The 57,671-nt window shown below is 32.5% G+C and carries 48 protein-coding genes (1 of these 48 running past the window's edge); 21 read left to right on the forward strand and 27 right to left on the reverse strand.

Annotated elements, in window-relative coordinates:
• Positions 1 to 380: 380 nt before the first annotated feature.
• Both EQ921_RS11425 and EQ921_RS11430 read left to right on the forward strand, forming a co-directional pair.
• Positions 381 to 1,124 (forward strand): SDR family oxidoreductase, encoded by a 744-nt coding sequence (locus EQ921_RS11425; RefSeq protein ID WP_128149571.1) that lies wholly within the window; start codon positions 381 to 383, stop codon positions 1,122 to 1,124.
• Positions 1,125 to 1,433: 309 nt separating this feature from the next.
• Positions 1,434 to 2,387 carry a hypothetical protein gene (locus EQ921_RS11430; RefSeq protein ID WP_128331748.1) on the forward strand — a complete coding sequence of 318 codons (954 nt, stop codon included), beginning with the start codon at positions 1,434 to 1,436 and terminating at the stop codon, positions 2,385 to 2,387.
• Between the two features lies 1 nt (position 2,388).
• On the opposite strand, the gene EQ921_RS11435 is transcribed toward EQ921_RS11430, so the two are convergent.
• Positions 2,389 to 2,718 (reverse strand): multidrug efflux SMR transporter, encoded by a 330-nt coding sequence (locus EQ921_RS11435; protein WP_128331749.1) that lies wholly within the window; start codon positions 2,716 to 2,718, stop codon positions 2,389 to 2,391.
• 112 nt (positions 2,719 to 2,830) lie between these two features.
• Here EQ921_RS11435 and EQ921_RS11440 point away from each other — a divergent pair, with 112 nt between their 5' ends.
• Complete coding sequence (locus EQ921_RS11440) at positions 2,831 to 3,391, forward strand: Crp/Fnr family transcriptional regulator (RefSeq protein ID WP_128331750.1); 561 nt, start codon at positions 2,831 to 2,833, stop codon at positions 3,389 to 3,391.
• 23 nt (positions 3,392 to 3,414) lie between these two features.
• On the opposite strand, the gene EQ921_RS11445 is transcribed toward EQ921_RS11440, so the two are convergent.
• Positions 3,415 to 3,873, reverse strand: coding sequence for an SRPBCC family protein (locus EQ921_RS11445; protein WP_128331751.1), 459 nt, complete (start codon positions 3,871 to 3,873; stop codon positions 3,415 to 3,417).
• Between the two features lie 212 nt (positions 3,874 to 4,085).
• Here EQ921_RS11445 and thrA point away from each other — a divergent pair, with 212 nt between their 5' ends.
• The 3 genes from thrA to thrC all read left to right on the forward strand — a co-directional run bounded on the left by thrA (position 4,086) and on the right by thrC (position 8,993).
• Positions 4,086 to 6,536, forward strand: a complete 2,451-nt coding sequence (gene thrA, locus EQ921_RS11450) for a bifunctional aspartate kinase/homoserine dehydrogenase I (RefSeq protein ID WP_128331752.1) — start codon at positions 4,086 to 4,088, stop codon at positions 6,534 to 6,536.
• A gap of 195 nt (positions 6,537 to 6,731) precedes the next feature.
• Positions 6,732 to 7,673, forward strand: a complete 942-nt coding sequence (locus EQ921_RS11455; protein ID WP_128331753.1) for a homoserine kinase — start codon at positions 6,732 to 6,734, stop codon at positions 7,671 to 7,673.
• A 24-nt stretch (positions 7,674 to 7,697) separates the two neighbouring features.
• Positions 7,698 to 8,993, forward strand: a complete 1,296-nt coding sequence (thrC, locus tag EQ921_RS11460; RefSeq protein WP_128331754.1) for a threonine synthase — start codon at positions 7,698 to 7,700, stop codon at positions 8,991 to 8,993.
• A 67-nt stretch (positions 8,994 to 9,060) separates the two neighbouring features.
• On the opposite strand, the gene EQ921_RS11465 is transcribed toward thrC, so the two are convergent.
• The 3 genes from EQ921_RS11465 to EQ921_RS11475 form a co-directional block, all read right to left on the reverse strand.
• Positions 9,061 to 10,248, reverse strand: coding sequence for a PLP-dependent aminotransferase family protein (locus EQ921_RS11465; RefSeq protein ID WP_128331755.1), 1,188 nt, complete (start codon positions 10,246 to 10,248; stop codon positions 9,061 to 9,063).
• A 93-nt stretch (positions 10,249 to 10,341) separates the two neighbouring features.
• Positions 10,342 to 12,264, reverse strand: coding sequence for a transglutaminase domain-containing protein (locus tag EQ921_RS11470; protein WP_128331756.1), 1,923 nt, complete (start codon positions 12,262 to 12,264; stop codon positions 10,342 to 10,344).
• Positions 12,261 to 14,171, reverse strand: coding sequence for a DUF3857 domain-containing protein (locus EQ921_RS11475; protein ID WP_128331757.1), 1,911 nt, complete (start codon positions 14,169 to 14,171; stop codon positions 12,261 to 12,263). Before EQ921_RS11475 ends, EQ921_RS11470 begins: the two co-directional genes overlap by 4 nt.
• 269 nt (positions 14,172 to 14,440) lie before the next feature.
• Between EQ921_RS11475 and pyrH the strand changes: the two genes are divergently transcribed.
• The 3 genes from pyrH to EQ921_RS11490 all read left to right on the forward strand — a co-directional run bounded on the left by pyrH (position 14,441) and on the right by EQ921_RS11490 (position 16,691).
• The gene (gene pyrH / locus EQ921_RS11480; protein WP_128149593.1) at positions 14,441 to 15,148 is read left to right on the forward strand and encodes a UMP kinase; all 708 of its coding nucleotides are present in this window, start codon (positions 14,441 to 14,443) and stop codon (positions 15,146 to 15,148) included.
• A gap of 48 nt (positions 15,149 to 15,196) precedes the next feature.
• The gene (gene frr, locus EQ921_RS11485) at positions 15,197 to 15,751 is read left to right on the forward strand and encodes a ribosome recycling factor (protein WP_128149595.1); all 555 of its coding nucleotides are present in this window, start codon (positions 15,197 to 15,199) and stop codon (positions 15,749 to 15,751) included.
• Positions 15,752 to 15,836: 85 nt separating this feature from the next.
• Positions 15,837 to 16,691: a prephenate dehydrogenase gene (locus EQ921_RS11490; protein WP_128331758.1), complete on the forward strand. Its 855-nt coding sequence runs from the start codon at positions 15,837 to 15,839 to the stop codon at positions 16,689 to 16,691.
• Positions 16,692 to 16,700: 9 nt separating this feature from the next.
• Here EQ921_RS11490 and purE read toward each other — a convergent pair whose 3' ends face one another.
• From purE to proS, 9 genes are all read right to left on the reverse strand, one after another.
• Positions 16,701 to 17,204: a 5-(carboxyamino)imidazole ribonucleotide mutase gene (purE, locus tag EQ921_RS11495; protein WP_128331865.1), complete on the reverse strand. Its 504-nt coding sequence runs from the start codon at positions 17,202 to 17,204 to the stop codon at positions 16,701 to 16,703.
• A gap of 8 nt (positions 17,205 to 17,212) precedes the next feature.
• Complete coding sequence (locus EQ921_RS11500; RefSeq protein WP_128331759.1) at positions 17,213 to 18,337, reverse strand: 5-(carboxyamino)imidazole ribonucleotide synthase; 1,125 nt, start codon at positions 18,335 to 18,337, stop codon at positions 17,213 to 17,215.
• A gap of 116 nt (positions 18,338 to 18,453) precedes the next feature.
• A complete protein-coding gene (gene ccsA / locus EQ921_RS11505; protein WP_128331760.1) occupies positions 18,454 to 19,242 on the reverse strand; it encodes a cytochrome c biogenesis protein CcsA in 789 nt (262 codons plus the stop codon).
• Positions 19,229 to 20,509 (reverse strand): cytochrome c biogenesis protein ResB, encoded by a 1,281-nt coding sequence (locus EQ921_RS11510; RefSeq protein WP_221410493.1) that lies wholly within the window; start codon positions 20,507 to 20,509, stop codon positions 19,229 to 19,231. The genes ccsA and EQ921_RS11510 overlap by 14 nt, the downstream gene beginning before the upstream one ends.
• Positions 20,510 to 20,578: 69 nt before the next feature.
• Positions 20,579 to 22,063 (reverse strand): ammonia-forming cytochrome c nitrite reductase, encoded by a 1,485-nt coding sequence (gene nrfA / locus EQ921_RS11515; protein ID WP_128149603.1) that lies wholly within the window; start codon positions 22,061 to 22,063, stop codon positions 20,579 to 20,581.
• Positions 22,064 to 22,079: 16 nt separating this feature from the next.
• Positions 22,080 to 22,685, reverse strand: coding sequence for a cytochrome c nitrite reductase small subunit (gene nrfH / locus EQ921_RS11520; RefSeq protein WP_128149605.1), 606 nt, complete (start codon positions 22,683 to 22,685; stop codon positions 22,080 to 22,082).
• A gap of 107 nt (positions 22,686 to 22,792) precedes the next feature.
• Positions 22,793 to 24,043 (reverse strand): 3-deoxy-D-manno-octulosonic acid transferase, encoded by a 1,251-nt coding sequence (locus EQ921_RS11525; protein WP_128331761.1) that lies wholly within the window; start codon positions 24,041 to 24,043, stop codon positions 22,793 to 22,795.
• 26 nt (positions 24,044 to 24,069) lie between these two features.
• Positions 24,070 to 24,999, reverse strand: a complete 930-nt coding sequence (locus tag EQ921_RS11530) for a hypothetical protein (RefSeq protein ID WP_128331762.1) — start codon at positions 24,997 to 24,999, stop codon at positions 24,070 to 24,072.
• A gap of 48 nt (positions 25,000 to 25,047) precedes the next feature.
• Complete coding sequence (proS, locus tag EQ921_RS11535; RefSeq protein ID WP_128331763.1) at positions 25,048 to 26,520, reverse strand: proline--tRNA ligase; 1,473 nt, start codon at positions 26,518 to 26,520, stop codon at positions 25,048 to 25,050.
• A 177-nt stretch (positions 26,521 to 26,697) separates the two neighbouring features.
• Between proS and EQ921_RS11540 the strand changes: the two genes are divergently transcribed.
• Both EQ921_RS11540 and EQ921_RS11545 read left to right on the forward strand, forming a co-directional pair.
• Positions 26,698 to 27,951 (forward strand): hypothetical protein, encoded by a 1,254-nt coding sequence (locus EQ921_RS11540; RefSeq protein WP_128331764.1) that lies wholly within the window; start codon positions 26,698 to 26,700, stop codon positions 27,949 to 27,951.
• Between the two features lie 31 nt (positions 27,952 to 27,982).
• The gene (locus EQ921_RS11545; protein WP_128331765.1) at positions 27,983 to 29,428 is read left to right on the forward strand and encodes an OmpP1/FadL family transporter; all 1,446 of its coding nucleotides are present in this window, start codon (positions 27,983 to 27,985) and stop codon (positions 29,426 to 29,428) included.
• Positions 29,429 to 29,485: 57 nt separating this feature from the next.
• Here EQ921_RS11545 and mscL read toward each other — a convergent pair whose 3' ends face one another.
• The 3 genes from mscL to EQ921_RS11560 all read right to left on the reverse strand — a co-directional run bounded on the left by mscL (position 29,486) and on the right by EQ921_RS11560 (position 32,758).
• Complete coding sequence (gene mscL, locus EQ921_RS11550) at positions 29,486 to 29,878, reverse strand: large conductance mechanosensitive channel protein MscL (RefSeq protein ID WP_128149617.1); 393 nt, start codon at positions 29,876 to 29,878, stop codon at positions 29,486 to 29,488.
• 53 nt (positions 29,879 to 29,931) lie between these two features.
• Positions 29,932 to 32,037, reverse strand: coding sequence for a type IA DNA topoisomerase (locus EQ921_RS11555; RefSeq protein WP_128331766.1), 2,106 nt, complete (start codon positions 32,035 to 32,037; stop codon positions 29,932 to 29,934).
• 67 nt (positions 32,038 to 32,104) lie between these two features.
• Positions 32,105 to 32,758 carry a YceI family protein gene (locus tag EQ921_RS11560; RefSeq protein WP_128331767.1) on the reverse strand — a complete coding sequence of 218 codons (654 nt, stop codon included), beginning with the start codon at positions 32,756 to 32,758 and terminating at the stop codon, positions 32,105 to 32,107.
• Positions 32,759 to 32,874: 116 nt separating this feature from the next.
• Here EQ921_RS11560 and EQ921_RS11565 point away from each other — a divergent pair, with 116 nt between their 5' ends.
• The 8 genes from EQ921_RS11565 to EQ921_RS11600 all read left to right on the forward strand — a co-directional run bounded on the left by EQ921_RS11565 (position 32,875) and on the right by EQ921_RS11600 (position 43,052).
• Complete coding sequence (locus tag EQ921_RS11565) at positions 32,875 to 33,843, forward strand: ABC transporter ATP-binding protein (protein ID WP_128331768.1); 969 nt, start codon at positions 32,875 to 32,877, stop codon at positions 33,841 to 33,843.
• Positions 33,844 to 33,977: 134 nt separating this feature from the next.
• Positions 33,978 to 35,309 carry a hypothetical protein gene (locus tag EQ921_RS11570; RefSeq protein WP_128331769.1) on the forward strand — a complete coding sequence of 444 codons (1,332 nt, stop codon included), beginning with the start codon at positions 33,978 to 33,980 and terminating at the stop codon, positions 35,307 to 35,309.
• A complete protein-coding gene (locus tag EQ921_RS11575) occupies positions 35,287 to 36,498 on the forward strand; it encodes a GDSL-type esterase/lipase family protein (protein ID WP_128331770.1) in 1,212 nt (403 codons plus the stop codon). The genes EQ921_RS11570 and EQ921_RS11575 overlap by 23 nt, the downstream gene beginning before the upstream one ends.
• Positions 36,479 to 38,176 (forward strand): MBOAT family protein, encoded by a 1,698-nt coding sequence (locus EQ921_RS11580; protein ID WP_128331771.1) that lies wholly within the window; start codon positions 36,479 to 36,481, stop codon positions 38,174 to 38,176. The genes EQ921_RS11575 and EQ921_RS11580 overlap by 20 nt, the downstream gene beginning before the upstream one ends.
• Positions 38,177 to 38,314: 138 nt before the next feature.
• Positions 38,315 to 38,965, forward strand: a complete 651-nt coding sequence (locus tag EQ921_RS11585) for a uroporphyrinogen-III synthase (RefSeq protein WP_128331772.1) — start codon at positions 38,315 to 38,317, stop codon at positions 38,963 to 38,965.
• Positions 38,958 to 39,983: a uroporphyrinogen decarboxylase gene (hemE, locus tag EQ921_RS11590; RefSeq protein ID WP_128331773.1), complete on the forward strand. Its 1,026-nt coding sequence runs from the start codon at positions 38,958 to 38,960 to the stop codon at positions 39,981 to 39,983. The genes EQ921_RS11585 and hemE overlap by 8 nt, the downstream gene beginning before the upstream one ends.
• Before the next feature lie 635 nt (positions 39,984 to 40,618).
• On the forward strand, positions 40,619 to 42,472 hold the full coding sequence (locus tag EQ921_RS11595; protein ID WP_128331774.1) for a hypothetical protein: 1,854 nt from the start codon (positions 40,619 to 40,621) through the stop codon (positions 42,470 to 42,472).
• 181 nt (positions 42,473 to 42,653) lie between these two features.
• Positions 42,654 to 43,052 carry a hypothetical protein gene (locus EQ921_RS11600; RefSeq protein WP_128331775.1) on the forward strand — a complete coding sequence of 133 codons (399 nt, stop codon included), beginning with the start codon at positions 42,654 to 42,656 and terminating at the stop codon, positions 43,050 to 43,052.
• A gap of 113 nt (positions 43,053 to 43,165) precedes the next feature.
• Here EQ921_RS11600 and EQ921_RS11605 read toward each other — a convergent pair whose 3' ends face one another.
• The 8 genes from EQ921_RS11605 to EQ921_RS11640 all read right to left on the reverse strand — a co-directional run bounded on the left by EQ921_RS11605 (position 43,166) and on the right by EQ921_RS11640 (position 54,379).
• Positions 43,166 to 43,933, reverse strand: coding sequence for a type III pantothenate kinase (locus EQ921_RS11605; RefSeq protein WP_128149639.1), 768 nt, complete (start codon positions 43,931 to 43,933; stop codon positions 43,166 to 43,168).
• Between the two features lie 6 nt (positions 43,934 to 43,939).
• A complete protein-coding gene (locus EQ921_RS11610; protein WP_128331776.1) occupies positions 43,940 to 45,787 on the reverse strand; it encodes a M1 family metallopeptidase in 1,848 nt (615 codons plus the stop codon).
• 371 nt (positions 45,788 to 46,158) lie between these two features.
• Positions 46,159 to 48,612 carry a TonB-dependent receptor domain-containing protein gene (locus EQ921_RS11615; protein ID WP_164875632.1) on the reverse strand — a complete coding sequence of 818 codons (2,454 nt, stop codon included), beginning with the start codon at positions 48,610 to 48,612 and terminating at the stop codon, positions 46,159 to 46,161.
• A gap of 114 nt (positions 48,613 to 48,726) precedes the next feature.
• On the reverse strand, positions 48,727 to 49,407 hold the full coding sequence (locus EQ921_RS11620; RefSeq protein ID WP_128331778.1) for a LysE family translocator: 681 nt from the start codon (positions 49,405 to 49,407) through the stop codon (positions 48,727 to 48,729).
• A 73-nt stretch (positions 49,408 to 49,480) separates the two neighbouring features.
• The gene (locus EQ921_RS11625) at positions 49,481 to 50,191 is read right to left on the reverse strand and encodes a hypothetical protein (RefSeq protein ID WP_128149647.1); all 711 of its coding nucleotides are present in this window, start codon (positions 50,189 to 50,191) and stop codon (positions 49,481 to 49,483) included.
• Between the two features lie 82 nt (positions 50,192 to 50,273).
• A complete protein-coding gene (locus tag EQ921_RS11630; protein WP_128331779.1) occupies positions 50,274 to 52,676 on the reverse strand; it encodes a penicillin-binding protein 1A in 2,403 nt (800 codons plus the stop codon).
• Positions 52,677 to 52,699: 23 nt separating this feature from the next.
• A complete protein-coding gene (locus EQ921_RS11635) occupies positions 52,700 to 53,149 on the reverse strand; it encodes a gliding motility lipoprotein GldH (RefSeq protein WP_128149651.1) in 450 nt (149 codons plus the stop codon).
• A 12-nt stretch (positions 53,150 to 53,161) separates the two neighbouring features.
• Positions 53,162 to 54,379, reverse strand: a complete 1,218-nt coding sequence (locus tag EQ921_RS11640; protein WP_128331780.1) for a regulatory iron-sulfur-containing complex subunit RicT — start codon at positions 54,377 to 54,379, stop codon at positions 53,162 to 53,164.
• Positions 54,380 to 54,543: 164 nt separating this feature from the next.
• Between EQ921_RS11640 and EQ921_RS11645 the strand changes: the two genes are divergently transcribed.
• Entirely contained in the window at positions 54,544 to 55,173 is a 630-nt protein-coding gene (locus EQ921_RS11645; protein WP_128331781.1) for a transcription elongation protein SprT, read from the forward strand.
• Entirely contained in the window at positions 55,157 to 56,251 is a 1,095-nt protein-coding gene (locus EQ921_RS11650; RefSeq protein ID WP_228427696.1) for a mannose-1-phosphate guanylyltransferase, read from the forward strand. Before EQ921_RS11645 ends, EQ921_RS11650 begins: the two co-directional genes overlap by 17 nt.
• An 11-nt stretch (positions 56,252 to 56,262) precedes the next feature.
• On the opposite strand, the gene EQ921_RS11655 is transcribed toward EQ921_RS11650, so the two are convergent.
• Both EQ921_RS11655 and EQ921_RS11660 read right to left on the reverse strand, forming a co-directional pair.
• On the reverse strand, positions 56,263 to 57,036 hold the full coding sequence (locus EQ921_RS11655) for an ABC transporter ATP-binding protein (RefSeq protein WP_128149657.1): 774 nt from the start codon (positions 57,034 to 57,036) through the stop codon (positions 56,263 to 56,265).
• Positions 57,036 to 57,671, reverse strand: the 3' portion of a protein-coding gene (locus tag EQ921_RS11660) for an ABC transporter permease (protein WP_164875236.1). Its footprint extends 111 nt past the window's final position; only the last 636 of its 747 coding nucleotides appear in the window; its start codon lies beyond the right edge, outside the window; its stop codon occupies positions 57,036 to 57,038. Before EQ921_RS11660 ends, EQ921_RS11655 begins: the two co-directional genes overlap by 1 nt.

A 57,671-nucleotide genomic window follows, 5' to 3' on the forward strand; every position in this document is an offset into this window, starting at 1 on the left:
CCGACGAAGTTAAAAAAATTATCCTTATTTTCACCCTGTTTTATATCCTTATTATATATTTTATACCCTATTTTACTGCTTTTCAGGATATTTATCACTGAAAAATATTGCGTTTTTTTCTTTTACACTCCCCCTTATGATCTTTTTGATATAAAAAATAATACGGGATAAGGATTTTACCTGGATGTATCTGTTATCTCTGGATTTTTCTCCCTTCCCCCCCTACTCAAACTCTCTCTTTCTGAAATCCTTCTTCTTTTATATTAATCCAAAAAAAGGAATGAATTTTGATAATTTAATAATGTTCTAGCTACATGGACGCATCACTTTAAAAAAATTATTATCTTATAAATTCAATTAAAACATTAAAAATTTAATATATGAGCATGATTAAAGATCAGGTAGTTGTTATTACGGGAGCTAGTAGCGGATTAGGGGAAGCAACTGCTTACCATCTGTCAAAATTGGGAGCTAAAGTATTTTTAGGAGCAAGAAGAGAAGATAAATTAAAACAAGTAGTAAATAAAATTAAAGAGGCAGGAGGCGAGGCTGAATATGCTGTAACGGACGTAACTGTAAAATCAGAGGTAGAGAACTTAATACATAAAGCTGTTGAAAAATTCAGCAAGATTGACGTCATTGTTAACAATGCAGGGTTAATGGCTATAGCGCCAATGACAGAAAATAAGGTAGATGAATGGGAAAAAATGATAGATATTAATATAAAAGGAGTTTTATACGGTATTTCTTATTCGCTTCCGCATTTTTTAAAGCAAGGCCATGGCCATATTATCAATTTATCTTCAGTAGCAGGAATAAAAGTCTTTGCACCCGGCGGAACTGTTTACAGCGGAACCAAGTATGCCGTAAGAGCCATCAGCGATGGATTGAGACAGGAAATAGCCGGCAAAAATATACGGGTGACCAGCATTGAACCCGGAGCTGTAGACTCAGAGCTTAAATACGGTAGTACAGACAAGGCAAGCTCCGATTTTGTTATTGAATTTTATAAAAGTGCAATTCCGGCCGAATCGGTTGCCAAAGCTATTGCGTATGCAATAGAGCAGCCTAAGGAGGTGGGTATTAATGAAATTGTATTAAGACCTACATCCCAGGAATTTTAAACTCAAAAAGAATACATGGTGGCAAAGGAATAACTGAATATTTCTTTGCCACGGTGTACTATTTTCAACCCAATTTTAATTCAATAACCAATATCGGTTAGGCCATTGAAATGTTAGTTATGATCGATAATTAAGTGTTATTGATACTAATAAGAATGATACCCTCATCGTAAAATAGCTTATAAGTTGCCCGTTCAGTTGTTAATTAGGACAAAATATCGTCTTTATATCTACGTCAGAAAATTTCAGACTATCATTCAAACAAGGCTTTAATAACTTGTCAGAAGTTGAAAAAACATATTTGAACCTATGAACAAAAATTTAAATCAATCGCTGATAAATACGATCAAGGAATTTATTCCCGTAAATATAAATGCTGCGGATTTTTTATCAGAAATACTTGATATGGGAAAAGAATCTGCTTACCGAAGGCTTCGCGGGGAAATAAATTTTTCATTTAATGAAGTTGTATTATTATCCTCTCGTTTAGGTTTTTCCTTGGATCATTTGGTTCGTAATGAACCCAATAAAAATGCACTTTATGAACTGGATATGCTATCGGGGCATGAAGATTTATTTGATGTTTATCAACAAAGAGTGGAATTCTTTACCCGTTTTTTTAAAAATGCCTGCCAGTACCCCAATCATTTGAAGATGGCAAATAATACAATTCCGTATATATTTTCTTTGGAGTTTAAGGAATTGTCACGCCTTTATTTATATAAATGGGTATATCAGCAAAAATTACTCCCTCAGCCTTTTTCCGAATTTGAAATTCCGAAAATTATACGACTAAAAGAAGAAGAATGCTTTTATTATGTCAACCAGATTCAAAGAGTACAAATTACACTGGATGTCAATGTGTTTAAATCGGTCATACAAGATATTGTATATTTCAGCCAATTGGAACTCATTTCAAAAGATAGCTTAAACACATTAAAGAACGAACTACTCGGAATACTTGCTAAAATTGAAAACTTTGCCATTCATGGCAAAAGCAACTCACATGAAGAAATCATGATATATCTTTCATCAATATTTCTGGATTCTACGTATTTATATTTTGAGTATGGTAATAAACAATTCAGCTCAACTAAAATTTATTCTCTTTTATCCCTTAATTCTGAAGATCCTGAGGTGTGTCAAATTCACAAAAATTGGATCAACTCTCTCAAAAAATATTCTGTGCTAATCTCGCAATCCGGCGAACCTCACCGAATAAGATATTTTAACCAGCAAAAAGATTTAATTGATAAAATGTAAATTAGTGACTGGAAACAAATTTTAATCCTATGATGGATGCAATGAGAGTGCTTATAAAAAATATTCGCCAGAAAGTAACGGGTTCTTTAAATACCAGTATGCCTAACGCAACTGTACCTACAGCACCTATCCCGGTCCAGACCGCATAGGCTGTTCCCAGAGGTAACTGTTCAGTGGCTTTAATCAATAAAGACATGCTTAAAATTAAACAGATAAAAAAACATCCATACCACCAATAAACCGAACTACCCTGTGAAATCCTTGCCTGTCCCAGACTATAAGTAAATCCAACTTCAAAAAGCCCTCCTAAAATTAATAAAATCCAATTCATAAATGTAATCTTCTATTTTTTTAAAGAGCTACAAAATTCCAAAAAAATATAGATACTTCTTTTTACATTTGTTAAATAATTTAATTATTTAAATTCATTAGATTTTCATCGTATGGAATTACAGCAAGCTTTGCTTTCTATTCATCCCTTATCTGAAAACTCACTACACGAACTTATGCATTCGTGGGATTTGTCAACGTACCCTAAAGGTCATGTCTTAAGCAAACAAGATACAATTGAAAAATATATTTATATAGTTACTCGGGGCATTATAAGAGCCTACCGGATTATTAACGGCGAAGAGATTACCTTTTGGATCGGAGAAGAAGGAAGTATTGCATGCTCAATGAGGAATTATGTTGAAAATAAACCAAGCTATGAAAATATTGAGACTCTTGAAAATTGTACACTATTCAGAATCAAGATAAGCGACCTTACTTGTTTATATGATAAAAATATTGAAATTGCTAACTGGGGCAGGAAATTTATTGAATATGAAATTATTAAAACCGAAAACAAATTAATTCACCAACTTTATCTTTCCGCAAAAGAGAGATATAATCTTCTACTCAAGGAAAGACCTCAGTTATTGCAAAGATTACCGTTAAGTATTATTGCCAGTTACCTTGGAATTACTCAAGTTTCCTTAAGCAGAATACGGAGCATGAAATAAGTTAAATTGAAAAATTTACTTTTTTACCTGGGCGATTGAAAAAATTCCTCTATAGCTTTTCGCCGATAGGTAAATATATCTTCCACCTTTTTAGATATAAACAGCTTCCCCATCCATTTTCCAAAAAATCCGTATGGAAGCTGATAATTAAGAATATCTTTCATTAAAACTCCCTGATCATTTTCTGTGAAGAAATGTTCATGATGCCATACTTTGTAAGGCCCCTGTAACTGTGTATCCACAAAATACTTCTTATTTTCCACCTGAGAGATTTCCGTTACCCAGGTCAGGGGAATTGAAAATAAAGGACTTACCGTATATTCAATAATTTGTCCGGCATACGCATCTGTTAAGTTTGGCGTTTTAATAATAAAATTCATTTCTTTGGGTGTAATTTTGCTAAGATTTACGGGTTTTGAAAAAAAATCCCAGGCATCATCCAATGATATAGGCAACTGTTGCTCCCGAATAAGTGTAACCATTTTTGTTTTAGTATTAATTAAATTATATTTAATAGATAACAATTGTCATACCTTAATTTTCAATTCATCCTAATTAATTTATTTTTTTTCAATTTCCTACTATTTATTTCTAATTTAAACAAATTATCAGGCATTTGTAAAAATCGAGCTCAGATTACTTTTTTCTTCAAATCAAAATCACTAAAATTGTAATCAATTGTAACTAATCATTTATGAAAGTAGTAAAATTCGGAGGAACCTCGGTAGGTTCCGGTGAGAGTATCCGTTGTATTTTAAATATTTTACAACAGAAAAATTCGTCAGGAGAAAAATTTATTGTTGTTTCTTCCGCAATGAGCGGAATAACCAATCTCTTAACGGAATTAGCTCAAACTGCATCTACGGGAAACGACTACAAATCCGGACTTACTGAAATTGAGCAAAAACACTTTGCTGTTGTTAAGGAAATGATTGAGGTTAAAAATCAAAATCCTGTTTTTACTCAGATTAAAATATTTATTAATGAGCTTGAAGATTTACTTCAGGGGGTGTATAGCTTAAGAGAGCTTAGTCTTCAAAGTAAAGATTTAATTTTAAGCTATGGAGAAAAATGTTCCACTTTTCTGCTTAGCCAGATTGCCAGACAATATTTTGCGGAAAGTATGTTTGTTGATGCTACGCAGCTGATTAAAACGGACAGTAATTTTGGAAATGCAAAAGTAGACATACCGAGAACAGAGGAAATAATTCGTGAATTTGTATCGTCACATAAGGAGAAAATACTTTTTGTGACCGGATTTATTGCCTCTAACGATGAAAACAGAACAACCACATTAGGCAGAGGTGGAAGCGATTATACAGCGGCAATTATAGGTGCGTCTGTGGAAGCTGAAGAAATTGAATTATGGTCAGACGTGGACGGTATGCTTACTGCTGATCCACGGGTGGTGAAAAAGGCCTTTTCTTTATCTGAACTTTCTTATACCGAAGCTATGGAATTATCATATTTTGGTGCCAAGGTTATTTATCCTCCTGCTATGATTCCTGCTTTTGGTAAAAAAATACCTATTCTGCTAAAAAACACATTCAATACAGAGTTTCAAGGTACCCGAGTTCAGGAATGCATTAAAAAAACACCTTATCCGATCAAGGGTATTTCCTCTATCAATGAAATAAGCCTTTTCAATATTACCGGAAGTGGCATGATAGGGAAAATTGGTTTTAGTGGTAAATTATTTTCGTTATTGGCACGTGAGCAAATTAATGTGATATTAATTACTCAATCTTCTTCGGAACATAGCATAACTTTTGCCATTGAACCTAAAGACATGGCTAAGGCACGAGCTCTTTTCCATTCAGAATTTGAACTTGAGCTGGAAACTAATAAACTGAATCCGCCTATTATAGAGGAACATCTTTCCGTATTGGCTATCGTAGGTGAAAACATGAAACAAACTCCGGGAATATCAGGAAAACTATTTCATGCCCTGGGGCGTAATGGAATCAACATTCATGCAATAGCTCAGGGTTCTTCCGAGTATAATATTTCTGTAATTATCAAAAGAAAAAATATTTCCAAAGCCCTTAATACCGTACACGATGCGTTTTTTAAAGAACTTACCAAGACGCTACACGTATTTAGCATTGGAACCGGAAATATCGGATCTACCTTGTTTGAACAGATTCAGAAACAAAGCTCTTTCCTGCGTGAAAATAATGATATTGAAATTAAAGTTGCCGGAATTGCCAACTCGAGAAAAATGCTTATTAATGAGGATGGTATTGAGCTGAATCAATGGAAAGATTTGCTAGATCAACAAGGTGAAACTGCCAGTCTGGAAGAATTTGTGAATAGAATTAAACTTTTAAATTTATCTAATTGTGTATTTATTGATAACACAGCCAGTCCAGTACCTGGTAAATTCTATCATCAGCTTTTTGAATCTAATGTTTCGGTCGTTACATGTAATAAAATAGCTAATTCTTCTTCATATAAAGAGTATAAATTATTGAAGGATACTGCCCGAAGACGAGGGGTAGACTTTTTCTATGAAACCAATGTAGGTGCAGGTCTTCCAATTATCAGAACGTTAAAAGATTTAATGACCAGTGGAGATAGAATTCTGAAAATTGAAGCTATCCTGAGTGGTACAATTTCTTATATATTTAATAACTTTACCGGTGATGCCTCATTTTACGATGTGGTTAAAAAAGCTCAGGAACTTGGTTTCACAGAACCGGATCCCCGAGATGATTTAAGCGGTAAAGACTTTATGAGAAAAGTCATGATCCTTGCACGAGATGCAGGACACACAACCGAAGAAAAAGATGTAAAACTGGGTGCTATTCTTCCTGAAAGCTGCATTGCTGCTTCTTCGGTGGATGCTTTTTATGAAGAATTAAAAAATTCTGATGCATATTTTAATGATTTAAAAGAAAAAGCCCGTAAAGAAAATAAAGTTTTACGATATATAGGAAAACTGGAGGATGGAAAAGCTTCAGTAAATCTGGAAATGGTAGACAGTTCGCATCCTTTTTATAATTTGTCCGGAAGTGATAATATTATTTCTTTTACTACGGAACGATATAAATTTAACCCTCTGGTTGTCAAAGGTCCGGGGGCAGGAGCTGAAGTAACTGCAGCCGGTGTATTTGCTGATCTGATTAACGTGGGCGCTAGCTAAACGCAATTAAAATTACAAGTAGATTTCTACTTCTTTTATTATAAAAAGAATAGATAAAATATCCACAAACTGTTTATTTAATCTATTCTTTTTTATTTTTAATTAGTTGACTGACTACGAGATTATCACCGGTAGTCGTTAATTGCATATATTTACCTAAATTTGCAAAAAAATTATCCTGAGAATTATTATTTAATGAAAGAAAAGAACAGCATACATGTATTTGCTCCTGCTACTTCTGCAAATTTTATTTGTGGATATGATATTTTAGGCTTAGCTCTGGATGAACCCGGAGATGAAGTAATTCTTAAAAAGGTAGATCGTCCGGGAGTTACTATAACTAAAATTACTGGTGATAATGGTCTTCTACCCTTAGATTCTACGAAAAATACGGTAGGAGCCTGTGTACAAATGATTCTGGATCATTTACAGCGTAACGACTTTGGAATCGAAATTGAACTGCATAAAAAAATGCCTATCGGTAGTGGATTAGGTTCCAGTGCTGCTAGTACGATAGCGGGATTATTCGCTATAAATCAACTGCTCGGAGAGCCCTTATCCAGAAAAGAATTACTACCTTTTGCCCTAAGGGGTGAAGAGCTCGCTTGCGGGCATGGTCATGCGGATAATGTAGCCCCTTCTTTATTAGGAGGAATTACTTTAATACGAAGCTATCAGCCTCTGGATGTTATTAACTTGCCTGTGCCTTCTGAACTTTGCTGTTCTGTTATTTTCCCTCATGTTGAAGTTCCGACCCGGGCAGCACGACAAATCCTGAGAACACAGGTTGAACTGAAAAAAGCAGCACAACAATGGGGAAATATCGCCGGACTGGTTTCCGGATTGTTTTCCAATGATTATGATTTAATCTCCAGAAGTTTACAGGATGATCTTATTGAACCTGCCCGCTCAATCTTAATCCCTGAATTTGACGCTATGCGACAAATAACTAGGGAAGCAGGAGCTCTGGGATTTGGAATTTCAGGTTCTGGTCCTTCAGTAGTTTCTTTTACCAAAGGCCTTGACAAGGCTAAGGAAATTACTGAAATTCTGAAAGAGCATTTAAAAATCAAACATATTGGTAGCAACGGTTATTCTTCTACTGTAAATACCCGGGGAGCTGTCGTTATTTCTTAATTATATTCATTTAAATCTTTACCTATGAAATTGTACAGTACTAACAATAAAGATCTTAGAGTTTCCTTTAAAGAAGCTGTTTTTAATAGTTTTCCTGCGGATAAAGGATTGTATATGCCGGTCGAAATACCGAAATTCCGTCCAGAATTTATCCAATCTATTACTGATTATACGTTTTCTGAAATAGCCTTTGAAGTTGCCTCTACTTTATTGGGGGATGATATACCCAAAGATGATTTACATCACTTGATTACCGAAGCTATTAATTTTGATGCCCCTGTAGTACCTTTATCTGATCAAATGGGGGTTCTTGAACTCTTCCATGGTCCTTCTCTTGCTTTTAAAGATTTCGGAGCTCGCTTTATGAGCAGAATCATGGCATATCTCTCCAATGCAAACGAAAAAACACTGGATATTCTGGTAGCTACTTCCGGAGATACCGGTGGGGCGGTAGCACTTGGATTTTTAGGAGTAAAGGGTACCAGGGTAACCATTCTTTATCCTAAGGGCAAGGTGAGCGAAATACAGAAACTGCAATTAACAACTAACGGGAAAAATATACGGGCAATTGAGGTTGACGGAACTTTTGATGATTGTCAGGCACTGGTTAAAGAGGCATTTAATGATTCAGAGCTGAATGAACGTTTTAAACTTACTTCTGCAAATTCAATTAATATATCCCGATTAATTCCTCAAACTTTTTACTATGTTTATGCATATGCCCAAGCATTAAAAAACAATAAAAAAAATATACGTTTTGTGGTTCCTAGTGGTAATTTTGGTAACATAGGAGCTGGTTTACTCGCCTATAAGATGGGTCTTCCTGTTCAACAATTTATCGCTGCTACCAACGTTAACGACACGGTTCCGCGTTTTATGAATAACGGGGTTTATGAGCCACATCCTTCCCTGCAAACTCTTTCGAATGCTATGGACGTTGGAAATCCCAGCAACTGGGTACGAATCATGGATATGTTTGATCAGGATTTGACATCTATGAAAAAAATGATTTCTGCCTGTTCATTTACTGATGAGGATACACTTACGGGTATTCAAGAACTGTTTGATACGTATTCTTATATTGCTTGTCCACATACGGCAGTAGCTTATCTGGCTGCAAAACAAATCGTAAGTCCTGACGTTTATACTATATTTTTATCTACGGCACATCCGTGTAAATTTATAGATGTGTATACTCAAGAGCTTAAAGATAGAATACTCATACCGGAAAAGGTTAAACAACTGGAACAAAAAAATAGTACTGCGCATTCCATGAAAAATACATATGCCGATTTTAAAGATTTTTTATTAAGCAATTAAAATTTTCATTTATAATAAAACAGGCCGGATAATATTTCCGGCCTTTTCTATATACTTTTAAAAAATTTTAATTTATAAATTCTTTAATTACTTCCCCCAGAATAGTTAATCCTTTTTTTATTCTGTCTTCCGGCATATTGGAAAAATTAATCCTTAAAGTGTTTTCTTTTTGAGTATTCGGAAAAAACGCTCCTCCTGGAACAAAGGCAAGCTTTTTTTCAATGCATTTTTTCAGTACTTCTTTAGCATCAATATCTTTGGGTAGTTCAATCCATAAAAATAAACCTCCGGATGGTTTCGTAAAAGAAACACCTTCTGGAAAAGATTCCTCCATAATCTGTATAGCTAAATCTCTTCTCATTCTATATAGATCTTTAATTTTTTCTATATGCTGATCTATATTATACGTTTGTAAATATTTGTAAATCTGCATCTGAGCAAAGGTATTACATTGCAGGTCTGCTCCTTGTTTGACTAAAACATATTTTTTTATAATTTCGTGATTTCCTGCTATCCAGGCAATACGGAATCCGGGACAAAATATTTTTGAGAAAGTTCCTGTACAAAGAACATTATTATCCAAATCAAATGATTTTACGGAAGGAAAAGATTCTCCTTCAAACCTTAGTTCTCCATAAGGATTATCTTCTATAACCATGACTCCGTATTTTTCTGCATATTCAGCCAGTTTCTTTCTTCTTTCCTGACTCCAGGTTTTCCCTGTTGGATTTTGAAAGTCCGGAATGATATAAATAATTTTAACGTTTTGAGTATTTTGCAATATTCTTTCCAAATCTTCCATAATCATTCCCTGCTCATCTGTTTCAACCTCTTCAAAAATACAACCGTATGCTTTAAAGGCACTGATTGCTGCCAGATAGGTAGGACTTTCACAGACTACTACATCACCTTCATCTAAAAAAACTTTTCCAGTGAGATCCAATGCTTGCTGCGAACCATGAGTAATGAGAATGTTATCTGCATCGAAAGAGGTATTTAACTTATGATTCATACGACTGGCTATCCATTCTCTCAAGGGCTTATAGCCTTCTGTTGTTGAATATTGCAATGCTTTAGAACCGGATTCTTCTAAAACAATTCGACTTACCTCCATAATTTCTTGTACCGGAAATAATTCCGGAGCAGGTAGTCCTCCGGCAAAAGAAATAATTTCCGGATTCTCAGTTATTTTTAATATTTCACGAATTTCTGATGCTTTTAGATTCAGAACACGCTTCGCATATTTAGGAGCCATATCTGTTATATAATAGATTACATATGTAAAATTACAATTATTATCTTATTATTTTCAATTTCTATTTATACACAGTCCATATTTAAAAATCAATTATTCTTTAATAATAGAGATGTACTGGCTGTTTGTATTTATCATATGCTGCCAAAACTCTTTAAGAATACTATAATAATCAGCAGATAAAAAATACTGGTTAATTTCCAGCTCTGTTTTCAATTCTATCTGGTTTCCTAAATCTTTAATTATATATGTATAACTCCCTAAATTTTCTTCAAGTATATATTTGTGAGACTTAGGTAATGCATCTACCTTATACCCTTTAGGCAGTGTAATTGTAACATTTTTAGTCTGCTTGAATGCAGAGCCCAGTTCAATAGGATAAGATCTGGTTTCTGATTTGAATATCTGCTCTTTATCCTGCAAAAAAATTAATGGATTAAAAATTATCTTTTCCCCTATTCTTTCAGCTCCTGATACTGAACTAAAATTAAAAGAATATCGGAAAGAATTTTTACCCGAAGCTATTTCCAGTTTATCCATTGATAAATTATAATTTTTTTTTAGATTACTTTGAAATTCAGATTGATTATTATTATATGCTTCATTATCGGTCATACTTAAATAATGTGTATTCCTTTTAGCTAGAGTACCAGCAAATTCGAAATCGTCTTTGATTTCATATTTAAGCATATAAGCACTTGTACTTTTAATTTTATTGGATAAATTTACAATGTGTACGTTGTCTTTTTTTATGTAAATTCCTCTATGATTTAACGCTCGTTTAGGTATTAAATTTAAAGAACTATATTTACTGGTGGCATCTAAAAGCTGTAATTGTTGATTATCGTAATAGCCTGCAATAACATAATTTAATTTTTGCAGAGAAGGAAATGAATAATTTAACATACCGTTTGAAACGGTACTTAAAACTACTGGATTTGCATCTATACCCGCTTCTCTGAGCATTGCCACAAGTAACAAATTTAAATCGGCTGAATTACCTGTTTTTTCCTTAACCGTTTTGTTTATGTTCTGGTTTGACATAATGCTGTTATATTCATTCCACACATAATTTTCCTGTATATAAGTAAGTATGGCTTTTGCTTTTTCTTCATTTGTTTGTTTTCCTTCTAAAATAGTCAGCAAAATATTTTGAAAATGACGAGTGGATATGTAAAAATTAAAATTATCATTTTTAAGGAGTGTCTTTGCAATTTCTTCCCAGGTGGTAGCAAAACTTTTAGGGGTTTTACCTTCATATTGTATTTTAACTAACTCATATCGAACAGAAGTTCTGATGTTGTTATAATTTAGTACAAAAGGCTCTTCCTGATACGATTTAACTTCTTTTAAATTTAAATTATAAATGGATATCGGATATCCATTGGGTGATTGTTGAGATTCTGTTTTTATATCTAATTTATGGATATTTTCACCTCTTAAATCCGGTACATAATAAAAGGCCTGGGGAATTCTAACCTGATAATTGATTTCCCGAAGTGGTATTTTATAGTTAAAATACTGTTCGGGAATTTCAAAAATAAATGGAGAATGCAACGTATATTTATATTCCAGTATTGATCCATTCCGAACATCGGGAAACGTAAACTTATAAAAATTCAAATATTTATGTTTTTCTTCTGTAAAAGTTTGACTCGATTTGATTTTTGTCTCTACGATTTTTCCATCAATTAAATTATAGGTTGAAGCTTTAAATCCTGAAATATCTTCTTGCTTATTTACCTGTTTGTGCAGTGGGATCTGATAGGTAAGATAATTTTCTGCCAAGTCCTTATTATAAATCTTAAGCCTTTCTGTTACCTGAATTTCCATTTTACCTGAAATATCAACCTCTATATATACGTCTCTGTAGATGATTTCTGCTGGTGCTTCTGTTTCTATTTTTGATTCTTGTTCTTCGATGTCCTGAATTGATATTTTTCCAAATGTATATTTCTGTGAATACATTAATGAAGTAAGGCAGGCAATAAACAAAATAGTTAGTGTGTTTTTCATGATTTTTTAATTATATTTACTTTTGACTGGTCATTTTTAAGTATTGTATTTCTAAATTTGACATATTCGTTAAACTTATCTTTATTATATCTTCCTTTATTAATGTATAGTTTCCTTGTTACTTTTAAAATTTCGTTTTCCAGATGAAAATTTAGGCTATAAAACCCAAACTCTGATACTGCAAGTATATTCCCCGGTACTGTAGTGAAAGTATATCCCTGCGGAGGTGTAAAGGAATAAGAATGTTCATCCTTGTATCCAAAACTTATTTCCAATGGTAATTTTCTGTTACTGTCTTTTTGATAATTCGATTTTACGGGTTTAAACGGAACAGCGTCAAAATAAATCTCATTACCAATTATTTTAGCATAATTGTTTATTTCCAATTCCAATTCTGTAGTTAGTAAACCTTTATCTCTATCATTATTTACCGTACAACGTTTATAATTTTTGATATTTAATTCAGAGAAAAAATCTTTATAATATTCCTGTAACTTTTGAGATTTTAAACTTGTAAAAAATAAATTATTAGAATATTGTAATCCTTTATAAATAAGACTTCCATTTAAAGCAGCATTCCCATTTTTTTCTATATTGATTGAAAAGTTTATATTTTCAGTATTGTCAATTGAATTGTATTTTTTACTGGTGATTATTTTAGCTCCTTCTTCTGAGACAACTAATGCATTTCTATTTGCTGTTGAGCTGGTCAGATGATTAAATGCTAGGTTCTGTGAAGTATTTTCTAACCAAATGGTATCATTTTTTACAGGTATCGATAAAATTACATGATTACCTGCCATTTTAGGAAAATCTTTATCAAAATTACGCTCCGAATCTCCTGAATAAATAATTGTATAATAAGCCTTAATTCCTATTTCATGTAAAATACTTTGCATATAATTTGTAAGTCCTTTACAATCACCATAGCCTTTCATATATACTTCGGTAGCATTCATCGGTTGCCAGCCTCCGATTCCTATAGATACATTTATATAACGTGTACGATCCTGCATAAATTGATAAAGTGCTTTAATTTTATCTTTATCACTGCTTTGATTATTGATTAAACCTCTTACTTCTTTTTTTACTTGTTCTGAAAGTTGTTGCCTTGGACGTAATAGATCGGAATACATCCATTTTCCAAATTCATCCCAACTTGAAAAGCCTCCCTCTCTACCTGCTAAACTAAATTCTGAAAGAGAAAAAGATACTTTGGGTGTTAAAATATCTAAAGATGGTGCTAAGGGCTCATGAGTAAATGAAGGTATATTATTTACAAAATATTTCCAGCCGGTTTCTGTTTTTTCTTCATTAATTTCATATAAATCAGAAGTATACTTTTTAAAACGTAGCGCTATACCCGATGTATTTAACACGGTATACGATGAGTTTTCAACGGAAACGTTGAAAGTTGATAAGGGGACATAATCTTTTATAAAAACTGTGTTTGAGCTTTCTTTGGTTGTAGAAATTTCAACGGTATAAGGATAAGAGACAGGATAATACTTGTAATATAAGTATCTATCATCTGTATATAAGCTATTCCCATCACTAGAACTTATATCCAGAAAATCAGACCGTTTTAAAGTTTTAATTTTTTTCCCGTCTTTGTCATAGATTATAATTTGTAGTTTCTTTATTTTAGTATGTGCATCGTAAGGAAAATATAGGTTTGAAAATTCATCTTTGCTTTTATTCAGAACTGTAACACTTATTTCTTCTGAAATCTCCATTTTCTTACGAGATAATATTTTTACTATAGTTTCATCATTTCTTATAACCGCAGAGGAAGTAAGCAAAAAATCTTTATTGATATTGGAAACCGGAAATTTTTGTGAATATAAATAATACGGAATAGATAAAGTTATTATATATAAATATATAATTTTTATGGCTGTGTTCATATGAAAGGCAGTTTTACTTACAAAAATATGAATTTCTTTACATTAACAAACTATGATTAATTTCTTACGTCAAACTATTGATAGATTCCCGCTATTTAAAAAATCATTCTTATCTTTGCATACAGAAAATTTGTTAGTATAATACATATATTCTGTACATTTTTGAAATCTATTTTTATCTTCGGTTTTTAGATAAAACAAAGTCTTATGGAATTATAAACACTAATTTTTTTCTGGATTTAAATAGATAATTATTCCTTTACAATATCATGAAATACAAACGTATATTACTGAAACTAAGCGGAGAAGCTCTAATGGGTGAGCAACAATATGGAATTGATTCCAAAATTCTTCAAAATTATTCTCATCAAATTAAAGAAATATCCGAACTAGGTGTTGAAGTTGCTATCGTTATTGGCGGAGGTAACATATTTCGCGGAATGACCGGTGCAGCTACGGGCATTGACAGGGTTCAGGGAGATTATATGGGGATGCTGGCAACTGTTATCAACGGGATGGCTTTACAAAGCGCTCTGGAATCAACAGGTGTTAAAACCCGACTTCAAACTTCCATACGAATGGAGCAGGTTGCAGAACCTTTCATTAAAAGAAAAGCGGAACGCCACTTGGAAAAAGGAAGAGTAGTCATTTTTGGAGCTGGGACCGGTAATCCTTATTTTACAACGGATACAGCAGCTACTTTAAAAGCAATAGAAATTAATGCTGATGTTATTTTGAAAGGAACCCGTGTAGATGGTATTTATAACACTGATCCGGAGAAAGATGAAAATGCTGTGAAATTTAATAGTATATCTTTTGAAGAAGTATATGAAAAAGGATTGAAAATTATGGATATGACAGCTTTTACTTTAAGTCAGGAAAATAAAATTCCAATCATTGTTTTCGATATGAATAAAGATGGCAACCTGAAAAAAATTGTGGAAGGAAAAGAAGTAGGAACTTTAGTTACTATTTAACTAATTAATATTTTATATTTGCAGGGCGATCTTATTTTTAAATAAATCATGGAAGAATTACAGTTAATCATTGATACTACTCAAGAAAGCATGGATGCATCTATCAAGCATCTGGAAATTGCTTTCAACAAAATACGTGCAGGAAGAGCAAACCCTGCCATGCTACAATCTATTTTAGTGGACTACTATGGGGCTCCTACTCCATTGTCTCAAGTGGCAAATATTTCTGTCCCTGACGGAATGACTTTAAGCATACAACCTTGGGAAAAATCTACATTAGGAGCTATTGAAAAAGCCATTTTTCAAGCCAATTTAGGTTTCACTCCTAATAATAATGGGGAAACCATTATTATCACCATACCTCCGTTAACAGAGGAAAGAAGAAGGGATTTGGTTAAACAAGCTAAATCTGAATCTGAAAATTCAAAAATCGGTATACGAAAAGCCAGACAGGAAGCCAATGCCGATATTAAAAAACTGGAAAATATTTCCGATGATCAAAAAAAGGACTCTGAAGAACAAATCCAGATTTTAACCGATAAGTATGTGAAATTAACAGATGAATATCTGGTAAAAAAAGAAAAAGAAATAATGACGGTTTAATATTTTTTAAAAATTATTATCTTTAAAAAGCCGTTTATTTAGTAATCGGCTTTTTTATTTTTTTAAATTAAATCATAACAAAAAAATGTCAAAAAAAGTAACTATTATAGGATTAGGATTAATTGGAGGTTCCATAGCTCTGGATCTAAAAAAGTGCGGTTTTGCTCATCAGATTATTGGTGTGGATAAATCTAAAAAACATGAACATGAAGCTATTGAGTTAGGTATTGCGGATAAAATATTACCCATGAAAGAGGCTATTGAAAATTCTGACCTGATAATTTTAGCTGCTCCGGTTGATGCCAGTCTTAAGCTACTTCCTAAGATTTTGGATATTATCCCATCCAATGTGTATGTAATGGATGTTGGATCTACCAAGTCTTCTTTAATTGATGCGGTTAGAGATCACCCTAATCGTAAATCGTATGTTCCTTCCCATCCTATGGCTGGTACGGAATACAGCGGACCATCAGCAGCATTTCACAATCTTTTTAAAGATCGTGTTGCTATTATCTGTAACTCTGAAGAATCTCATCCTAAAGCAGTTAATCTAGTTTCTGAAGTTTATTTTCATCTGGGCTCCCGTTTAATTTTGATGGATTCTGAATCTCATGATGAACATGTAGGATATGTATCTCACCTATCTCATGCAATTTCTTATGCTTTAGCTGTAGCCGTTCTTGAAAAGGAAAAAGATGATGCAGCCATCTTCAACCTTGCAGCAGGAGGTTTTTCCTCAACTGTACGTTTGGCTAAAAGTTCTGTTGATATGTGGTTACCCATCTTTGAACAAAATTCTAAATATGTTCTTCCTATTCTGGATACTTATCTTCAGAAACTTAATCAATTCAGATCTTATCTGGAAAATGGAGAAACAGAAAAATTATCCGGTTTTATTAAGGAGGCTAATCGTATAAAATCGAAACTCGAAAAAAAATAGATATTTTATTTAGTCATCGAAATCATTAGGATATCTTCTTTTCACTTTTTCAACAGCTTGCAAAACTTTAATTTCATTAATCTTTTGAAATTCCATTAATTTTTTTGATATTTCATCGGAAAAAGGAGAGAGGATTCTTGCAGCTAATATTCCTGCATTTTTTGATGCATTTAATGCAACGGTTGCTACAGGAATACCATTAGGCATTTGAAGGATAGAGAGTATAGAATCCCATCCGTCTATGGAATTAGATGATTTAACAGGTACTCCTATAACGGGTAATGTTGTCTGCGAAGCTACCATGCCTGGTAAATGAGCGGCTCCTCCAGCGCCAGCAATGATAACTTTTAATCCTCTTTGATAAGCAGTTTTTGCATATTCTGTCATCCGGTCAGGAGTGCGATGTGCTGAAACGATAGTTAGTTCATAAGGAATTCCTAATTCTTTTAATATTTCAGTGGCGGGTTCCATAACCGGAAGATCACTATCACTTCCCATAATTATACCAACTATTGCTGTTTTCATTTTGAAATTACTTTAACATTAGACTTTATTTCCTGAATTTTATTTTCTATTTCATCTTTGGAGGTTCCAACTACGGTAACATGTCCCATTTTCCTTCCGGGCTTTGTGATTTTTTTCCCATAAAGATGTATGTAAACTCCCGAAAGTTTAACAATTTTATCTAAACCCTGATACACTACTTCTCCCTCGTATGCGGATTCCCCTATGAGATTAACCATTGCAGCATATTCCTTTGTAGCTATATCTCCTAAGGGTAAATTTGTCAAGACTCTTAACATTTGATCATATTGTGAAGAATAATTAGCTTCAATGGTTTGATGACCACTATTATGTACCCGAGGAGCTATTTCATTAATAAGTATTTCGTTATTTTTCAATAAAAATAATTCCACACAAAAAATCCCCGGAGTATGAAAAGCTTCCACTGCTTTTAAACTGATATCTTTTGCTTTGTGTGCTAAATCCTTATCTAAATCTGCAGGAGAAAACAAATAATCTACCAAATTCAACTTTTGATCAAATACCATTTCGACAACATCAAAAACTTTTACTTCTCCATTAGCATTTTTAGAAACTATAACCGAAAGTTCTTTTGCTATATCAGCAACCTCTTCAATTACCGAAGGTTCATCCCACATTTTATTCATCTCTTCCTCATTTTTAATAACCTGTACTCCTTTTCCATCATATCCCCCTACTCTAAGTTTTTGAACAAATGGATAAGAAATAGCAGATGAAGGTGTTAATTCATCCTTATTATCTATTAAAAAAAAGTTTGCCGTTGGTAAATGGTTTTCTTTATAAAAATTCTTTTGAAGTCCTTTATCTTTAATTATTTCCAAGCAATTAGGTCCGGGAATAACAATTTTTCCTTGTTTTTCCAGTTCCCGAAGAGCTTCTACATTTACATTTTCAATTTCAATGCTTACCACATCTTTATCTTTACCAAACTCAAGCACAGTATGATAATCTTTAAAATCACCCTGTGTAAAATAATTTTTGAATATAGAGCAAGGTCCTGAAATATCAGGTTCCAGAAAAAAAATTTCATATGGATAGTTCATAGCATTCTGCATAAACATCCTACCCAGCTGTCCGCCTCCAAGAATACCTATTTTCATTTTATAAAGATTTATGTTGTCGTACAAATATAAAAATATAGACTTGATATTAGGTAATAAAGGCTACAAAAGCTTACATCTTTAGAATAATTGAATTAGAGTATTACAATTTACAGTTATCTTGCATAAGTATGTATACTGGATTGCGCAGAGGGCAAATAGTTAACCCCTATCCAGGCTATCATAAGCAGCAGAAATGCAAAAGGAAGGAGAAAAAGTGCCGTTTTTAAGTATTTTTTTCTCAGCCTTATATGTATATAAATCAGATAAGCACATGCAGTAATAAAAGCCCAGGTTTCTTTAGGATCCCAAGACCAGTAGTGACCCCAGGCTTCTTTCGCCCAGATTGCGCCTAAAAGCATTCCGAAGGTAAGAAATGCAAAACCTATATAAATAATATTATCAATAAATTCTACCAGTTTATAATTAATTGCCTGCTTTTTTAAAAGCATAAAAATTTGTACTAAAGCTGCAATCGTTGCTGCTCCTAGTGTTGCATATGAAAATATATAAATTGACACATGTGGGATAAACCAAAAACTTTGCAATGCAGGCATAAGATTTTTTGAATGGATTTCAGGTTTGAAATAATTTATAAGTACAAATAGGATTGCCATGAACATACTAAATCCTAAAAGCCATCGATATTTCCAATGTTTGTATGTAATATATCCGATAAATGACAAAAAGAAAGCATACCACAAACGAGTTTCACCCATGGTTCTCAGGGGAGGTCTTTCCAGTTCATGCCATAATAGAGCTATAAAAATACCCAGTAGAATAACAGCTGACATCATACATACATCTGATAACCATTTAAACCTTGGGATATAAACCGAAACAGAACCAGCTATTCCCAAAATACAGAACGGCAAAGCAAAAATTATAAAGCTATCCCAAATCATAATTACTATTTGTTTTATTTCCTTTCCACAATAAACTTATACTACCCAACGCCAGAATTATCATCCCTATATATACGTAATTAACCCATGGATCATAGACTAATTCAAAACTACTATAATTTGAAACTTTACCTGCTTTTTCATCATATCCGTATTGGTAAATAGACCAGTCTCCTATTTTAATAGGTTTATTAACTTCCAACAAATATGAAATTTGTTCTGAAACCTTTTCATTATTGTTTGGCTTTTTAGTAACAGTTATATCTGACAAAAACTTTTTGGGTTCCGGCTGGGTCATTACCAGGGTATGCAAGCTATCCAGTTGTAAAGTTTGATATATAATATACGGACTTCCAGAGCTTATCCAGCCTTCTTTGGTAAATCCTGTTTTATTACTTTTAATTTTAACCAAGGCTGCAGGGCAAGATCCGGTCATTTTTCTTTCCTCAAAGTAATTGTCTTTCCGCATAGCATCGTGAATATATCGTTGTACAAGTACTTCATATTCTCCCATTATACTGGTTACACTATGTTTAGCTTCAATTTGAACATAGTCAGGATTTTCAACTGGAAGTGGTTTTCCTATTTTATCTATAATTACGAGCTTAGGTTTATATTCCTCCATTACAAAATCGTTGAGACGAATAGCCAATGGAAGTTCCAGACTTTCTCCATTTTTATTATACACACGCCATTCTGTTTCTCCCTTGTTTACATACATTTGAAATTTCTTTATATCAGCAGCTCCCAAACCTGCGAAAAACAATATCATCCACAGGCCAAAATGATTGAGGTAAAATGCATAATCCGACCATTTAAATTTTTTACTTTTTCTTATAATAAGTGCCCCTAAAGAAATTAACGATAGACTATATACAATAGCAAATAACCAGGATGACGTCATACTATTAAATCTTAGTTTTATGATTAATTGAGAAAATATAGTTGCTTCATCGAGAGCAGATTGTGGGATAAGCCCCATGAATAAAGCCAGTAACATAAAAAATCCAAGTACGGTAACCGAAAAAGGAATGCCTGATATCCACTGATATATATAATTATTACTCCAAAAAGAAAAAAAACTTAAGCTAATGATAATAAACAATCCGCAATAAATATTTACCGGATAACTTAGTAATTCTAATGGAAATTCTCCGCATAAAACTTGTAAAACTATTCCCGTAAAACAGAGACCAGCTAAAAATAAAACGCTTTCCTTATATGCCCAAGGGAATTGCCACAGCTTTTTTTTTCTTCTTTTTTTCATTTACTATTGCTTAAAAAAAGCCCTTATTTTATTTTTAAATAAGGACTCTATTCAATTAAATAAATTATCTTATTTTGAAACTAATCTTTTTTTATCTCTGGCAGTTTTCACCCAGACTGGAACTACCGTCTCAATCCAATTCTTTTTCTTAGCTTCAAGTACTGGCATATCAAGACCTATATACGATTGGGCTTTTGCTTTCGTCGATAAATCAGGCATAGGCACTTCCTCCTTTATTCCTATACTTGTTAAAACCCTCTGTATTTCTATCTGTGCAAGTAATGATTTATCTAAGCTGTGAGAAAGTATCCTTTGTGTTTCTACAGGTGCATGGAAAGATGCTCCGTGAGATGCAACTCCAAAATCCCATCGCCATTGTGCCTGACGGATAAGTTTTAAAGAGGATTTCATTTGATTTTCTGTTGCTCCATGCTCCCATGCATATTTAGCCATTACGTGTGCTTTAACAAGTTCTTTTTCAACCCTATCACGTGTTTCCAATATTTTATCCTGTCTGTCATAGACATATTGTTTTAAATTTGCTTCACTGTCTCTATGACAAGTCTGACAAGTATTTGCTACATTTTGTAAAGGACTCATCAGGTGATGATCGGAAACTTTAATTGCTCCCTCAGTTTTGTAAGGCATATGGCAGTCGGCACAAGAAACTCCTTTCTGCCCATGAATACCCATGGATGCGATTTCGTAATCCGGATGTTGTGCTTTAATAATTGGTGCTTTACTAAGTGCATGAGTAAAATCTGAAAAATTAGATTCATCGTAATACTCTTCCATAGCCTCCATAGACATTCCTTTGTCCCAAGGTAGTGTAAGATACTTTCCGTCTCCTTTGAAATAATACTCCACGTGACATTGGGCACAAACTAAGGATCGCATTTCCTGAGTTGAAGCTTGTCTAATATCTTTGCCCTGACGCTGAAAAGCCTCAACGAGAGCAGGGCGTGTAATTACTAATCCCATGGTCTTAGGGTCATGACAATCGGCACAACCTATAGGATTAACAATTTGATTTCCTAAAGCTCCCCATTTCGTTTTATAAAAATTTTCCACTCCCAATTCTTTCATCATTCTGGGAACATCGGGACTTTTACATGTCCAACAGGTAGCTGGCTGCGGTCCATCTTGTGGAGAAGAGGGAGTTCCTGTTCTTAATGTATTCCTATTGTCTTCAATGGCGTACATATGCCCTCTCGGAGCTTTATAATCCTGAGAAAACAAGTACCCGGCCCATAGAACAACCATATTGGGACGAGAGGCTAAAATATCCTCCTCCTGATTACCCATATGCTTACTTCTGAAATCCATTTTTGCAGTTTCCTTCCATGTTTCATATTCTCTCGGGTAGTTTTCTCCCCAAATCTCATTACGGGCTTCAATCCCATTAATGTCAACTTTTTTATTAGCATACAAAGTAGCTATTTCCGCTCTTCTTTGCGTGATGGAAGCAGCAAGTAATCCTAAACAGAATACTACTCCTAAAACTACTATAAACAATATCCAGCCCCAAACAGGTTTTCGCTTTCTCGTTGCCATATTTTCACTTTTAATCTTAATTTATTTTATTATTCTCTTTTTCCTTTTGTTTCTCTGTTAACCTCATCAACCAATCTGGAACGGGTGAAGGAGGTAAAGGCACTATTGCACTGGGAGAAGAATTAATATTTATATTTTTGGTGTGTGGCACTTCCGTATGACATTCCCAGCATGCTTTGCCATCTCCTGCCAATGTGTGAGTATAGTTAATTTTCCCAGTATTGACCATGGAGGTATTTAAGTCTGAATGACATCGGATGCAGTTATTCATAATTACTTCATAACTTTCCTTACGAGGTCTAATGACCTGAGGCTGCATATCTAATGTAAATACAGCAGCATGATACAAACCGTCCTTAGCTTTGAATGCATATTTGGATATTACATTGTTATGAGGAACATGACAATCATTACAGTTTGTCACTCTGCCATGTGAACTATGCTGCCAGGACTGATAATAGGGTGTCATAATATGACAATTCACGCATGCTTTTGGATCATCTGAAAGATAAGATGTTGCCCGTGAAATATAAAATAGATAGGCTATAAGTCCACAGCCTACACTTATTAACAAAAAAATGGGAAAAACAAATTTTTTAGGTATTTTTTTAAGAATCGTCATATTTTATACCATTTACCTTGACGACAAAGATAATTGGCTTCAAAATATTTTAACGAATCAATAATATTGAGATTGATCAGTTTTCGTATTGATTAAAATCATTAAAATTAAATTATTTGGAATGATTCCAAATAATTTAAAATCAGTTGAGTAGAGTTTGGTTTGCTAAGTACATAATTTTGAGCCTCATGCCCAATTTTATTTCTTAATTTTTTATTTTTAAGAAGATCTGATATTATTATATCAAATCCTGACTGATTTTGAATTGTGATTGCTCCTCCGGCCTGAATTAATTCTTCGGCTTCAATAAACTTATGATAAACAGGTCCAAAAATAACCGGTGAACCAAAAACTGCAGGTTCTAACACGTTATGAACCCCTTCTTTTCCGAATGCACCGCCTACATATGCAATATCTGCATACGAATATACCTTGGTTAATAAACCAACGGTATCCAGAATCAATACTTCAAATTCATCTAAATTCTGATCTATTATTTCTGTATAAAGAATAGTTTTTAGTTTTAGTTCCGACTTAAGATTTTTAATATGTTCCACATCCATGTTGTGAGGAGCAATTATCCACTTACAGTTAAGCCGGGTATCCAAGTTCACATACTTTTCCAAAACAATATCATCCTCTTTCCATGTACTTCCGGCAACCAATAAAATATGGTCATCTTTAAACTTTTCCAACCATGATAAATGATTATCTCGATTCAAAAGCATTTTCACCCTGTCAAATCTTGTATCCCCTGAAACTATAACTTTCTCTATTCCAATAGATTTGAGCAGTATCTTAGATTTTTCATCTTGAACAAAAAAGCAGGAAATATTTTTCAGTACTGAAACCATCCATTTACCGACTGGCTTAAAATAAATCTGATTTTCCCTAAAAACTGAAGATATAAAAATAATTGGAATCTTTGTACTGGATAGTCTGATAAGCAAATTATACCAAAAATCATACTTAACAAAAATTGCTATTTCCGGATGTAAATTTTTTATAAGCATTTCTGCATTGTATGCTGTATCTAAAGGAAGATAAAACACTAAATCAGCCCAAGTATTATCTTTGACAACTTCAAAACCTGAAGGTGAAAAAAAACTAATGGCAAATTTGTAATCCGGATATCTCTCTTTTAAGGCTGTCAGCACAGGAAGACCTTGTTCATACTCTCCTAACGAAGAAGCATGCATCCAGATAACCTTATCATCCGGCTTAATCTTATCCTTTATTAAGGTAAACACATTTTTTCTTCCATTTACCCATAATTTTGCTTTGGGATGAAAAATTGAAGCTACTCTCATTCCAAATCCTAAAAAATAAATGCTTAGTTTATATATAGTGTGATACAATTTTTCATATTTATTTTAAACAATAATTAATCACATAAGTCCAATTCCGATCTTTCTTTAATGTGATTTAAAACTCTCAAATGAATTTTATGTATGATAAAATCAGACCACAATTTCCAATATCCTGCAGGAGCTATATTTAATTCATACCAGGTTGTTCCGGATAATTGAGTTTGATTATCTCCGATACTTCTCAACTTAAACTCTCCTTTTTTTGATAAAAAATATCCTTTTAAATGAAGAGGCTGAATATTCCAAAAAGGGTTCATTTCATTCATGGGTAATGGTTGTCGTTCAACAGCAAATTTCAACTCATAAGGAGCATTCCACTCTGTAATTGGTTCGACAAAACTACCGGTTGTAAAATTGCAATATCTAATAGCTCCAATACCTCTCCCTTTTATTTTAGCATCGGTAGGATAAGAAATACCCGTTTTGAATATGATTTCTTTTGGTGGTAAAATTGAATCAAATTCTAATACATTGGTCCAAACATTTTCAACCGAAGAATTTATATCAATTTCCGTCGTAACTGAAATAAGAGCCGATGCTTTATTTTTAGAGTCGAAACTTAAAAACACCATTGAAGATGTCAGAAAAAAAACTGTCAGTAACTTTTCATTTACTTTGAATTTTTTCGCTACTGACTTACCTATAAGTGCTCCTAAGAGTACTAATAACAATAAAATGGGTAAAGCCATTATTATACATATGATCCCTTCCATTGCTAAGAATAACAATAAAAAAAGAGATATAGATAAATTTATAACAGCCTGATAATATACATTCCTTTTATATTTTATTTTAGTTACGTAAAATGATGGAACAGCTCCTAATAAAAAGGGTAAAAATATAAAGATGGTCAGACCGTAAACCGACAGATATTTAATTGATATTATTCCTAAAAGAAAACAACAGGTTATTGTTAGAAAATCGATCAAAATTTCTTTAAACATCTTTATATTTTCAATTTATTAAGACTTAAAAATCTGAATTTTTAAATACTAATAAGCAATGGCGAATAAAACACGTTTTTTAGACGGATTACCGGAATAAACACATTTTCCTTCTTCTTCTTTAGCATCTAAGGGGATACAGCGTATCGTAGCTTTCGTTTCTGCTTTTATTTTCTCTTCAACTTCTACAGTACCATCCCAATGTGCAGAAATAAATCCACCTTTTTCACTTAAAACTTTTTTGAAATCTTCGTAGGTATCTACTTCTGTTATTAAAGAATCTCTATGAGCTTTCGCTTTATTATAAATATTTTGCTGAATTTCTGTTAATAAATCCTGTATGTGCTGATCTAAACCATCCACAGAATGAGTATGTTTTTCAAGAGTATCCCTTCTTGCAATTTCCACCTGATTATTTTCCAAATCTTTAGGTCCAATTGCAATACGTACAGGTACACCTTTTAATTCATATTCATTAAATTTCCAACCCGGTTTGTATTCGGTTCTGGAATCAAATTTTACAGAGATTCCTCTACCTTTAAGATTATTTATTAATTCAGTGGCCACTGCAGATATTGCTTCCAATTGCTCATCGGTTCTGTGAATAGGAACTATAACCACTTGTATAGGAGCTATATTAGGAGGAAGTACCAAACCGTTATCATCGGAGTGAGCCATTATCAATGCTCCTATCAAACGTGTAGATGCGCCCCAGGAAGTTGCCCATACATATTCTTGTTTACCTTCTTTAGATTGATATTTTACATCAAAAGCTTTAGCAAAATTCTGTCCTAAGAAATGTGAAGTACCTGCTTGTAATGCTTTCCCATCCTGCATCATGGCCTCAATTGTATAAGTTTCTTCGGCTCCTGCAAAACGTTCAGCCGGAGATTTTAATCCCTTTATTACCGGAACTCCCATAAAATTCTCAACAAACTCAGCATAGACGCGTAGCATTTGCTCAGCTTCTGCTACTGCTTCTTCTTGAGTTGCATGTGCGGTATGTCCTTCCTGCCACAAAAATTCGGCTGTTCTTAAAAATAAACGTGTTCGCATTTCCCAACGTACCACATTTGCCCATTGGTTAACTAAAATAGGTAAGTCTCTATGAGATTTAACCCAATTTTTATAGGTATTCCAGATAATGGTTTCGGAGGTTGGTCTAACGATCAATTCCTCTTCAAGCTTAGCGTCTGGATCAACTATCACTCCGTTTCCATCGGGTGAGTTTTTAAGTCTATAATGAGTTACAACAGCACATTCTTTAGCAAACCCTTCAACATGGTCAGCTTCTTTAGATAAATAAGATTTAGGTATAAATAATGGAAAATAAGCATTTTCATGTCCTGTATCTTTAAACATCTGGTCCAATTGCTTTTGCATTTTTTCCCATATTGCATATCCGTAAGGCTTAATAACCATACACCCCCGAACACCGGAGTTCTCTGCCATATCCGCTTTTAATACCAATTCATTATACCATTTGCTATAGTCCTCCGCTCTTGATGTAAGTGTTGCCATATTGTAACTTAATTCTTATGTTTATTAAACTATTTCAATTACAAACTGTCATACTATTAACTAAAATTTAACGTTACTGTATATAAGGATACGTTTATTTTAATTGGTATGACTTTTGTATTTCTTTAACTAAATTTAGAGCAAAAATAAAATATATAAACTACTAAAAAAAATATCATGAAGATTATTACAAATAACTTAAAAAGATTTTGGCTGATATCGGGAGTCTCTCTGGTATTATCCGGCACCTTAACTTCATGTTATGTTGGTCAGACATCATATGCAGGGGAAGACAGTATATACTATAATCCTAATAGATCTAATCAATATAAAAGAAGCCAAAGCCAACAGTCTTACGGATATATTTATAACGATTCCAATAATTCATCGAGTAATGATGATACAGAAGTACGAATTGGAAAGAAATATATAGCACCGAGGACAAATACTGAGGAACTTTTATACGATCAGGAATCTGACAATTCAAATTATTCCTCAAACAATAACAACTCTTACAACTATTCTCCCAATACTAATAGCGGATGGGGCGATGATGGAGGTACTGTTATAAACAATTATTATTACGGAAACAGCTATGGATGGAACTCTCCATACTATGGTTCTTATTACTGGAATTCTCCTTATTGGGGGTGGGGTAATTACTGGCGTCCGGGTTGGAGCTGGGGTGTTTCTGTTGGATGGGGATGGGGATCTATTGGCTGGGGTTCCAGCTGGTGGGATTATCCTTCTTACTGGGGAGGTGGCTGGTACCGACCATGGGGCTGGGATTATTACAGCTACTACCCAAGATATTACGGCAATTACGGTCCTCGTTCTGTTGCTTACGGCGGAAGAAGTTCGTCTTATTTAGGGCAGTCTTATAATGCTTCCCGTTCCAGACAAATGCAGGACGTTCAAAGAAGAAATTCCCGAAGTGAAATTATAGCTTCAGCAAACAGAACAAATTCAGCTGTTCAAAACGGGAGAACTAACAGTAATATCTATAATGGTAGCAGAAGTAACTCTTCTATAAGTAATTCCCGTGGTTCAATTTCCAACGGAAGCAGAAGTAATTCTTCTATTGGAAGCAGCAACTCTACAAGCAGAAGCAATTCTATTGGAAGCAGTAGAAACAATTCTATTGATAATAGCAGAAGTAGCAGTTCTACTAGCAGAAGTAATTCTATTGGAAGCAGCAGCTCTAACAGCGGAAGTAGAAGCAACTCATATGAAGGTAGCAGAAGTAGTGCTATAGGTGGAAACAGCAGAAGTAGCTCAAGTTCTTCCTCATCACGAACTCCAACGTATTCAGCTCCAAGTTCAAGTAGCCGAGGAGGATTTGGCGGTGGCAGCTCTATGGGTGGTTCCCGTTCTGGTGGTAGTTCTATGGGAGGAGGTTCTCGTGGTTCTATGGGCGGAAGTAGAAGATAATCTAATATTTACATGAAAATAATTACTAAATATGAATACTAAAATAATCTATGGATTTGTTTTACTGGCAATAGTTCAGTCTATCGGTAAGTCACAGACAACAGACTTTTATCCAAATGATATATCTGATGCATTGAATGCATATGGCAATACTTTTGATGCTGTGGGTACTGCACGCTTTATAGGTATGGGAGGATCTATGGGAGCACTGGGAGGAGATCTCAGCGCAGTAGAAATGAACCCTGCAGGCTTAGGTGTTTACAGAGGTTCTGAAGCAAGCATATCTGCTAGCGTACTTTCCAATAAAAATACTGCCTCTATGGGGTCCTCATATTCTAATTCTGATACTAATTTTAATTTTCCAAGTGCTGGTTTTGTACTTGCTTTAGGTGGTAATTCAGAAATATGGAAATTTAACGTTGGGGGTAGCTTTTCATACCAAAGACTTGATAATAGTGTACAGTTTTCAAAAAATGATAATATTAATTATCAATATCCTGATGTATCTGGAGTTGACAGAACCTATCGGTTTGAAAGTCTTGAGCAATATACTAACGGATACCGTTCTAAGGCTAATATAACTTTTGCAAGTAATTTACAGGATATCCTATATTTAGGGATTGGCTTAGACTGGCATTATTTGAACATGGACAGAGAAACAAGATATTCTCACCGTAACACTGTTGACGGAGAACTTATGAGTTTTAACGAGCAATTAACTCCTTATCGTCAAGAAAACAACGGAGTTGGACTTCGTGTAGGTATTTTAGGTAAAATAACACCCGAAATAAGGCTTGCGGCTGCCTATCACTCACCTATCTGGTGGTCAAATATGAAATATGATTATTTATCTTATACTTTAGATGCTAATAATGATATTGTTCAGAATTATTGGTATTATGACAATTATAAGTTAAACTCTCCCGGTAAAATAGTATTAAGTGGAGCTTTTGCTTCAGATATTATAAACGAGAATAATTCATTGGCGGTTAATCTTGATTTTATTAATTATTTTAATAAAGATATTAACTTTAAAAGTGATTATGATTATCAGCTAAACAATAATTTTGTTAATCATTCTATTCAGGGTTCGCAGGAATATCGGGCAGGTGTTGAATACAGATATAAAGAACTTAAACTAAGAGCCGGGTATGCATATGCCTCTTCACCTGTGAAAAACAAGTCTGTAGGTGGTTATTATGACAACAGTCTGACCAGTTCAATTGTCTATCCTAAAAATTATATGGCAGGAGAAAAAAATAAATTGTCATTTGGAGCGGGATATGACGTAGGACCATTTTTTATAGATCTAGCTTATCAATACATTAAATCTGATTATTACACTTCTTTCTCTGGTGAATATTTTAATTATTATGATAATTCGAGGGTAACCGTAGTTGAAAATGATAGACCCATTTTAGGAAAAGTTAAAAATGTTCAAAATAATTTTATCCTTACTCTTGGGATGAGATTTTAATATGATTTAAAATATATAAAAAAGGCTGACTCAATGGTCAGCCTTTTTTATTGTAAATTACTTATTATTTTTAAGCAAATCTCTAATTTCAGTTAACAAATCTTCTTGTGAAGGCTTTGGTACTTCTTTTTCTTTAGAAACTTTCTCTTCTTTTTTCCTCATAGCGTTAATTCCTTTAATGATAAGGAACAAAGAAAATGCTACAATTAAAAATGACAAACATGTTGATAAGAAGTTTCCATACTTAACCGCTGTTCCCGGTATCGTCAACTGGGATAAATCATCCAGATTGGCTGCTTTTAATGCCGGAGTCAGTATTAACGGAGTAATAATATCATCTACCAAAGATGAAACTATTTTGTTGAAAGCTCCTCCAATAATAACCCCTATGGCTAAATCGACTACACTGCCTTTTAAGGCAAATTCTTTAAATTCTTTAATAAAGCTCATTTTTAATCTTAATTTTAAATAAAATTCATGACTTTTGCCATGATTACAGCTTGTTATGTTTCAAATATTATTCCAAAATTATCATCTAAAACAATTCTACCTTCCCGTTTCTCATTTGATTCGGGAAAAATCAAACCTTTAATTTTTAATGTTTTCCGCTTAGTAATTAAATCAGAGATCTGTTTTGTTGTTAATTTTTTTCCATATATTTCAAAGGGAATTTTAAAATTACAATTTTTATAATCACTACATCCATAAGCTGATTTCCCTTGAATTAAAGTATGAGTGCTACATTTTGGACAGGTTATTTTAGAAATATCGGTTTCATTTTTACTTGTGATTGTTTTAGTTTTACCTTTTAGCTGACTTTCCGTCTTTTCGACAACAGATATTCTCCGAAATTTACTGTTCTTTACCTCTTCTGTTAAATGAGTAACCATTTCGATTAATTCATTTTTAAAAATATCCAATTCATATTCTCCTTTTTCAATCAATCTGAGTTTTCTTTCCCAAACACCTGTAAGTTCAGCGCTTTTGAGTAAATCATTCTGAATGGTATCTATTAAGTCTATACCTGCCTGAGATGCATATACATTTTTTCTTTTTTTCTCTATGTATTTCCTACGAAAAAGCGTCTCTATTATATTTGCTCTAGTAGAAGGTCTTCCGATACCATTATCTTTGAGCAGTTCTCGCATTTCTTCATCTTCAACCTGTTTTCCGGCTGTTTCCATTGCTCTAAGTAGAGTTGCCTCAGTAAAAGGTTTGGGAGGAGTAGTTTTACCCTGGTGTATAAATGGTTCATGCGGTCCAGTTTCTCCTGCGACAAAAACCGGCATCGTTTTTTCTTCTTCAACTTTATCCGTTTTCTTATCCTGAATATAAACTTCCCTCCAGCCTAATTCCAAGATCTGTTTGCCTAAAGCTTTAAAAGGAAGCTCTCCTACTTTCGCTACTACTAAGGTATTCGATATTTTACATTCAGGATAAAATACGGAAATAAACCTGCGGGCAATAAGATCGTAGATTCTTTTTTCATCTGAATTTATATATTCAGGAAGAACATCCGTAGGAATTATAGCATGATGATCAGTTACTTTAGAGTTATCAAACACGGCTTTAGACATAGGAATAGGCTGAGAAAGTAAATATCGGGTAAATTTTTCATAGAATTTCATACTTGCCAAAATTCCTTGAATTTGAGGATATAAATCTTCAGACAGATATGTGGTATCTACACGAGGATAGGTTACAAACTTTTTTTCGTATAGACCCTGAACCAATTTAAGGGTATTATCTGCTGAAAAACCATATTTTTTATTAGCTTCTACCTGCAAAGAGGTTAAATCAAAAAGACGTGGATTTTTTTCTTTCCCTTCTTTTTCTTCAAAAGAAACAATTTCAAAAGGATGATTTTTTAAATATTCCAACCCTTTTTTTGCTTTTTCCTCTGTTTTAAGCCTTTCAATATCAGCATTAAATTCTGTTTCACGATAAAGAGTCTTCAGTTCCCAATATTCTTCAACTACAAAAGCATCAATTTCTTTTTGTCTTTGAACTATCATTGCCAAAGTAGGAGTTTGCACCCGGCCAATGGAAAGCAATGTTTTTGAAACCGCAAATTTTTTTGTAAAAAGCCTGGTTGCATTTATACCCAAAAGCCAGTCACCTATTGCTCTGGCACTTCCTGCTGAATATAAATTTTCATATTCTGAGGAATCTTTTAAGTTATTAAATCCTTCTTTAATGGATTGCTCTGTCAGTGAAGATATCCAAAGCCGCTTTACAGGAACCTTGCATTTGGCTTTCAGCAATACCCATCGCTGAATCAATTCCCCTTCTTGCCCTGCATCCCCGCAATTAATAACTTCATTACAATCATGGACAAGCTTTTCTATAACGTGAAATTGTTTTTCAACTCCTTTATTTTGTATTAACTTAATTCCAAAATTTGCCGGTATAAGAGGTAGATCCTCTAAATACCAGGATTTCCAATTGGGATTGTAATCATGTGGCTCTTTTAAAGTACATAAATGACCGAATGTCCAGGTTACTCTATAACCGTTTCCCTCGAAATATCCGTCTTTTCGGTCTCTGGCTCCGACTATCTGGGCTATATCTTTTGCTACACTAGGTTTTTCAGCAATACAAACTATCATTATCTTGTCCAATTTCAACCTGCAAAATTGCAATTTTTTCTTTTAAAAAGAAAAACATCCTTCAGAACTATGACTGAGTCGAATCTGCAACAATACTCATCTGCCAATCAAAATTATCCGTCCATTCACCCTCATTTTTTCCTTTATAGCTCATTCCGAAATCTTTGAAGTTCAAAGTAAATCTTTCTGTATTTAAGTATAGATGCTGCTTTTCCTCCCTTAGGTTTGCCTTTACTGAAATAGTTTGTTTAATTCCACGTAACTCGACAACCATATCCAGCTGTGTATTATAATCTGATACTCCTTCTATTTTTTGAGATGAAATAATTTTTATCATTGAAACCGGGTATGTTGCTATATCTAAAAACTCTTTCCCCTTCATATTCTCAAGTAATTTTGTTCGTTCTTCTCTTTTTTCAATACTTTCATTTACCAAACTTGCCCAATCGACAACTAAACTTGCGTTTTTTAATTGTGTATTTGATATATTTAAAAACCCTTCTTTAAATTTACCCCAACCAAAATGACAAATATTCAGGTTATTTTTAATTATATAAATGGACCAGTTAATCTTACTTAACTTTAAATTTATTTTATAATTTTTAAGGTTTATGGCAGCTGATGTTATTTTTCCGCTGGCTGGAAGAGCATTTTTAGGGGTTTCGCTACATGAAATGAATAAAAACAATATAATCAGAAATCCTAAAAGTGGTTTTTTCATTTTTAATATTTTAAATTTGTGAAAGGAAATATTATCTTTTGATTAATCTAACGTATTAGTTAAGAGTTATAATATACTTCTATAAAAAATTTTTAAAACTTTTTTACAGGCTATTTATGTTAGAAATTAATGACTTATCATTTTCATACGATTCAGATAAGAAAATAATATCATCTCTTACCTTTCATGTTGAACAGGGAAATATGCTGGCTCTTATAGGTGAAAGCGGTAGTGGTAAGAGTACTATTCTGAAATTAATTTACGGCTTACTAGATTGGGAAAGCGGTGAAATTATTTACAATGGCCGTAAGCTTACCGGCTTCAAAGGAAATCTGGTACCCGGAGAATCTGAATTCAAATATCTGGAACAGGATTTCGGATTAATGCCTTATGCGACTGTAGGCGAAAATGTTGGGAAATTCTTATCTAATATAGATCTTAAAGAGAAACATGAACGCATTGTTTTTTTGTTAAGCCTGGTAGAAATGGATGAATATATAGATAGCAAAGCGGATAACTTAAGCGGCGGGCAAAAACAAAGAGTAGCTTTAGCTAAAGCTTTGGCTCAGACACCCTCTGTACTACTTTTGGATGAACCTTTTTCTCAGGTTGACACTTTTAAGAAAAGCATGTTAAAAAGAGCTGTTTTCGATTTTGCCAAAGAAAATAATATTTCTATTGTTCTTGCTACTCATGAAATTGAAGACGCTTTAGCCTTTGCTGATGAAATGATTATAATTAAAAAGGGAACTATTGTACAGAAAGGTTTACCCGCAGATATTTACAAAATGCCTGAAAATGAATATGTAGCTAATCTTTTCGGAGAAACCAACATACTTTCCAAAGAAGAATTTCCCGGCTTATCGGAATATACTCATCATTCTCCTGTACTTGTTTACCCTCATCAATTGATACTTTCAGATAACGGATTAAGGGTTAAAGTCTTAAAAAGTTACTATCTAGGAAGTCATTACTTGGTTGAAAGTATTTATAAGTTTAAACGAATCTGGTTTCACAGCCCTAATTTCTTCCCGGCTGGAGATGAATGTTTTTTGCAAATTGAAAATTTTCAGATTTTTGATTAAATACTTTTTTGATTAATTTTTTCTGCAAAAAAATTAAAAAAATTTTAAACTTTGTATGTAACAAATATGTAATTTAGCGCCCAATAATTTTTATATTAAAACACTATAATTGTAAGGAACTAAGTATATATTCTGTGAAAAAAGACCAAGCTTTCTACGTTCCGATTTTATGCCTGATATTTCTAGCAGGCCTGATAGCTTTACGCTATCTACCTCCTGTCACTGTTTTCGGGTATGAGTTGAAAACCATAGATATGTTTTCAGATGTAGAAAAGGAACCTGCTTCTGATATAAAAAAAATTGTTCCCAAGGTTGAACCTAAAGTTGAAATCCAATGCCCTAAAAATAAAATTTGTTTTGAAGATTATTCTGTGGATCAGAATATGTTTAAAACTTTATTTTTATCAATTGATAATTTAAAATCAGATACTCTAGGCAAAGTTCGTATCGCTTTTTTTGGAGACAGCTTTATTGAAGGGGATGTATTTTGTGGGGATTTCAGAGACTTATTACAAGAAAAGTTTGGAGGCATGGGGGTTGGATGGGTACCTGTCACTTCAGAGGTGTCTCAATTCCGACAAACAATAAAAGAAGATTTTAAAAATTATACAACTTTTGACGCTGTACATCAACCAAAGGAAAAAGTTCCCTATCCTCCTTTTGGTATTTGCACACAACCTTTACCCAACAACAGTGCTACCTATTATTCTACTCATTTTTCACCGCGAACTGATAAACTTCCGAATTTCAGGATTTTATATCAATCAAAATCTCCTTTCTCAGCTAAAGTTATTTCAGATGGTAATTCTCAAAACATTCAACTAAAAGCTGGTAAAAATATACAGGATCATTCTATACTTATAAATAAATCGAAAAAGGTCAATCTTACTTTCGCTTCAGATCCGAATATATTTTTGTATGGATTTTCATTTGAGGATAAATCAGGAGTGTATGTCGATAATTTTTCTTTAAGAGGTAATGCTGGCTTATCTCTTTTATCGAGTTCGAGTGAAATGCATAAATCTTTAAACCGGCTACAAGATTACAAACTAATCATTCTTCAGTATGGAGTTAATGCCGTGTCAGAAAAAACTAGTGACTTTGCATGGTATACTCGAATGATGAATAAGGTTATAACTGAAATGAAAGCTTCTTATCCTCAGGCAGGAATACTTTTAATCAGCGTTGGTGACAGAAGCAAAAAAATTAATGGATCTTATAAAACTCTTCCAACTATCAAATTAATGGTGGAAGCACAACGTGCAATTGCAGCTGAAAACAAAATTGCTTTCTGGAATATGTATGAAGCCATGGGCGGAGAAAGTTCTATGGTTGATTATGTAACTGCCAATCCTCCTAAGGCAAACAAAGACTATACACATATCAATTTTTTAGGTGGTAAAGAAATTGGAACTTTATTATTTAACAGTTTATTATTCGAATATGAAAAAGCAAAATCTAAATAAATCTGCCCTAATCCTTTTGGTGCTTTGTATTTGCTTTTTTCAAAAAGCGTATACTCAACAAAACTATCCTTTTATAAAAAAAGAGAAAAACGTTATACATAATGCTAAAGTTCTTGATTCTTTTTTCAATTCGCTGCGTAATTCAAAAAATAAACAAGTAAATATTGTTCATATAGGAGACTCACACCTTCAGGCGAATCACATAAGTCATGTTTTACGAACAAATTTCCAGACTTTGTTTGGTAATGCAGGACGAGGTTTGGTTGTTCCCTATCAGGTGGCGGGTACCAATTCTCCTGAAGATATTAAATCTTCTTCTCAGTTTGTATGGGCCGGAAAAAGAAACTGTAAGCCTTTACTCCCTCAACCAACAGGCATCGGAGGTATTACCATTGAAACTAAAGACTCAATATCAGCTTTTATGTTGGAACTTCCTGAAAAATATAAGTTTACTCATTTAGATATATTTTTTGAAAATGATGAGCATAGTTTTGATTTAAAAATTGAAGATACATTGAATCATCAATCCATATCTGTTAAAAATTTTATTACTTTAAAAGATAAAAACATATCGAAAATAAATCTATCTAAACCGACAAATAAAATTGAGTTTGTAAGTATCAAGTCTTTACCGATTCAAAATCACATGACTATATTGGGAATCAACACAAGAAATGATAATCCAGGAGTTATATATCACAGTATTGGTGTAAACGGGGCCGAATATTTTCATTATGATACTTCAGAATATTTTAATGAACAAACCCCTTTTCTCTCACCTGATTTACTGATTATTTCGTTAGGCACCAATGAGGCCTACAGAAAAGACAATGATTTTAACGAAGATATTATAAAGGAAGAAATTCAACATTTTATAGACAACTTAAAAAAACATAATCCGGGTGTGCCTATATTAATAACAACTCCAGCTAATGCTTACGTAAATAAAAAATATCAAAACGCCAGATTAAAAATTATACATGATATATTGGTTTCTTATTCTGATGAACAGCAACTCGCATATTGGGATTTACAGGAAGTAAGTGGTAATGCATCAAACTGGAAAAATTACAATTTATTCAGTAAAGATTTAATTCACTATAACATCAAAGGTTATCAATTACAGGGTAACTTATTATTTAACGCTTTAATTAACTCTTTTAACGAGTATGTTTCCAATAACCCATAAATATATCACCGTAAACGAAATTTCTAAAATCATTCCGGATCTCGACCTTCATAAGCTGATTGAGCAGTTTTATTTTAATCCTAAAGAGCCTTTAATTTTCAGTAGCGGATATTTTGTATTTATATTCACGGCTTTTATGATTGGGTATGCATTATTACATAAAACGCATTTCCCTAAGGTAATTTATGTAATTTTATTCTCGCTTTATTTTTACTATAGATCCAGCGGATATTACTATTTAATTTTAATTTTCTGCGTTTTTTTTGATTTTTTTACTGGACATTTAATCCATAGGGCACAAAAGAAAATAACGAGACAATTACTTCTCTTTTTTAGTCTTGCTGTTAACTTAGGAATTTTAATCCATTTTAAATACACTAATTTTCTTATAGATTCATTTAATACTGTTGCCGACACAGAATATAAAAAAATTGATATTTTTTTACCGGTTGGTGTTTCATTTTTCACTTTTCAGTCTATGAGTTATACCATAGATGTTTTCAGAAAAAAAATTGAGCCTGTGAAAAATTTACTTGACTACGGATTTTTTGTTTCCTTTTTTCCTCAATTAGTTGCTGGTCCTATCATACGTGCCTATGATTTTATACCTCAGCTCTATAAGCCTACCATTATTACCAAATCAATGATAGGAAGAGCTTTGTTTTTAATAAGTATAGGGCTTTTTAAAAAGTCAGTAATATCTGATTACATTGGCGTTAATTTTGTAGATCGAGTGTTTGATCAGCCTGAATTATATTCTGGAATCGAAAATTTATTCGGAATTTACGGATATGCGTTGCAAATCTACTGTGATTTCTCAGGGTATTCAGATATGGCTATCGGAATAGCACTTCTTTTAGGTTTTAAATTCCCTAAAAACTTTGACTCTCCTTATCAATCTCAAAATATTACTGAGTTCTGGAGAAGGTGGCATATTAGTCTTTCTTCTTGGTTGAAAGATTATTTATATTTTTCACTGGGAGGTAACCGTAATGGACATTTTATGGGATATTTTTTTCCTGTACTTTTTTTTACCGGTCTTATACTATGGGGTATCAATAGTGCCATTCATGAAAGTTACTGGCAAATCATCACTGCACTGATTTTTATACTTATTTTTGCTTCGTCGATTCTTTTATCTAAAGAAAAAAAGAAGGCATCTTACAGTAGCTTTAATCAAATGACAACTATGCTTTTGGGAGGACTCTGGCATGGTGCGTCTATGCGTTTTATTTTGTGGGGAGCCATGCACGGCCTTGCACTTTCTATTCATAAAACTTATATCAATTTATCAGGCTCATCTAAGACTGAAAACACTAAAAGTTATTTCTGGTTTCGTTTAATTGGTATTTTAATTACTTTTCATTTTGTATGTTTTTGCTGGATTTTCTTCAGAGTGTCAGACATGAACACAGCATGGCAAATGCTTACACAAATATTCCACAAATTTGAGCCTCACATTTTATTACAGATGGTAAATGGCTATAAACTGGTATTTGTTTTAATGCTTTTGGGATTTATATTACATTTTACCCCTCCAAGATGGGAAGAAATTTTTAAACTTAAATTTGAAAAAGCTCCCTATTGGGCTGTTTTGTTGTTTTTGTTTGTAATAGTATTAATTGTAGCTCAGGTTAAATCTTCTGAAATTCAACCTTTCATATATTTTCAATTTTGAGCTTGCTAAAAATTTTTGTATACTACATATAATAGTATAAAATACAATCATTTACACTTTGAAATATCCTGGTTGAGTTTAGTTACTCTAAAAAACGAAAAATTATTTTTTTATATTTGTAAGTAAAACCAATGCTTAATGAAACGTATATTAGCAACCTCTTCCTCTTTTCCGGAAGATTATGATCGGAAATGGAAGATTGATGTTATTCCTTTTGTGTCTATAGATATATATCCTAAAGAAAAAATAATTTCTCAAATTCCTACCGATATACACTCTTTTATTGTCACCAGTAAAAATTCAGCTAAAGCAATTAAAGAAATTGAACTGAATGGACAATTTTTTGTAGTAGGTAAAAGTACTGCTAAAAAATTAAACGGTCAGGACAGAGAGATATCTTTTATCTCTAATTATTCTGAGGATCTTTTAGAACGAATGCTTGAAACAGATATTAAAAATTATGTTTTTTTTAAAGGTAATTTATCCTTAACTACTCTGCCAGATATACTTAAAGAAAATGGTATTGAAGTTCGGGGTATCGAAACGTACAAAACAAGCCTAACCCCTCAGAAAGTAACTGATTTTTACGATGCAATTATTTTTATGAGTCCTTCTGCAGTAAAGTCATTTACTTCTATGAATAAAATTCCTGAAGAAACTCTTATATTTACAAGCGGAAAAACTACAGCAGAGGCTGTAAAACAGCACGGAAATTACAGAGTATATTTTCCGGAAGAAACCACAAAGGAATCCTTGATTGCTTTAATAAATGATAAATTAGATGCTTAAAAACAGATTATATTTAGACGCTTTAGAAGGAAAAGAAGTACAAAGGCCTCCTGTTTGGATGATGAGACAGGCTGGTAGGTTTTTACCGGAGTTTCGTGCATTACGAGACCAATATGATTTTTTTACCAGATGCCAAACTCCAGAATTGGCTGCTGAAATAACATTAATGCCTGTAAAACGGTTTCCTATAGATGCTGCTATATTGTTTTCTGACATTCTGGTGGTTCCTCAGGCCATGGGAATGAATTTTCAAATGAAAGAATCCGTAGGACCTTATCTTGAAGACCCAATTACTTGTTTAGAAGATATTGATAGTCTTGTTAATCCGCCCATTCAAGATAGCCTAGGATATGTGTTGGATGCCATTGATATAACTCTTGAGCAACTAAATAATGAAATTCCTTTAATTGGTTTTGCAGGAAGTCCCTGGACCATTTTGTGCTATGCTATTGAAGGTAAAGGTTCTAAAACTTTTGACAAAGCAAAATCATTTTGTTTTCAAAAACCTGAATGGGCACACAAACTTTTGCAGAAAATAACCGATTATACCATTCTGTATCTTGAAAAGAAAATTGAACACGGAGTACATGCAGTTCAAATTTTTGATAGCTGGGGAGGTTTACTGTCTCCTAAAGATTATAATGAGTTTTCATGGAAATATATTAACCAAATCGTTGATGCTCTTGAACAAAAGAGTAAAGTTATCGTATTCGGCAAAGGCTGTTGGTTTGCTTTGGAAACTATGTCTCAATCTAAAGCTTGTGCCTTAGGTGTAGACTGGACTATATCTCCTCAAAAAGCAAGAGAATTTTCCGGAGGCAAAATTACTTTACAGGGAAATTTTGATCCGGCTAAGCTACTATCATCGCCTGCGAAAATTTATAATGAAGCTCAACAGATGGTTCGTGATTTTGGAACAAAATCTTATATTGCAAATTTAGGTCATGGTATTTTACCTAATGTACCTGTTGAAAATGCTGATGCTTTTATAAAAGCAATCGTTGAATTTCAAAAATAAGTAATTTTGTGTAGTTATTGAGTGGGTATTTCAGGTTAAATATCTCATTTATATCAAATACAATTTTGGATTGAGTAACTTTTATCACGTTGTTTATTTATCTGTTTTTAGTTTAAAAACAGATAAATAAAATATTAATAATCAACAATATAAACTCTATACTTACTAAGATCGTAACTAAAAAAAATTTAATGGATTAACTTCTTTTCCTAAAGTATGTAGACGTTTTGTAGACAGTTACAATTTGTTTTGTTCAGCATATTAAGATTACTTTTGTCCCATCGAATTAAATTAAGTTTTTTAATGTAATCTCTTAAAATACCTTTAATTTTTTTAGTTTTTTTTATTCTATTTAATTATATTTGATATTAATCATAGTCTTTAAAAACTCTCAAAATATAAAAGATTATATATAAAAAATTTATTACTCGCCTTTTTTACAAAACAAAAAATTCAACACTTAAAAAAACTACGCTTATTATTTCTACTAAAAATATACTTTTTTTAAATGGCTATTTAAATTTAGTTATAGTTAATATATAGATGATGAAAAAGAGATTATCTTAAATTTAAGATAATCTCTTTTTATTTTGACTCTCCTTTATTATTTTTGTTATACTCTTAGTTAAAACTCTATGAAAAAGCTACTACTTTATCAACTAGTTGTATTTTGTTTATTTACTAATTTTACAAATGCACAAAGAAAACTTTTAGATTCACTTCAAAATATTGTTTCTGATAAAAGAATTCCGGATAAAGAAAAAATTATTCCTCTTTCAAATATGGCGGGCATGGATATGAGCGATACTGCCCGTGCTATGAAAATGGCTAAAGAATCTTTAAAACTTGCATTAAAAGAAAATGATCCTGGATATATAGTTTATAGTTACTCCTCTTTGGGAGCACTTTATGCCTATAAAAAAGATATTCATAAGACGTACGAGGTGATTGACTCTATAATGTTCTATCTGGAAAAATCCACTGATATTGATAAAAATGCATTTGCTTATTTACGACTTGGATTGATTAAATCCATGGTAAATGACAAAGATGGAATTAAAGATATATTTACTTCCATTGAGCTTTTTAAAAAAATGAATTATAAAAACAGCCATGATAAAAAGTATAGTGATAAATGGCACGGTTTAGCCTTAGGATATAATTTATTAAGCTCACAATACGATTTAACTCCTCAATACTCTAAAAAGTATTCACAATTAAGTTTAGATGCAGCATTAAAAAGTAAAAAACCTACTTCTATTTACATAGGTTACACATCTTTAGGGAGCAAATATTTGAGTGACTACCAATTGTTTAAAAAAAAAGCAGCTTTAGATTCATCCAGATATTTCTTTGAAAAAGCTTTAGATTATGGTGACAATCACGATGGTTATATTCCTGACATATTGCTACTAATATCACTTACTAATCTATCGAATTTATATAATATTCAAAACAAGCTTTCACCTAATGATGTGTATGCTGATAAAATTGAACATTGTCTTAAAAAGGCCAAATATTTAGCTGAAAGAAATAATCATATTAATTTTCAAGTTAGTTATTATAATCTATTAATTACTACTGAAATAAATAAAAAAAATTATTTGAATGCTATTAAATTTACTCATCAAATATTAACAAAAACCTCCAATATAGATTATCTATTTAAAGAGAATTATGAATTTCATCAATTACTATCAGAATTATATGAAGAAATAGGAGATAATAAGTCTGCCATTTTGAATCTGAAAAAATCTTTTGAATATTATAAACAGCATTTTGAATATAAATATTCATTTGCTAACCAAGAGCTCCTTAATAAATACAACGTTGCTGAAAAAGAGAAAGAAATAGAAATAAAAAAAACTGAAAATTTTTGGCATTTTATTGTCATCTGCATTTTGTGTTTGTTAATTATGGTTCTTTTTTTCAGCTATAAATTCAGAATTAAATATTTAAATAAAAAGAAAAATGAGGCTAAATTATTAGTTCAAATTAAAGAAGAAGAAGCGAAAATGCTAAAACTTGAAAAAGAAAATGTTGAGCTTATGGCTTGTATTAAAGAGGAAGAAACCAATAGATTACAAAAAGAAGTTCTTGCAAAATATGTACAAGTATCCCACAAGAATGAATTGCTTGACAGTTTAAAACGGCAAACTACTGTTAACCCTAACGAATATCCAGTATTACTTAAAAAAATCATTAAAAACGAAGAAATTCTCGACAAAAATTTTGATGATTTTAAAACCATGCTTAATGAAATTCATCCGGAATTTTACCATCGTTTACAATCAAAAGCAAATCAGAAATTGACTACGCTTGACTTAAAATATTGTATCTATATTTTTATGAAAATGCCTACCAAGGAAATGGCAGATTTGCTTCATGTGGAGCTAAAGACAATACGGATGAGTAAATACCGCTTAAAACAAAAATTAAATCTAAAAAAAGAAGAAGATCTGGACAACTTTATTCAAAATATTATATAATTTACTATACTATTTTTTTGTATTTTAGTTGTGTATTATATATGTAAAATCTATGAATTATATTGTTATTGTTGTTGTTCTAATATTGAGTATCATTTTATTTATTTTACTACTTGTATCTCCTATTTTTTTGATCTCTTATTTAGCATTTAAATCAAGGAAAAGGAAACAAAAGGTAATTATGGATTCATTACCCGAAAATGTTTCCTTTAAAGTAGCCGTAAGAGTTAACAGTTCGAGGAAAAATGATTCTATTTTTAAATTTACAGGTTTTGATTGTAGTGGAATTCTTTACGTTTATGGGGAAATAATATATTTCAAAGGATCTAAACCTGGATATGAACAGATCGAATTTGATTTAAAAAGTGCTGTTATAAACTGGGTAGGTGTTCAAGCTCAAAATGGAGCTTTACAATGGTTTTCGATTAAAAATAATCAGGATACTTATTATTTTAACATGGAAACGGGAATTACCATATTTAATTTATCGAAATCCGGTGAGTCTACCCGTAATATATATGAAAAACTTAAAAATTTTCAGGCAGCTACTAATCTTGAAAAAATAGGCGCTCAAAATTAGTTTACATACTATTTTAATTATAAAAAAAAGTTGTTGAAATATTTCAACAACTTTATAAATTTAATGTTAAGAGATAAATATTTACAACAATAATTGATTTATTAAGAAACTGTTTAATCTTGCTGCTTGTTCAAGCGCAAATAAAGCTCTCTTAATCCTTTAATTGTATGAAAACGGTCGTAGATATCAATTTTTGTAGTCAGAGGAGCAAAGAGATGACCTATTCCACCAGTTGCAACTACATAAGTCTCTTCCCCTAGCTCCTTATTGATTCTATCAATTAATCCTTCAACCATACTTAAAAAACCAAATACTATACCGCTTTGCATACATTCTTCTGTCGTTTTTCCTAAAACTCTTTTAGGAGTCCTCATTTCTACATCGGACAATTGGGCAGTTGCTCCTATTAAGGAGTTTAAAGATGTAACAACTCCTGCAGCAATAATAACTCCCTTAATTTCCCCATTCTTATCCACACAAGTCAACGTTAAAGCAGTTCCAAAATCTACTATGATTTTATTACCGCAATATTTTTTATGTGCATAATAAGCGTTTGCATATAAATCTGTTCCCATTTGAGGTGATGCTGAAGTTAACTCGGTATCAGTATTCCTGCTAACTAAAATAGTTTTTACTCCATGCAGCCGGGCTAATGATTTTCTAACCGGATATGTTAAATGCGGTACTACCGAACCTACTGCTATTTCTTCTATATCAGCAGGATTGATTCCATAGTTTCGATAAGTCATTTTAAATTGCGAGAACAATTCATCTTCTGTTTTATACGGTTTGGTATTCATAACCCATGAATTTACACATTCATCGTCTTTGAAAATTCCCAGTCGTATATTACTATTACCTATATTTACAACTAAAAGCATAGTGCATTATTTATTTTTATAAATGTTATTGGTGATATTACTGTCCGCAAGTCGTTGCGTTGAATCAATTTCTATAGTTTTAATATTATTAAGTGTTACTGGCAATTCAAATGAATAAGTTTTTTGTGTCCATTTCCAGTAAGGGAGTTGAACCTGAGGAATATCGAATTCCTGATCTTTGGCATCATGCATCATATTCAGAGGAATAGTATATATTTTTTGTGAACCATCTGCATAAGTTACATATATATCTACAGGCATAGGAAATTCTCCCATATTTTCAAGAGTTACTACTGTATTCCCTGCATTTTCCGAAACTTCTTTAATACTGTAATCTATTTTACGAGTAGTAGTTGTCATATAATTCCAGTACCACTTTAAATCCATTCCGGATATTTTTTGAGCAATATGAATAAAATCTCTATCCGTTGGATGTTTAAATTTCCAGGTATCAAAGTAGGTTTTCATTATTTTATGAAAATTTTGTTTTCCTACAATGTATTCTAATTGAACCAGAAATATTTCACCTTTCAGATAAGCAGCTACGGAATATCCGTTATTAGTCTTAAAATGATCTGCAAACAACCCCATAGGCTCCTCAACTCTGTTATTAATATAGCCTATATATCCTGTAAGTGTTTTTATGTGATCGTTGGGGGTTTTATTAACAGAATCCGGAAATATTTTTGCCATAGCTAAACTTTCTGCATAAGAGGTAAATCCTTCATCCATCCAGGCTCTCATACTTTCGTTGGTAGCTAAAATCTGTTGAAACCACGAATGTGATCCTTCATGAAACATGAGTCCGGCCAAACCTTCCAACGATTTAGCATTTCCTAAAATCATAGAACACATTCCGTATTCCATACCACCATCTCCTCCCTGAATAAATGAATAGGTAGGATAAGGATAAGGTCCGAAATTTTCTTTCATAATTTGATAATATTGAGGAATTATAGCTTTGGTTTGTTCCCAATATTTCGTTTTTTCAGATTTCTGGTATACTAAATAAACTAATGGCCCCTCAGGTACCTGAACAGTTTCTACGGTATAGTCAGGATCGGCGGCCCAAGCAAAATCATGAATATTCTCAGCTTTAAAATGCCATAGGCTTTTATTATTTTTTACTATTGGTTTTGACTGAACGCTATAACCTTTTACTTCCTGTGGATTTAGTAAAACTCCTCCAGCTCCCAAAATATATTTACTATCAATAGTAACAGATACATCAAAGTTACCAAATACTCCCTGAAACTCTCGGGCTATATAATCGAAAGTATGCCATCCTTCATAATCATATTCCGCAACTTTAGGATACCATTGTGTCATTGTTAAATCAATACCTTCAGGGTTGTTTCTTCCGGCTCTTCGAATCATCATAGGTACCTGCGCCTCCCAGTTCATAGTAAAAGTAGTTGCTTGATGGGGTAAAATAGGTTTTGCCAACTGAACTTTCATCACTGTTCCTTCAACCGTGAATTTTAATTCTACGCCTTCCTGCTTCAGCGAATTAATTTTTTGATATCCTATTTCATTAGGCTTTAAAATTGATATGCGGGATACACCTTCCTTCGTTATCATTCTGCCATCTGAACTTTTCCCTAATTCCTGAAGCTTTTGATCCATCATTGAATTAGGCTGGAATGCATTCCAATATAAATGAAAATAAAAAACACTTAAGGTATCCGGAGAATTATTAGTATATGTTATTGTCTGGTTTCCTGAGTATTGATAGTCTTTTACATTGACATCAATATCCATTTTATAATCAACATGCTGCTGATAATACTGCTGCATCTGAGATTGTATAACAAAGATCATTAACAGACAACCGATAGTAAATATTTTTTTCATTAATTATTACAATTTGTAAATTGGTTTTTATTTTATTTAGTTACCTACTATTTTAAATATAATATTAAGAATATTCTATTTATTAATTTAAAACTAAATTAAGATTAAAGATACATATTGTTTACTATTTTGACGAATGAATTTTTTAAAAGTTAATTCATCAGACATATATAAGGCATCAAGTGTTTAAAATAAACTTTTAATTTATATATTATTTTTTAAACAATTCTTTTACCGGAAGTAAAATAATGATAACTGGACAGATCTATGAACAGAGCTTTTTATTTAAAATAAAAGATAAGATCAAACAAGGTCGGCTTATATAGCCGACCTTTAGTATTTATATTTAAATCAAATTATTATTTATATTTTTACTGCATCACATCTTCAAAATCTGAGCCGTTTTCCTGCTGACTTTTATTCCTCTTTTCATTTTTTGATTTCTCTTTGCTGAAGCGGTAGGTAAATGAAATGGTAAACTGTCTGGGTCTCCATCTCATATCTGCATATTTATAAAAATCTTCTCCAAAAGTTTCTGTTTCTCTTTTCCTTGATTGAAATACATCTTGTACATTAAATAATAATGTACCCTGACCTTTAAATATATCTTTACTTATTCCCAAATTCATTCCGTACATTTCTTTATTTTTACTTTGTCCGGATTTTACAGGCCCCATATAATTTCCTTGCATTTGAAAATTAAAATTTTCCGGAAGCTTCAGATTTATGGTAAGACGTGTTCTCCATGTAAAACCATTTTTATCCAGATTTTCAATCACTGTTGTATTTTCTCCTGAAACCGGATCTATTTTATTGTATACATGATTTCCAAAACTTTCGTACTGATATAAATTTACATCTCCAAAAATTTTCCACCATTTATATGGACTTAAGGTATAGGATAATTCTCCTCCATATCTGTTTTCGTGTCCTATGTTGATCGGCATGGTATTTAGATTTCCAAACTGATCTGAACTGGTGACACTTTGAAAAGGATCCTGAGTTCTTTGATAATAAACTGAAGGAGTAATACCCCAGCTTCTTTGCTGTAAATTATAGCCCAATTCAAAGGAATTTGTATAAGAAGGATTTAAATCAGGATTACCCTGACGGGTATTTCGGTCATTTGATATATTTTTATACGGATTAAGCATTCGGCTGTTAGGTCTATTTATTCTTCTGCTATAACTTATCTGAAGCTGACTTTTTTCTGTAAGGTCATAGTTAAGGTGCAGGGTTGGAAATAAATCTGTATAATTTTTAGTTACTGATGAGTTATCTTTAAATGATTGTACTTTAATATATGAAGTTTCTTCTCTTAAACCCGCCAAAAATGAAAAATCCCCCCAGTGGTTGCCATATTGCAGATATGCAGATAAAACATTTTCTTCATAATTTGTGTTATCTGTATATTCCGGATTTTCAATCCAGACATTACTGGTTGTATTTAATTCGTTAAGTACAAAATTTGTTTTAATTTTTGAATAATCAGCTCTTACTCCTGCTTCAAACTGAGAACCTTCTTTAATTGGAAGCACATAATCTGACTTAAGCATAAATCGGGTCTGTGTATTATCATTTGTATTCTTTCCAAGTATTTTATCATAGATTCGTGAATCAGAATTATCCTGACTATAATTAAATGTACCATCTAAAGTTAATGTATTCCCTTTTTTAGCAAAATTATGGGTATAGTTTAAATTTCCGTCAATTCCGTATTCGTTTCTTTTTTGTCTTTCAGTTCTTTCTGAAAAAGTCTCAGACCAAGTCGGTAATAGATATTTGTTATCGTAATTAGTTACATTTAAATAATTACTGGTACTGTACTTATATCCTACGGAAGTTGATAAGGAGTTGTTCTGATCCCAATTTATATTTACACCAGTGGTTGCATTTATTGATGTTCTTTCTCTTTCTCTATCCGAGTTTTGAAATGAATATTCGTTTAAGTTTCCTTCTGAATCATATCCTTCATAATAATTTTTAACGGTACCTTCATTTTTTCCGTATCTAAAACCTACGTTAGTAAACCAATTCCATTTTTCTTTCCCGTATCCCAGATTAATGTTGGTACCGTAAAGCTGAGGTGAACCTGCTATTGTCTGGATATTTCCTGTCAGTCCTCTTTTTCTGTTTTTTTTAGTAATGATATTTATAATACCTGCAGTACCTGATGCTTCATATCTTGCTGATGCATTTGTAACTACTTCAATCCTGTCAACCATATCTGCTGAAATAGATTTAAGAGCTTCTGCTGTATCATTAATACCTAGCATAGCAGAGGGCTTACCGTCTATCAGTATTTTAACATTATCATTACCTCTCAGACTAACAGTACCATCAACATCCACACTTACAGAGGGTACATTTTGCATAACATCTGAAAGTGTACCTGTTTTTGCGGTTAAATCTTGCGAAACATCATAAACTTTCTTATCTAATTCAACTTTATAAATAGGACGACTACCCTCAACAACAACCCCTTCGAGAACCTGTTCTTTATTTATAGGTTTCAATAATATTTCTCCTATTGAGGTATTATCTTTTGTAATTGTTTTTTGTCCGTAAAATGCTTCGAAACCAGCCTGCTCTACCATAATTTCAAATTCTCCTGGGAATGCATCCAAATTAAAATTACCATCAGCATTTGCTAATCCTCCAAATACTTTTGTTTCGTCTGATGAATCAATTAAGGTAATACTTGCGTAAGGTACCGGTTGATGATCGGATGTAAATACTGTTCCTGAAACTTTAATTGTTTGGGAAAATAATTGTATGGATAGTAATGCGGTACTTAAAAAAGTAATAAAAATTTTTGCTGACATAGTTGATTTGATAAACATGGATAATTTATGGTATACTCAGTGGTAGACAACTAAAAAATAAAAAGGTTTAATACCGGAGTTTTAATTTATCTGTGTTTATCTGATATGATAAGTCTATTGACGTTTTCTCATGGGATTGTTTTTCTCAATAAATTCTATAGGATTTTCAGATTCTTTTTTAAATATACTTTGAGAAAATAATACCACTCCAAAGATTATAAGTGCAATACCTACAATTTTTTTAATTTTATAGACAAGCTGATCTGTTAATTTATTTTGAAATTTACTAGCTAAGAAGATTTTTAACATATCTACGGTAATCATAGTAATTAGCAATATAATTATATAAATATAAAAATCAGAATGCCTGGGGTACTGAGTCGCTATAATCATAATTGCTGTAATCCAAAACATAATCACTCCTATGTTAACCAAATTGAGAAGAAAGCCATTCATAAAGGTCTTTACATAATTAGTAGTAGCAATATTTACCCCACCTCTAAGGTGTAAATTTCCTCTAGACATAATACTATATAAACCGTAAACAAATATTACAAATCCAGCTATCATAAATATGGAAGGGTGTGCTTCGATGTAATTTTTAAGTCCTTTACTCCCCTGATGGGCTATGATAATGCATAAAATATCTGCGGATATAATGCCTGCTTCCAGAGCTATTGCCGGTTTAACTCCTTTAGTCAGACTAGTTTCTATCAATAAAAAAAATACTGGTCCGATTAAAATAAGACTTAGCAATACCCCTACTAAAACGGCAGATGTTATAAGAGAGATCATTCAGTTATTTTAAATAAGTTTGCAATTTACGTTTTTTTGACTAATTTATTAAACGTGAAAAGAAGAGTGTTTCTTATGCTTCCTTTAGTAAATATTTAATCCAAAGGGTTTCCATCTCTTTTTCACTAATCTGATATACTTTTTGAAAATTCTTTTTCTTCCAAAAAATCAAAAATTTGTCCCAACCATATTGAGATATTAAATATTTAGCAATACATCCCGATTGTGGATAAATAATTTGTGAATTAAAGCTTTGAAACCTTTTTTTATTTAAGTCATGAAAAGGAATCAATTTATTTTCTTTATATAATTGAATACATTGTTTTTCAAGCGACTTACCATTCCAGTGATTATCTGAATATACTGCGATGCCTTCCATGATCCATGTTTTACTATTCCCCCACTTTTGATACGTTAGCAAATGAACTACTTCATGAGATTGTCCTAACAAAAAATAACTTTCAATAATGGTGTTGCTTCTTGCATATGAAATTCCTGTATGAGACATAGTAGTCAAGCGAAAAAACTCCTCCGCATCATCTACTATAAAGAAATAAACGGGAATTTGTATATCGCTGATTCCTGTCACTTTTTTAGCTTGATGTATACCTTTACTAATTTTTTCTTCAACAATTTTCAAATTCTTATCAGCTCTTGAGCCTGCTTGATAATAGGCAATATATTCTTTTGTCTGGAAAGCTTTCCAGACGAAATTTTCATGATTCAAATAATGATGGTTTTTTGTTCCTGTACTTATAACAGTGGAACAGCTTATACATACCATGTTTAAAATTAAAAAACAAGTAAACCTAATCATTGTTTAGCTACCAAAAAAAACTGGAAAGTAAATACTTTCCAGTGTTATATTATTTATCAAAATTTACAGAATCTTTCTTTTTCAACTTGGTATTTACAGTTTCAGGTACTGCTGGAGTTGGTACGTTATCTACTTCTTCCTGAATATCATAGTATCGCTGCCCCGAGTATCCCCCATCATAATCTCCGTAGGATGCCAAGTCATCACAGCTAAAATTATTACCAATACTTTCCGGTTTTTCAAATTTATCTTCCTGAGTAATAGCAAGTTTTTTATCTGCATAAACTTTTTGCATAAAATACCCCCATATAGGTAAGGCCATACTCGATCCTTGCCCTATAGAAGTTGAAGCAAAGTGAGCATATCTATCTTCCCAACCTACCCATACTCCGGTAGCCAGTTTAGGAGCTATACCAATAAACCAACCATCAGCATTTTTATTAGTCGTACCTGTTTTACCGGCTATTTCAGCTTTAATACCCATTCCTCTAACTCTACGTCCTGTACCTATATCAACAACTCCCTTCATCAAATCTATCATAGTATAGGCATAGATTTCATTCATCACTTCTCTGATTTGAGGCTCATATTCTTTTATAACCTTTCCATTATTATCTTCAATTCTCCAAATCATTTCAGGTTTGGTGTAGTTTCCATAATTTGCAAAGGTACTATATGCTCCTACCATTTCATATATTGTTAAATCAGCAGAACCTAAAGCTATGGTATTGTTTCTAGGAATAGGACTTTCAACTCCTAAATCCTTAGCCATTTGTATAACGGCATCAGCTCCTGTAGCATCAATAAGTCTAGCGGTAACAGCATTTTTTGAAAAAGCTAATGCCGACTTAAGAGTCATCATTGCCCCATTTCCGTATACCGTCCAGTTTCCTTTGGTATAGGTAGCATTGGATACCTGGGTACAAGGTGTATAATTAATATTTTTAATCGCAGTTGCATAAACAAAAGGTTTAAATGTAGATCCTACCTGACGTCTTGCTTGTTTTACATGGTCATACTGAAAATGTTTCCAATTAACACCTCCCACCCATGCTTTTATATTCCCTGTATGAGGTTCCATTGCCATCAATCCTGCCTGTACTATATGCTTGTGATATCTGATAGAGTCCCAGGGTGACATAATAGTATCTTTATCGCCTTTCCATGTAAAAATCTGTAACTCGATTGGTTTTTTAAACTCTTCAATAATTTGCTCATCTGTTAAATTCCTGTTTTTCAAAAATTTATACCTCTGAGTTCGTTTCATTGCCGAAACCATAATACTGTTATACACTTCGGCTATTGGTTTATCGCGCTGATCAACATAAGTATAAAACGGAGCATACTTTCTACCTTTTTGTTCTTTAAAAAAAATATTTTGAAGGTATTTTACATGTTTTTCAATAGCTTCTTCTGCATATTTTTGCATTCTGGAATCTAAGGTAACATATATTTTTAGTCCATCTTTATACAAATTATAGCTTTTTCCTGTTTGCTTTTCATAATCACTTAAAATAGCTCTGACTTCTCGTTTTAATGCATATTTAAAATAAGCGGAATAACCTTCCCCGATTTCTTTAACCGGACGATAGTCTATCTTTACCGGCGTTTCTTTGATTGAATCGAAGTCTGCCTGAGAAATGTATTTTTGTTCTTTCATCAAAGATAAAACTACATTTCTTCTCTTTTTTGCATTTTCCGGATTAATCTTAGGATTGTTAACTACGGGATTTTCCAGCATGGCAACTAACGTTGCTGATTCGGATAATGATAAATCTTTTACGTCTTTATTGAAATATACCCTTGAGGCTGTGGCCACTCCGTTTGCATTATAAAGAAAATCGAACTTATTTAAATAAAGGGTTATAATTTCATCCTTAGTATACAGCCTTTCGAGCTGGACTGCTATAATAATCTCTTTTATCTTTTGAAAAGCCCTTCCTATTTTATTTGAAGATACACCGTTATAAGAAGGTTTACCATCTTCATCTTCCCGCTGGGTAAAAAGAAGTTTTGCTAATTGTTGGGTAATGGTACTTCCTCCTCCTCTGGTACCACGATATACTATAGCTCGAAAAAGTGCTTTTTTATCTACTCCTGAGTGATAGGGAAATCGTTCATCTTCCTTTGCCATTAAAGCATAAACCATCGTTTGAGGTAAATCCTGGAATTCTACAGGTATCCTTTTTTCTTTTTCAAATTTTTGAATTACTACTCCATCTGAAGATATTATTTCTGATGCGACATAGATATCCGGATTTTCAAGTTCTCTTACATTAGGCATTTCTCCAAAAACACCGTAGATGGTAAGAACAAATAGTAAAACCAGAGCTAATAATCCGCAGAAAAAAAGTCCCCAAAACCATAAAAGGAATTTTTTAATAAACTTTTTTCTGGAATTTAATTGTTTAACTCCTTTATTTGAATTATTCGTTTTATTTGTTGATTCCATAATTTATAATATGGTAAATATTCTTATTCAATGTTTACTCCCAGGTCTTCTATTCCTTTCAATGTATCTTTCCTCATTGCCTGAACTATTAAAAGTTTATACTCTCCTTTATTTTTAAATTCTAAACCTTTTTTATATTCTAAATAAATTTCTTTTACAGTTCCTACACCTGTTCCTTTCCATTTCCCTGTATTATCCGCTAGTTCGTATTTTAATGTATCTACACGCAATACTGTGTTACCTTGTTTTAGTTTTAAAAATAAATACAAATTACTAAACGGATAGTCATTATTATTTCTTACAACCAAATTTATATTCTTTTTTTCATCGGGCTTCTTAATAGTAAAATCAAACTGAAGTGTATCATTTTTATTCCATGAATTATTAATATGAACCATTTCCGAATATTCGTATCTATGATTGCATTGAATAAAAAGTAAGGCGAAAAAAAATGTTATAACTAATGTCCGCATCAAATTAATATTTTATTTAGGTCTTTTGGGTGCTCTCTTTTTCTGATTTGAATTATTGACCGCAGGTTTTGATTCATTAGATGGATTAGGACTGGCCGCTTTATTGGTTTTTCTTTGCTGCGATTTATTTTTATTCTTTCTTTTGTTGTTAGATCTATTTCTATTTTCAAATCTATTTAGATTATTTTCTTCAATAAGATCTATTTTAAGAGCCTCTTTCTCTTTTAATTCATCTAAAGGTTTTATGTCTATTCCTTTTTTATTGAGCTCTATTAACTTCTGTAAATCATAAATGTCTATAGGATACCATGAAATAGAATTATCCGCATATGTAAACCACATTTGCTTTCTAAATACATCAACTTTAATGCAGTAAGCTTTTCCTTTTTCTGTATTTAAAACAGTTTGATTTGAAGGAAAATCTGCTAATGCATCTACATAAGTATCCAACTCAAAATTGAGACAACATTTTAACTTACCACACTGTCCTGCTAGTTTTTGAGGGTTGATAGATAACTGCTGATATCTTGCCGCTGCTGTATTGACTGAACGAAAATCTGTAAGCCAGGTAGAACAACATAATTCTCTCCCACATGAACCAATACCGCCAACTTTAGCACTTTCCTGCCTGTAGCCAATCTGACGCATATCAATCTTCGATCTAAAAGCCATAGCGTAATCCTTTATTAACTGCCTGAAATCTACTCGTCCTTCCGCAGTATAATATAAAGTCACTTTGGAGCCATCTCCCTGATATTCTGCATCACAAATTTTCATTTGTAACCCTAAGCCTTTGGCTATTCGCCGGGCTTCAAGCATAACTGCATTTTCTTTATTTCTATTATTTTGCCAAATTTCAATATCTTTGGCTGTAGCCTTTCTGTATACCTTATGAATTTCTTCTAACTTTGCTTTTTTCTTTCTCATCTGAACTTTGACAAGCTCTCCTGTTAATGAGACAACTCCAATATCATGACCTGAGTTGCCTTCTACAGCAACAACATCTCCTATACTAATAGGTAGCGATGAATCATTTTTATAAAAATCTTTTCTATCGTTTTTAAAACGTACTTCTATATATTGGGGTTGATTTTCAAGTATGGGTGAGTGTATATTAGAAAGCCAGTCAAAAACTGATAATTTAGTATTGCAACTTCCTGTTCCACAAGCTCCGTTATTTTTGCATCCTTTTGGTAAATCATTCGAACTACATGAACCACATGTTTCCATTTCTTACATTTTAATCTAATTTACAAAGATAGTTAATTTGATTTTATATTATTTAAATTTATTTTTAATATTAATTGTTTTACCCAATAGGCTCATATATTATTTCAACTATATTCAATTATTAAATTTTTCGTACTTTCACTTCCTATTTATCTAAAAATAAAATGAAGTCTTCTTCCTATCCCATTGATTATTCTAAACTCTCTGTACATATGAATGATAAAGCCATATTTTTTATTGAAAAATGGCTGCATCCTTACTGGTTTCACTTAATTATTAAAAATCCCAGAGATACTAAATTGGGGGATTACAGATACCCTATGAAAGGAACACCTCATAAAATCACTATTAATGCAGGCATGCCTCCATCTCTTTGTTTTTTAACATTAACTCACGAAATCGCCCATTTAATTGCTTTTGACCAATATTCTCGCAGTATACTTCCACACGGAAAAGAATGGAAAAGTGTATTTTCTTCTCTTTTGTTCGAAAGCATTGAGGTGTATGAAGCAGACTTAAAAATACTCATTATGAAATATGCAAAAAATCCTAAAGCAAGTTATTACGCTGACAAGAATTTATCTGAATATTTCAACAGATTACAAAATCCTAATCAATTATTATTAAAGGATTTAAAACACAATTATCCTTTCAAAATTAAGAATCGAACATTTTTTAAACTTGAAAAAGCAAAATCTCGTTATATTTGCATCGAAGAAAAGACGAATAAAAAATACCTCATTGATGGAAATGCTCCGATTGAGGAAGTAAATTATTATGAAGAAAAAGAGTAAAAATCATTATTGTGTAATAATGGCAGGAGGTATTGGCAGCCGTTTTTGGCCAATGAGTACTTCTAAATTCCCAAAACAATTTCACGATATTTTAGGTACAGGCAAAACACTAATTCAACAAACTTTTGAAAGAATAGCTAAAGTTATTCCTGATGAAAATATTTATATTATTACTAATAATGAATATGTAAATCTTACCTTAGAACAATTACCTAAAATTTCAAATTCTCAGGTTATAGGAGAGCCTCAAATGATGAATACAGCTGCCTGTAATTTATACATGGCAGAAAAAATTTTCCAATTAAATCCGGAATCTGCTATTGTTGTTGCTCCTTCCGATCATTTAATCATTGATGAAGATGCCTTTTCCTCTAATATTTTATTAGCCCTTGAACAAGCTGAAAAAGAAAATATACTCATTACACTGGGCATTACACCCACTCGTCCTGACACGGGGTACGGATATATAGAATTTGAAAACGAAACAAAAGGCTCTTTGCATAAAGTTAAATCTTTCAAAGAGAAACCTGATCTTGAAACTGCAAAGATTTTTTTGCAATCTAAAAACTTTTTATGGAATTCAGGAATTTTTATATGGTCTGCAAAAAGTATTCTTCATTCTTTTGAAAAATATCTTCCTGAAATGTTTAAAATATTTGAGTCAGCTAAAAATAAATACAATACTGATAGTGAATATATTGCAGTAGATAATATCTATAAGCAAATTGAAAAGATTTCTATTGATTACGGTATACTTGAAAAGTCGATTAACGTTTGGGTAATCCCTTCGTCTTTCGGTTGGAGCGATCTAGGTACATGGAATGCATTATATGAAAATTTTAGTAAGAATGAAGAAGGTAATGCCGTACATGGAAAATTCATTCACACTTATAATACAAAAAATACAATTATAAAAACGAATCAGAATAATAAAATGTTTATTATTGATGGTCTTGAAGATTTTATAATTGTTGATACGAGCGATGCTTTATTGATTTGCCCAAGAGACAAAGATCAAAAAATAAAAGAATATCTTGAAAATATTAAAAAATTGGAAGAGGGTGATAGTTTTATGTAATCATAAAACTATTACTTCTTATCAATATGGTGTATCATAGCTTCTCTTGCCATTTTAAATATCCTTGAAGAAAATACAAATTCCTGCAATGCCGGGTTATCTGCAGTAACAATGGTATCTTTATTACCCTCCCACTCTTTATAACCATTTTTAAGGTAAACAATTTTTTCTCCTATTTCTAGTACGGAATTCATATCATGTGTATTGATAATGGTTGTGGTATTGTATTCCTTTGTTATTTCATGAATGAGTTTATCAATCAACTGAGAAGTTTGAGGATCCAACCCTGAATTAGGCTCATCGCAAAATAAATATTTAGGATTATTAACAATAGCCCTGGCTATAGCTACTCTTTTTTGCATACCTCCGGATATTTCTGATGGAAATTTTTTTCCTGCGGTACTTAAATTCACTCTATCCAAAACCTCATTAACTCTTTCTCGCATCACTTTTTCAGACATGTCTGAAAACATTTCCAAAGGAAATTTCACATTTTGCTCAACAGTCATTGAATCGAATAAAGCACTTCCTTGAAAGACAGTCCCTATTTCACTTCTCAGCTTTTGCCTTTCCATGGTTGTTAGCTTAGAGGCATTTATATCTTCATAAAGAATTTCTCCGGAAGTTGGTTCAAAAAGACCCAATAAACATTTTAAGAACACCGTTTTACCAGAACCACTCTGTCCTATAATTAGATTAGTTTTCCCTTTTTCAAATTTAGCGGTAATTCCTTTCAGTACCTCTACTCCATCAAATGATTTGGTTATATTATTAGCTGTAATCATTAGTCTAGTAACAATTGGGTTAACATTAGATTGGTAATAATGATTAAGACTGTTGTCCAAACAACTGCCTGTGTACTGTTATGTCCCACTTCCAGTGAACCCCCTTTTACATAATAACCGTAAAAAGAAGGAACTGTAGCAATCATAAAAGCAAAAACCAAAGTTTTGATGAAACAATAGTATATGAAGAAATCCGGAGATGCCATTTGCAAACCTTGTAAATAATCTACGGAAGCCCAGCTTCCGGTTAAATCTCCGGCATAATAACCTCCTAAAATCCCCATAGTGATACTAATCATTATAAGGATTAGATTGAAAAATAAAGATGCGACCACCTTCGGAAGTATTAGGTAAGAAGGTGTATTTACTCCCATAATCTCTAGGGCATCAATCTGTTCGGTTACTCTCATTGTACCAATACTTGAAGCTATAAAAGAGCCTACTTTTCCTGCCAATACAATACTTATAATTGTTGGGCAAAACTCTAATATTAAAACTACCTTGGTAGCATATCCAACATAGTAATCTGGAATAGGAAACGAAGAAGTTTTGAAATTGTTAAACATTTGTATTGCAACTACTGCACCTACAAAAAAAGATGTAAAAGCAACCAATCCTACTGAATTGATTCCTAA

The organism is Apibacter sp. HY039 (assembly GCF_004023655.1).
GTDB lineage: Bacteria > Bacteroidota > Bacteroidia > Flavobacteriales > Weeksellaceae > Apibacter > Apibacter raozihei.

Bases quoted from the DNA above. Each gene is read 5' to 3' on its own strand.
- EQ921_RS11565 (WP_128331768.1), top strand. From the start codon at position 32,875: ATGTTAGAAATTAATGACTTATCATTTTCATACGATTCAGATAAGAAA.
- thrA (WP_128331752.1), top strand. From the start codon at position 4,086: ATGAAAGTAGTAAAATTCGGAGGAACCTCGGTAGGTTCCGGTGAGAGT.
- EQ921_RS11430 (WP_128331748.1), top strand. From the start codon at position 1,434: ATGAACAAAAATTTAAATCAATCGCTGATAAATACGATCAAGGAATTT.
- EQ921_RS11635 (WP_128149651.1), bottom strand. From the start codon at position 53,149: ATGCGGACATTAGTTATAACATTTTTTTTCGCCTTACTTTTTATTCAA.
- EQ921_RS11425 (WP_128149571.1), top strand. From the start codon at position 381: ATGAGCATGATTAAAGATCAGGTAGTTGTTATTACGGGAGCTAGTAGC.
- pyrH (WP_128149593.1), top strand. From the start codon at position 14,441: ATGAAATACAAACGTATATTACTGAAACTAAGCGGAGAAGCTCTAATG.
- EQ921_RS11645 (WP_128331781.1), top strand. From the start codon at position 54,544: ATGAAGTCTTCTTCCTATCCCATTGATTATTCTAAACTCTCTGTACAT.
- EQ921_RS11655 (WP_128149657.1), bottom strand. From the start codon at position 57,036: ATGATTACAGCTAATAATATAACCAAATCATTTGATGGAGTAGAGGTA.
- EQ921_RS11605 (WP_128149639.1), bottom strand. From the start codon at position 43,933: ATGCTTTTAGTTGTAAATATAGGTAATAGTAATATACGACTGGGAATT.
- EQ921_RS11445 (WP_128331751.1), bottom strand. From the start codon at position 3,873: ATGGTTACACTTATTCGGGAGCAACAGTTGCCTATATCATTGGATGAT.
- EQ921_RS11640 (WP_128331780.1), bottom strand. From the start codon at position 54,379: ATGGAAACATGTGGTTCATGTAGTTCGAATGATTTACCAAAAGGATGC.
- EQ921_RS11510 (WP_221410493.1), bottom strand. From the start codon at position 20,509: ATGAAAAAAAGAAGAAAAAAAAAGCTGTGGCAATTCCCTTGGGCATAT.
- EQ921_RS11455 (WP_128331753.1), top strand. From the start codon at position 6,732: ATGAAAGAAAAGAACAGCATACATGTATTTGCTCCTGCTACTTCTGCA.
- EQ921_RS11615 (WP_164875632.1), bottom strand. From the start codon at position 48,612: ATGTCAGCAAAAATTTTTATTACTTTTTTAAGTACCGCATTACTATCC.
- EQ921_RS11540 (WP_128331764.1), top strand. From the start codon at position 26,698: ATGAAGATTATTACAAATAACTTAAAAAGATTTTGGCTGATATCGGGA.
- EQ921_RS11650 (WP_228427696.1), top strand. From the start codon at position 55,157: ATGAAGAAAAAGAGTAAAAATCATTATTGTGTAATAATGGCAGGAGGT.
- EQ921_RS11555 (WP_128331766.1), bottom strand. From the start codon at position 32,037: ATGATAGTTTGTATTGCTGAAAAACCTAGTGTAGCAAAAGATATAGCC.
- EQ921_RS11470 (WP_128331756.1), bottom strand. From the start codon at position 12,264: ATGAAAAACACACTAACTATTTTGTTTATTGCCTGCCTTACTTCATTA.
- EQ921_RS11600 (WP_128331775.1), top strand. From the start codon at position 42,654: ATGGATTCATTACCCGAAAATGTTTCCTTTAAAGTAGCCGTAAGAGTT.
- EQ921_RS11435 (WP_128331749.1), bottom strand. From the start codon at position 2,718: ATGAATTGGATTTTATTAATTTTAGGAGGGCTTTTTGAAGTTGGATTT.
- EQ921_RS11595 (WP_128331774.1), top strand. From the start codon at position 40,619: ATGAAAAAGCTACTACTTTATCAACTAGTTGTATTTTGTTTATTTACT.
- EQ921_RS11580 (WP_128331771.1), top strand. From the start codon at position 36,479: ATGTTTCCAATAACCCATAAATATATCACCGTAAACGAAATTTCTAAA.
- nrfA (WP_128149603.1), bottom strand. From the start codon at position 22,063: ATGGCAACGAGAAAGCGAAAACCTGTTTGGGGCTGGATATTGTTTATA.
- EQ921_RS11625 (WP_128149647.1), bottom strand. From the start codon at position 50,191: ATGGTATGTATAAGCTGTTCCACTGTTATAAGTACAGGAACAAAAAAC.
- EQ921_RS11530 (WP_128331762.1), bottom strand. From the start codon at position 24,999: ATGTTTAAAGAAATTTTGATCGATTTTCTAACAATAACCTGTTGTTTT.
- EQ921_RS11475 (WP_128331757.1), bottom strand. From the start codon at position 14,171: ATGAACACAGCCATAAAAATTATATATTTATATATAATAACTTTATCT.
- ccsA (WP_128331760.1), bottom strand. From the start codon at position 19,242: ATGATTTGGGATAGCTTTATAATTTTTGCTTTGCCGTTCTGTATTTTG.
- EQ921_RS11440 (WP_128331750.1), top strand. From the start codon at position 2,831: ATGGAATTACAGCAAGCTTTGCTTTCTATTCATCCCTTATCTGAAAAC.
- EQ921_RS11545 (WP_128331765.1), top strand. From the start codon at position 27,983: ATGAATACTAAAATAATCTATGGATTTGTTTTACTGGCAATAGTTCAG.
- EQ921_RS11610 (WP_128331776.1), bottom strand. From the start codon at position 45,787: ATGAAAAAAATATTTACTATCGGTTGTCTGTTAATGATCTTTGTTATA.
- EQ921_RS11465 (WP_128331755.1), bottom strand. From the start codon at position 10,248: ATGGCTCCTAAATATGCGAAGCGTGTTCTGAATCTAAAAGCATCAGAA.
- EQ921_RS11575 (WP_128331770.1), top strand. From the start codon at position 35,287: ATGAAAAAGCAAAATCTAAATAAATCTGCCCTAATCCTTTTGGTGCTT.
- thrC (WP_128331754.1), top strand. From the start codon at position 7,698: ATGAAATTGTACAGTACTAACAATAAAGATCTTAGAGTTTCCTTTAAA.
- EQ921_RS11490 (WP_128331758.1), top strand. From the start codon at position 15,837: ATGTCAAAAAAAGTAACTATTATAGGATTAGGATTAATTGGAGGTTCC.
- mscL (WP_128149617.1), bottom strand. From the start codon at position 29,878: ATGAGCTTTATTAAAGAATTTAAAGAATTTGCCTTAAAAGGCAGTGTA.
- EQ921_RS11585 (WP_128331772.1), top strand. From the start codon at position 38,315: ATGAAACGTATATTAGCAACCTCTTCCTCTTTTCCGGAAGATTATGAT.
- nrfH (WP_128149605.1), bottom strand. From the start codon at position 22,685: ATGACGATTCTTAAAAAAATACCTAAAAAATTTGTTTTTCCCATTTTT.
- EQ921_RS11560 (WP_128331767.1), bottom strand. From the start codon at position 32,758: ATGAAAAAACCACTTTTAGGATTTCTGATTATATTGTTTTTATTCATT.
- hemE (WP_128331773.1), top strand. From the start codon at position 38,958: ATGCTTAAAAACAGATTATATTTAGACGCTTTAGAAGGAAAAGAAGTA.
- proS (WP_128331763.1), bottom strand. From the start codon at position 26,520: ATGGCAACACTTACATCAAGAGCGGAGGACTATAGCAAATGGTATAAT.
- EQ921_RS11500 (WP_128331759.1), bottom strand. From the start codon at position 18,337: ATGAAAATAGGTATTCTTGGAGGCGGACAGCTGGGTAGGATGTTTATG.
- EQ921_RS11630 (WP_128331779.1), bottom strand. From the start codon at position 52,676: ATGGAATCAACAAATAAAACGAATAATTCAAATAAAGGAGTTAAACAA.
- frr (WP_128149595.1), top strand. From the start codon at position 15,197: ATGGAAGAATTACAGTTAATCATTGATACTACTCAAGAAAGCATGGAT.
- EQ921_RS11620 (WP_128331778.1), bottom strand. From the start codon at position 49,407: ATGATCTCTCTTATAACATCTGCCGTTTTAGTAGGGGTATTGCTAAGT.